This window comes from Streptomyces sp. NPDC001507 (assembly GCF_042894765.1).
GTDB lineage: Bacteria > Actinomycetota > Actinomycetes > Streptomycetales > Streptomycetaceae > Streptomyces.
Genome location: NZ_JBIAVV010000010.1, coordinates 1 through 57,322, shown reverse-complemented (window position 1 = coordinate 57,322; position 57,322 = coordinate 1). Strand labels below are relative to the sequence as shown.

General features: G+C 72.6%; 46 protein-coding genes and 2 pseudogenes (1 of these 48 cut by a window edge). 28 read left to right on the top strand and 20 right to left on the bottom strand.

From position 1 onward, the window contains the following. A protein-coding gene (locus tag ACFY0K_RS30110; protein ID WP_390642458.1) for a hypothetical protein crosses the window boundary here: on the bottom strand, nt 1–3,640 show its 5' portion. 1,544 nt of this gene lie to the left of the window's left edge; only the first 3,640 of its 5,184 coding nucleotides appear in the window; its start codon is at nt 3,638–3,640; the stop codon falls past the left edge of the window. A gap of 341 nt (nt 3,641–3,981) precedes the next feature. On the opposite strand from ACFY0K_RS30110, the gene ACFY0K_RS30105 reads away from it, so the two are divergent. The 12 genes from ACFY0K_RS30105 (at nt 3,982) to ACFY0K_RS30050 (ending at nt 17,777) form a co-directional block, all read left to right on the top strand. After that, complete coding sequence (locus ACFY0K_RS30105; RefSeq protein ID WP_390642457.1) at nt 3,982–5,565, top strand: phage tail sheath family protein; 1,584 nt, start codon at nt 3,982–3,984, stop codon at nt 5,563–5,565. Nucleotides 5,566–5,628: 63 nt separating this feature from the next. After that, complete coding sequence (locus ACFY0K_RS30100; RefSeq protein ID WP_217545812.1) at nt 5,629–6,072, top strand: phage tail protein; 444 nt, start codon at nt 5,629–5,631, stop codon at nt 6,070–6,072. Beyond that, the gene (locus ACFY0K_RS30095) at nt 6,072–6,542 is read left to right on the top strand and encodes a hypothetical protein (RefSeq protein WP_351494135.1); all 471 of its coding nucleotides are present in this window, start codon (nt 6,072–6,074) and stop codon (nt 6,540–6,542) included. Before ACFY0K_RS30100 ends, ACFY0K_RS30095 begins: the two co-directional genes overlap by 1 nt. Continuing rightward, nucleotides 6,539–6,709, top strand: a complete 171-nt coding sequence (locus ACFY0K_RS30090) for a DUF6760 family protein (protein WP_089100305.1) — start codon at nt 6,539–6,541, stop codon at nt 6,707–6,709. The genes ACFY0K_RS30095 and ACFY0K_RS30090 overlap by 4 nt, the downstream gene beginning before the upstream one ends. Before the next feature lie 2,880 nt (nt 6,710–9,589). Next, nucleotides 9,590–10,171, top strand: coding sequence for a hypothetical protein (locus ACFY0K_RS30085; protein WP_390642456.1), 582 nt, complete (start codon nt 9,590–9,592; stop codon nt 10,169–10,171). Nucleotides 10,172–10,239: 68 nt separating this feature from the next. Further along, entirely contained in the window at nt 10,240–10,662 is a 423-nt protein-coding gene (locus tag ACFY0K_RS30080) for a phage tail protein (protein WP_181806069.1), read from the top strand. A 15-nt stretch (nt 10,663–10,677) separates the two neighbouring features. Further along, nucleotides 10,678–11,400 (top strand): LysM peptidoglycan-binding domain-containing protein, encoded by a 723-nt coding sequence (locus ACFY0K_RS30075; RefSeq protein ID WP_093500597.1) that lies wholly within the window; start codon nt 10,678–10,680, stop codon nt 11,398–11,400. Further along, entirely contained in the window at nt 11,400–13,310 is a 1,911-nt protein-coding gene (locus ACFY0K_RS30070) for a VgrG-related protein (RefSeq protein WP_390642455.1), read from the top strand. The genes ACFY0K_RS30075 and ACFY0K_RS30070 overlap by 1 nt, the downstream gene beginning before the upstream one ends. 64 nt (nt 13,311–13,374) lie before the next feature. Beyond that, entirely contained in the window at nt 13,375–13,815 is a 441-nt protein-coding gene (locus ACFY0K_RS30065; protein WP_352356709.1) for a GPW/gp25 family protein, read from the top strand. A 5-nt stretch (nt 13,816–13,820) separates the two neighbouring features. Further along, complete coding sequence (locus ACFY0K_RS30060) at nt 13,821–15,782, top strand: putative baseplate assembly protein (protein ID WP_351956674.1); 1,962 nt, start codon at nt 13,821–13,823, stop codon at nt 15,780–15,782. A 28-nt stretch (nt 15,783–15,810) separates the two neighbouring features. Next, a complete protein-coding gene (locus tag ACFY0K_RS30055; protein WP_390642454.1) occupies nt 15,811–16,371 on the top strand; it encodes a phage tail protein in 561 nt (186 codons plus the stop codon). A gap of 539 nt (nt 16,372–16,910) precedes the next feature. Next, entirely contained in the window at nt 16,911–17,777 is an 867-nt protein-coding gene (locus ACFY0K_RS30050) for an NADase-type glycan-binding domain-containing protein (RefSeq protein ID WP_390642453.1), read from the top strand. An 18-nt stretch (nt 17,778–17,795) separates the two neighbouring features. On the opposite strand, the gene ACFY0K_RS30045 is transcribed toward ACFY0K_RS30050, so the two are convergent. Then, nucleotides 17,796–18,743, bottom strand: coding sequence for a glycoside hydrolase family 26 protein (locus ACFY0K_RS30045; protein WP_390642452.1), 948 nt, complete (start codon nt 18,741–18,743; stop codon nt 17,796–17,798). Between the two features lie 76 nt (nt 18,744–18,819). After that, a complete protein-coding gene (locus ACFY0K_RS30040) occupies nt 18,820–19,725 on the bottom strand; it encodes a M23 family metallopeptidase (RefSeq protein ID WP_390642451.1) in 906 nt (301 codons plus the stop codon). A gap of 100 nt (nt 19,726–19,825) precedes the next feature. Here ACFY0K_RS30040 and ACFY0K_RS30035 point away from each other — a divergent pair, with 100 nt between their 5' ends. Further along, nucleotides 19,826–19,969 (top strand): hypothetical protein, encoded by a 144-nt coding sequence (locus ACFY0K_RS30035; protein WP_390642450.1) that lies wholly within the window; start codon nt 19,826–19,828, stop codon nt 19,967–19,969. 91 nt (nt 19,970–20,060) lie between these two features. After that, nucleotides 20,061–21,500: an NADP-dependent phosphogluconate dehydrogenase gene (gene gndA, locus ACFY0K_RS30030; RefSeq protein WP_390642449.1), complete on the top strand. Its 1,440-nt coding sequence runs from the start codon at nt 20,061–20,063 to the stop codon at nt 21,498–21,500. A gap of 184 nt (nt 21,501–21,684) precedes the next feature. Here the strand turns inward: gndA and ACFY0K_RS30025 are convergent, their stop codons facing one another. Then, nucleotides 21,685–22,725 (bottom strand): NlpC/P60 family protein, encoded by a 1,041-nt coding sequence (locus ACFY0K_RS30025; RefSeq protein ID WP_390642448.1) that lies wholly within the window; start codon nt 22,723–22,725, stop codon nt 21,685–21,687. A 198-nt stretch (nt 22,726–22,923) separates the two neighbouring features. On the opposite strand from ACFY0K_RS30025, the gene ACFY0K_RS30020 reads away from it, so the two are divergent. The 3 genes from ACFY0K_RS30020 to ACFY0K_RS30010 all read left to right on the top strand — a co-directional run bounded on the left by ACFY0K_RS30020 (nt 22,924) and on the right by ACFY0K_RS30010 (nt 27,826). Next, on the top strand, nt 22,924–23,982 hold the full coding sequence (locus ACFY0K_RS30020; RefSeq protein WP_390642447.1) for a chitinase: 1,059 nt from the start codon (nt 22,924–22,926) through the stop codon (nt 23,980–23,982). Between the two features lie 191 nt (nt 23,983–24,173). Then, complete coding sequence (locus tag ACFY0K_RS30015; RefSeq protein ID WP_390642446.1) at nt 24,174–26,708, top strand: hypothetical protein; 2,535 nt, start codon at nt 24,174–24,176, stop codon at nt 26,706–26,708. Nucleotides 26,709–26,971: 263 nt separating this feature from the next. Then, the gene (locus ACFY0K_RS30010) at nt 26,972–27,826 is read left to right on the top strand and encodes an LLM class F420-dependent oxidoreductase (protein WP_390642445.1); all 855 of its coding nucleotides are present in this window, start codon (nt 26,972–26,974) and stop codon (nt 27,824–27,826) included. Between the two features lie 16 nt (nt 27,827–27,842). On the opposite strand, the gene ACFY0K_RS30005 is transcribed toward ACFY0K_RS30010, so the two are convergent. From ACFY0K_RS30005 to ACFY0K_RS29995, 3 genes are all read right to left on the bottom strand, one after another. Then, complete coding sequence (locus ACFY0K_RS30005; protein WP_390642730.1) at nt 27,843–28,451, bottom strand: TOPRIM nucleotidyl transferase/hydrolase domain-containing protein; 609 nt, start codon at nt 28,449–28,451, stop codon at nt 27,843–27,845. Nucleotides 28,452–28,654: 203 nt separating this feature from the next. Then, complete coding sequence (locus tag ACFY0K_RS30000; RefSeq protein WP_390642444.1) at nt 28,655–29,554, bottom strand: PhzF family phenazine biosynthesis protein; 900 nt, start codon at nt 29,552–29,554, stop codon at nt 28,655–28,657. Between the two features lie 29 nt (nt 29,555–29,583). Beyond that, a complete protein-coding gene (locus ACFY0K_RS29995) occupies nt 29,584–30,366 on the bottom strand; it encodes a TetR family transcriptional regulator (RefSeq protein ID WP_390642443.1) in 783 nt (260 codons plus the stop codon). Nucleotides 30,367–30,466: 100 nt separating this feature from the next. On the opposite strand from ACFY0K_RS29995, the gene ACFY0K_RS29990 reads away from it, so the two are divergent. Then, entirely contained in the window at nt 30,467–31,729 is a 1,263-nt protein-coding gene (locus tag ACFY0K_RS29990) for an FAD-dependent oxidoreductase (protein WP_390642442.1), read from the top strand. Nucleotides 31,730–31,742: 13 nt separating this feature from the next. Here the strand turns inward: ACFY0K_RS29990 and ACFY0K_RS29985 are convergent, their stop codons facing one another. Then, nucleotides 31,743–32,324, bottom strand: coding sequence for a TetR/AcrR family transcriptional regulator (locus ACFY0K_RS29985; RefSeq protein WP_390642441.1), 582 nt, complete (start codon nt 32,322–32,324; stop codon nt 31,743–31,745). 153 nt (nt 32,325–32,477) lie between these two features. On the opposite strand from ACFY0K_RS29985, the gene ACFY0K_RS29980 reads away from it, so the two are divergent. After that, nucleotides 32,478–33,551: an aldo/keto reductase gene (locus ACFY0K_RS29980; protein WP_390642440.1), complete on the top strand. Its 1,074-nt coding sequence runs from the start codon at nt 32,478–32,480 to the stop codon at nt 33,549–33,551. Between the two features lie 13 nt (nt 33,552–33,564). On the opposite strand, the pseudogene ACFY0K_RS29975 reads toward ACFY0K_RS29980, so the two are convergent. After that, nucleotides 33,565–33,912, bottom strand: a pseudogene (locus tag ACFY0K_RS29975) (prolyl aminopeptidase); the annotation flags it as partial. A 94-nt stretch (nt 33,913–34,006) separates the two neighbouring features. Between ACFY0K_RS29975 and ACFY0K_RS29970 the strand changes: the two are divergent. Further along, nucleotides 34,007–34,417 (top strand): hypothetical protein, encoded by a 411-nt coding sequence (locus ACFY0K_RS29970; RefSeq protein ID WP_390642439.1) that lies wholly within the window; start codon nt 34,007–34,009, stop codon nt 34,415–34,417. 70 nt (nt 34,418–34,487) lie between these two features. Here ACFY0K_RS29970 and ACFY0K_RS29965 read toward each other — a convergent pair whose 3' ends face one another. Continuing rightward, the gene (locus ACFY0K_RS29965) at nt 34,488–36,887 is read right to left on the bottom strand and encodes a SpoIIE family protein phosphatase (protein ID WP_390642438.1); all 2,400 of its coding nucleotides are present in this window, start codon (nt 36,885–36,887) and stop codon (nt 34,488–34,490) included. A gap of 130 nt (nt 36,888–37,017) precedes the next feature. Then, nucleotides 37,018–37,509 (bottom strand): MarR family winged helix-turn-helix transcriptional regulator, encoded by a 492-nt coding sequence (locus ACFY0K_RS29960; protein ID WP_390642437.1) that lies wholly within the window; start codon nt 37,507–37,509, stop codon nt 37,018–37,020. A gap of 134 nt (nt 37,510–37,643) precedes the next feature. Here ACFY0K_RS29960 and ACFY0K_RS29955 point away from each other — a divergent pair, with 134 nt between their 5' ends. Beyond that, nucleotides 37,644–39,008, top strand: coding sequence for a pyridoxal phosphate-dependent decarboxylase family protein (locus tag ACFY0K_RS29955; RefSeq protein WP_390642436.1), 1,365 nt, complete (start codon nt 37,644–37,646; stop codon nt 39,006–39,008). 117 nt (nt 39,009–39,125) lie between these two features. Beyond that, nucleotides 39,126–41,141, top strand: coding sequence for a sigma-70 family RNA polymerase sigma factor (locus ACFY0K_RS29950; RefSeq protein WP_390642435.1), 2,016 nt, complete (start codon nt 39,126–39,128; stop codon nt 41,139–41,141). 84 nt (nt 41,142–41,225) lie between these two features. On the opposite strand, the gene ACFY0K_RS29945 is transcribed toward ACFY0K_RS29950, so the two are convergent. After that, on the bottom strand, nt 41,226–43,343 hold the full coding sequence (locus tag ACFY0K_RS29945; protein ID WP_390642434.1) for a SpoIIE family protein phosphatase: 2,118 nt from the start codon (nt 43,341–43,343) through the stop codon (nt 41,226–41,228). 188 nt (nt 43,344–43,531) lie between these two features. Between ACFY0K_RS29945 and ACFY0K_RS29940 the strand changes: the two genes are divergently transcribed. Then, nucleotides 43,532–44,476 carry an RNA polymerase sigma-70 factor gene (locus ACFY0K_RS29940; RefSeq protein ID WP_390642433.1) on the top strand — a complete coding sequence of 315 codons (945 nt, stop codon included), beginning with the start codon at nt 43,532–43,534 and terminating at the stop codon, nt 44,474–44,476. Between the two features lie 117 nt (nt 44,477–44,593). Continuing rightward, nucleotides 44,594–45,814 (top strand): NAD(P)/FAD-dependent oxidoreductase, encoded by a 1,221-nt coding sequence (locus tag ACFY0K_RS29935; protein WP_390642432.1) that lies wholly within the window; start codon nt 44,594–44,596, stop codon nt 45,812–45,814. A 48-nt stretch (nt 45,815–45,862) separates the two neighbouring features. Here ACFY0K_RS29935 and ACFY0K_RS29930 read toward each other — a convergent pair. Beyond that, a pseudogene (locus ACFY0K_RS29930) lies at nt 45,863–46,063 on the bottom strand (antibiotic biosynthesis monooxygenase family protein); the annotation flags it as partial. A 22-nt stretch (nt 46,064–46,085) separates the two neighbouring features. Here ACFY0K_RS29930 and ACFY0K_RS29925 point away from each other — a divergent pair. After that, nucleotides 46,086–47,723, top strand: coding sequence for a recombinase family protein (locus ACFY0K_RS29925; RefSeq protein ID WP_390642431.1), 1,638 nt, complete (start codon nt 46,086–46,088; stop codon nt 47,721–47,723). 89 nt (nt 47,724–47,812) lie between these two features. Continuing rightward, a complete protein-coding gene (locus ACFY0K_RS29920; RefSeq protein ID WP_390642430.1) occupies nt 47,813–48,415 on the top strand; it encodes a hypothetical protein in 603 nt (200 codons plus the stop codon). A 151-nt stretch (nt 48,416–48,566) separates the two neighbouring features. Here the strand turns inward: ACFY0K_RS29920 and ACFY0K_RS29915 are convergent, their stop codons facing one another. The 4 genes from ACFY0K_RS29915 to ACFY0K_RS29900 form a co-directional block, all read right to left on the bottom strand. Next, complete coding sequence (locus ACFY0K_RS29915) at nt 48,567–49,931, bottom strand: replication initiator (protein ID WP_390642729.1); 1,365 nt, start codon at nt 49,929–49,931, stop codon at nt 48,567–48,569. A 298-nt stretch (nt 49,932–50,229) separates the two neighbouring features. Then, nucleotides 50,230–50,427, bottom strand: coding sequence for a hypothetical protein (locus ACFY0K_RS29910; RefSeq protein ID WP_189264543.1), 198 nt, complete (start codon nt 50,425–50,427; stop codon nt 50,230–50,232). Beyond that, nucleotides 50,424–51,725: an FtsK/SpoIIIE domain-containing protein gene (locus ACFY0K_RS29905; RefSeq protein ID WP_390642429.1), complete on the bottom strand. Its 1,302-nt coding sequence runs from the start codon at nt 51,723–51,725 to the stop codon at nt 50,424–50,426. The genes ACFY0K_RS29910 and ACFY0K_RS29905 overlap by 4 nt, the downstream gene beginning before the upstream one ends. Further along, complete coding sequence (locus tag ACFY0K_RS29900) at nt 51,725–52,072, bottom strand: hypothetical protein (RefSeq protein ID WP_390642428.1); 348 nt, start codon at nt 52,070–52,072, stop codon at nt 51,725–51,727. Before ACFY0K_RS29900 ends, ACFY0K_RS29905 begins: the two co-directional genes overlap by 1 nt. Before the next feature lie 168 nt (nt 52,073–52,240). Here ACFY0K_RS29900 and ACFY0K_RS29895 point away from each other — a divergent pair, with 168 nt between their 5' ends. Beyond that, nucleotides 52,241–53,020 carry a GntR family transcriptional regulator gene (locus ACFY0K_RS29895; protein WP_390642427.1) on the top strand — a complete coding sequence of 260 codons (780 nt, stop codon included), beginning with the start codon at nt 52,241–52,243 and terminating at the stop codon, nt 53,018–53,020. A gap of 407 nt (nt 53,021–53,427) precedes the next feature. Here ACFY0K_RS29895 and ACFY0K_RS29890 read toward each other — a convergent pair whose 3' ends face one another. Next, nucleotides 53,428–53,724, bottom strand: coding sequence for a hypothetical protein (locus ACFY0K_RS29890; RefSeq protein ID WP_390642426.1), 297 nt, complete (start codon nt 53,722–53,724; stop codon nt 53,428–53,430). A gap of 320 nt (nt 53,725–54,044) precedes the next feature. Beyond that, nucleotides 54,045–54,602: an ATP-binding protein gene (locus ACFY0K_RS29885; protein WP_390642425.1), complete on the bottom strand. Its 558-nt coding sequence runs from the start codon at nt 54,600–54,602 to the stop codon at nt 54,045–54,047. 207 nt (nt 54,603–54,809) lie between these two features. Here ACFY0K_RS29885 and ACFY0K_RS29880 point away from each other — a divergent pair, with 207 nt between their 5' ends. Continuing rightward, nucleotides 54,810–56,186 carry a sporulation protein gene (locus ACFY0K_RS29880; RefSeq protein WP_390642424.1) on the top strand — a complete coding sequence of 459 codons (1,377 nt, stop codon included), beginning with the start codon at nt 54,810–54,812 and terminating at the stop codon, nt 56,184–56,186. A 3-nt stretch (nt 56,187–56,189) separates the two neighbouring features. Here ACFY0K_RS29880 and ACFY0K_RS29875 read toward each other — a convergent pair whose 3' ends face one another. Next, entirely contained in the window at nt 56,190–57,104 is a 915-nt protein-coding gene (locus ACFY0K_RS29875; protein WP_390642728.1) for a phosphotransferase enzyme family protein, read from the bottom strand. Between the last annotated feature and the right edge of the window lie 218 nt (nt 57,105–57,322).

Sequence of the window (57,322 nt, the reverse complement as noted above, 5' to 3'; positions counted from 1 at the left end):
CCAGACCGGCCCCCAGCGGGAGGTGCGCGGGGAGCGCCGGTACGCCGGACACGTCCCGCGGCGGTGCGGGTGGAGCGGCCTGCGGTTCCCGGCCGCCGGACCCCTCCGCCGCCCGCTCGGGGAGCTTGCCCTTCGGGTCCTTCGGGTCCTTCGGGCCTTTCCCGTCCTTCGGCGCGGGCCCCCACGTGGCCGCGGTCTCCGCCAGCGCCCGCTCCTGCTCCCGGGCCCGCTCCTCCGGCGTGCGCAGGCCCGCCTTGCGCAACTGCGGCTCGGTGAGCCAGAGTCCGACGGCGCCCGGCACCGTCAGCCGCTGCGACATCGCGTAGGGGCCGCGGCCGTTCACCGCGACCTCGGCCACCATCCATGCGGACAGGTCGCACTGCACGAGGTAGAGCGGTTTGGAGCGCGGATGGACGGAGTTGCGTTCGATCGTGCCGCCGGTCGTCGACGTGCCGGTCGTGGTCGTCGCCTGCCCGAAGGCGGGTGACACGCTCTGGGCCAGCGTCCAGCCCGCGCCGCGCTCCGACCCGGTGCCGTTGAAGGTCACCGCCCTGCTCTTCGTCGACGCGTGCTGCCCCGACGCCTGGTGGCCGCCCAGCACCATGTTCTCGACGCCGGCCCCGCCCACCCCGTCCTGCTCCGGCCTGCGACGCAGGACCCGCGGGTCGGTGAGGGCCAGCCGGGTGCCGACGGCACCGTTCAGCGCGGCCGCGCGCCGCGCGTGGCGCAGGTCGCCGACCACCCAGCCGGTGCGGGTGGCCTGCCGCAGGGCCGCGGTGACGGACTCCGGGCCGAGCCGCTCCTCCAGTGCGAGGCGCGGGGCGAGGCCCTCCGCCTGGTACGCCGTGTCCCCCGGCCGGTCCCGGTCGCCCTTGCGCGCGGCCAGGGCGAGCAACTGGAAGGCAAGTTGCCGCAGTTGCCCGCCGTCGCCGACGGTCTCCACGAACTCCCAGTCGCGTACCTGCCGTCCGGTGTCCAGGCCGGGTGCCCGGGTGAGCATGTCGTGGATGCCGGTGGCCCGGGAGGCGAGGTGGAACCTGGCGGCCCTGGACCGCCGCCCTGCGGTCCTGCGGTGCTCGTCGGCGCCCACGGTGAGCGCGGCCGGCGTGCTCAGCTCCACGTCCTGTCCCTCCGCGCTCCCGTCGAAGTGCTGCGGCACGGCGGCGTCGAGGTCGCCCAGCGAGGCGACGGTCCGGGCGTCGGGCTGCTCGCGGCCCGGGGCGCCGGGGGTGAGGGAGCGCTTCAGAGTGCGCTCCCGGGTGGTCATGGTGACCTTGGCGTCGAGCATCAGCCGGGTGCCGAACGTGCTCGTCCTCACGTCACCGCTGTTGAGCGAGTCGCCCCGGACAGCGGGACCGCCCTGGACGCGGCGCGCGCTCTCCACCGCGGCGTTGGCGGTGACGCCGAGGGACAGCGCGCCCGGCAGCAGCGTGGCGTTCCCGCTGCCCTGCACGCCGGCCCTGCGGGCGGTGGCGCGGCCGGTCTGGCCGCCGGAGGCGACGCCCGAACTGCTGCGCACCAGCCAGTTGTCGGTGTCGCCGAGGTAGGTGAGCGCGCCGATCCGCCCGCGTACCCGGATCTGCACGTCGTGCGAGTGCAGGGTGGACTTCCGGCGCAGCCGCACCGGGATGCCGGCGCCCAGGAGCTGGTTCTTCTTCGCCCGCAGGTTGGTCTCCGAGAGCACGGTGACCAGCTCGCGGTAGTTGCGCATGCGCGCCTCGGACTCGTCCCGGTCCGGAATGCTCCCCCGCGGCCGGTCGCCGGTGGCGAAGTCCGGGAGGTAGCCCGCCAGTTCCGGCCGGGACGCGAAGAGCCCCTCCAGCGCCTCGACGAGGGGGCGCACGTCCAGGTGGGTGAGGGAGACGCTGTTGCCGACGGCGCCGAACGGCAGGTGGCGTTCGCTCTCGTGCTCGGTTCCGTCGGGCGCGGTCTCGGTGGGCCTGCGGTGCAGCGCGCCGGCCTGCACGCCCTCCGGCAGCGGCAGCCCGATGTGCTGGGCCTCCCGGGCGTTCAGGCTGACCCAGCTGTCCAGGGTGTGCTCGGCCGTGCGCTGCGCGGGGCGCAGCCGCTGTACGGGGGACGCGGGCCCCAGGCCCTGTACGGTCAGCCGGACCTGGCCGAGGTAGAGCACCTTGTCGCCGCGGATCTCGGCGCCCTTGCGGGTGGCCACGGTCTGGTCGGACGACGAGAACCGGGCGCTCTTCAGGGCGACGGAGCCCATGCCCTGGAACCGGACGACCGGTGCGCCAGGGGGGCCGAAGGCGACCGCGGGACCGGCCCCGGCCATACCGCTGCTGCCCTTCGCGCCGGTACGGCCCGCACCGTGCGCGCTCTGCTGGTGGGTGCGCAGCTGGGTCTGCCCCGCGCCCCAGCCCGGGGTCAGGGACACGATGTCGGCGCGCATCCGGTACGAACTGGCGGCGCTGCCGTCCGCGGAGAGCAGGTCCTCGCTGGGTACCCAGCCCGCGAGGAGCCGGGGCAGGTCCTGCAGCACGGTCGTGCCGGAGGTGGCCGCGAACAGCTTGGCCCGGCCGGGCGCGCCGGGCGCGGTCACCCAGGGCGCGAGCACGGAGGCGACCGTGTCGAACAGGCCGCCCCCGCCGCCGTGCGGGCCGCCGGGGTCCTCCACGGCCAGCGCCGCCATGGACCCGGCCTGCCGTACGGAGGTGGCCTGCTCCTCGCTCAGCTCCGGTCCGGGGACGGGCCGTACGGTGCCGTGCGGCACCAGGTGCTCGTGCGGGACGCGCATGACGAGGCTGCCGTCGCCGCTCGCGAGGTGCCGGCCCCGCGCGCCGTGCCGTCTGATCCGTACGACGAAGCGCACCCGGCGCCGCGCGGTGACCGTGCCGCCGCCGCTGCGGAAGGTCCGGGGCTCGGACACGGTGCGCGTGGAGTGCGTGTCGTGGGTGGAGGTCAGGGCGGCTCCGGCGGCGAGCTGCGCGCCGCCCAGGACACCGGGCGTGGGCGTCGGGACCAGGACGGTACCGGAGGCGCCGGCGCCCCACTGGCGGGCGCGGACCGTGTCGGCGGCCACCGTGCCCGCCGAGTTGTGCAGGTGGTCGACCTTGGTGTCGGCGTCCTCGCCCTGGGCGCTGTCCGCGAACGACAGCCCGGCCGCGTCCTCCGTGTCCCGCGGCGTGATGGAGACCGTGACGTCGTACGACGCCCCGTTCGCCCCGCGCACGGCGAAGGCCCGCCCGCGGCCGTAGAAGGTCTCCGGCCGCCCCGCCAGCTCCTGCCCTATCGCCTCCACGTCGGCGCCGTCCTGCCCGGTGACCCGGGTCACCTCGGCGGCGACGAACGCGTGGCCGGTCAGCCCGGAGGCGGTGGACAGGCCCGCCGAGGTCATCGCCGTCAGGTACGGGGGAAGCGTGAGCGGTGCCTGCTGCCGGGCCGCGGTGGGGACGGGTGGCGGAGTGCGGGTCGGGGCGGGCGGCCTGCCGCCGTCGAGCAGGCCGGCCAGGGCGGCGTTCCCCGCGGTGCTCTGCAGGTCCCGCATCTCGAGGGCGGCCGGGGGGAGCCCGCCCGGCGTCGACGGCTGCCGGCCGGCGGGGCCGTCCTCCCTGCCCTGGCCGGTGCGCTTCACCACGGCGGCGCCCGGCCCGCCGTCGCCCGGCGCCGGCTTCCCTGTCCGCCGCATCCCGCGCACTCCCGTCCCGGCGGGACCCGGGGTCCCGTCCGCGTCGTCCTGGTGGCGCGTGCGGGCGCCCGTGACGGGACGCGTCCCGTCTGGCCGTGCAGGGTAACGCGTGAACGGGAAGGGTCCGCAAGGGTGTGTTCGCTGAACGGGCCGGTTAACGAACCGGAGTTGAGATGCTCCGGCCCCATGGCCGGTGACCTGCGGCGGGTGGCTGCCCCCAGGGGTTGCCCTTGGGGGCAACAGATGTGCCCTGGTCCGGGCACCGGTGGCCGTTTCGGCCGACGCGCTTCGCGCGTGAGGGTGGGAAGCGTTCCTGTCTCGTACCCCGAGGAGAGCAGAGCATGCCGTCCTACCTGTCGCCCGGCGTCTACGTCGAGGAGGTGGCCAGCGGCTCGCGCCCCATCGAGGGGGTGGGCACGTCGGTGGCGGCCTTCGTGGGCCTGGCCCCGACCGGTCCGCTGAACGAGCCGACGCTGGTGACCAACTGGACGCAGTACGTCGCGTCCTTCGGAGAGTTCACCGACGGGTACTACCTCGCGCACTCCGTCTACGGTTTCTTCAACAACGGCGGCACGGCGGCCTACGTGGTCCGTGTCGGCGGCAGCCGGGAAGACGCCGAGGGCACCGCGGGCGGGCCCGCCGCCGTCGGGAGTTCGGCCGCCCCGGCCGCCCTGCCACCCGGCGAGGCCAAGCAGCTCGGCACCTTCACCGTCAGCGCCATCGCCTCCGGCGACCTGAGCGTCGAGGTCGCCGACCCGGAGGGCGAGGGCCCCGCCGAACGCTTCAGGCTGGTCGTCAAGGACGGCGGCAAGGCCGTCGAGTCCTTCGACGTGACCGCGAAGAAGGGCGGCCGCAACTACGTGGTCACCCAGGTCAAGGAGCGCTCCAAGCTCATCACCGTGACCGAGGCCGCGCCCGCCGCGCAGCTGGCCCGGCCGGACAACCAGACGGTGGCCCTCGTGGCCCCGGCCCAGACGCCGGCGTCCGCGTCCCCCGTCGCGGGCGCCGGCTCCCACCCCGGCCCCGCCGAGTACCTCGGCGACTCGGCCGACCGCACCGGTTTCGGCGGCCTGGAGGCCGTCGACGAGGTGTCCATGGTGGCCGTGCCCGACCTGATGGCCGCCTACCAGCGCGGCGCGATCGACCTGGAGGCCGTCAAGGCCGTCCAGCTCGGCCTGATCGCGCACTGCGAGCTGATGGGCGACCGGGTCGCCGTCATCGACCCGCCGCCGGGCCTCAACGCCCGCCAGATCCGGGTCTGGCGCCAGGAGACGGCCGGCTACGACTCCAAGTACGCGGCCCTGTACTACCCCTGGATCAAGACCTTCGACCCGTCCTCCGGCCAGTCCCGGCTGATCCCGCCGTCCGGCCACGTGGCTGGCGTCTGGGCCCGCAACGACGCCGAGCGCGGCGTCCACAAGGCCCCGGCCAACGAGGTCATCCGCGGCGCGGTCGACCTGGAGCTCCAGATCACCCGCGGCGAGCAGGACCTCCTGAACCCCATCGGCGTGAACTGCATCCGCGCCTTCCCCGGCCGGGGCATCCGCATCTGGGGCGCGCGCACCCTCTCCTCCGACCCGGCGTGGCGTTACCTCAACATCCGCCGGTACTTCAACTACCTGGAGGAGTCGATCCTGATCGGCACCCAGTGGGTGGTCTTCGAGCCCAACGACCACAACCTCTGGGCCCGCATCCGGCGCAACATCTCCGCGTTCCTGGTCAACGAGTGGCGCAGCGGCGCCCTGTTCGGGCAACGGCCCGAGGAGGCGTACTACGTCAAGTGCGACGAGGAGACCAACCCGCCGGAGTCGGTCGACGTCGGCCGCGTGATCTGCGAGATCGGCATCGCCCCGGTCAAGCCCGCCGAGTTCGTGATCTTCCGGCTGGCCCAGTTCAGCAGCGGCAACGGCGAGCTGCAGGAGTAGCGGACCCCGCGGTCCCCAACCCCCCTGATGTCACGGCACCTTGAGAAGAACGGGCAGTAACACATGAGTCTCCAGCCGGGTGACGCCCTCACATCGCACAATTTCGGCCTGCAGATCGACGGCGTGATGGTCGAGTACCTCGCCGAGGTCAGCGGCATGACGATGGAGCAGGACGTCATCACCTACCAGCAGAACACGCCGGACGGGAAGAACCACGTCCGCAACCTGCCGGGCGTGAAGAAGAACGGCACCTGCACGGTCGTCCGCGGCATGACCCAGTCCTCGTCGTTCACCCAGTGGATCAACGAGTCGATCAACGGCCAGATGGCCACGGCCCGCAAGAACGCCTCCATCATCATGATGGACTTCGAGAACAACCCGGTGAAGCGCTACAACCTGCGCAACGCCTGGTGCAGCAAGATCGACACCAGCACGGTGAAGGCGGGCGAGGCGTCCGCGCTGACCGAGACGGTGACCATCACGTTCGAAGAACTGGTCATCGAGTAATGAGGCGTTCGGCTGTCAGGGCCGGGGGTGTGGGGGCGCCGCTGGCACCGGAGGCGGCGGCGCCCCAGGCCCCCCAGCAACCGGAGGCGCCCGTCGAGGTGCTGCGCACGGAGTTCCCGTTCCAGCTCCCGCGCGGGTACGTCGACGAGCAGGGCACCGTCCACCGCGACGGCGTGATGCGCCTGTCCACGGCGCGCGACGAGCTGATCCCGCTGCGGGACGTCCGCGTCCAGGAGAACCCCGCGTTCCTGTCGGTGGTGCTGCTTGGCCGGGTCATCACCCGCCTCGGCACGCTCCCGCTCGTCCACGACGGGATCGTGGAGAACATGTTCGCCTCCGACCTGGCGTTCCTGCAGGACTTCTACCGCCAGATCAACGCCGAGGGGCACACCCGGGCCGCGGTCAACTGCCCGCACTGCTCCGAGCCCTTCGAGGTGGAACTCGGCGGGAGCCGCCTGGGGGAATCGTGACGTACGCGACCGACCGGCTGCACGAGGAGATCGCGTACGTCGCCTACCACTTCCACTGGAACCTGGAGGACATCCTGGACCTGGAGCACGCCGACCGCCGCCGCTACACGGCGGAGATCGCGTCTCTGGTGACCAGGGCGGCGGCCTCCGCAGGAGCGGAGGGCTGACGGGTGGGGCTGTGGGATCGGGTACGGGGGCGCGGACGCGGGTCGTCCGGGGCCGACGAGGCGGGCGACTCCGGGAACGCGCCTGAGGCTCCTGCGGCGCCGCCTCGTCCCGTCGTGGCGGCTGCCTGGTCCGGGCTGCCGCCGATCCAGCGTGCGCTGGGTGCGGGCGGGCCGGTCGCGGACGCCGGGTTCGGCGGCCGGTTGCCGACCTGGCAGAACCCGTCGTTCATGGGCACGCGCTCGCACGCCGTCCTGGACGGCGAGTCGAGCGCGGGTCTTGCCGGTGGCGGCCGTACGGGAACCACGGGCGCGGGAGCCCTGTCCGGACTCGAACGCCCGGTGCAGGCACTGCCGTTGGCGGGAACGACCGGCGCGGCGGGCCAGCCGGGGCCGGCGGCCGGCCGCCGGACTCCGTCGCTTCCGGTGGTGCCGTTGCGTGCGGTCGGGAGCGCAAGCGCCCCGTCAGGGGCGCGGGGAACTGCGCGGCCGGCCACGACGGACCCGCAGCGGGCCACGCTCCGGGAGTCCGCGGGGTCCGCCGGATCCATCGGGCCTGCCGGGGCCGTGGGATCGGCTGGTTCGGCCGGAGGCTCGGGACGGTCCGGACCTTCGGGATCCTCCGGATCGTCCGGATCTTTGGGATCGGCCGGACCGGTGACGCCGGCGGTACAGCGGGTGCCGTCGGCGGGCCGGCACGGTGGTGGTGTGGCCGAGCACCGAACCGGCGTGACACCGGAAGCCGTACGGAACGGGCACAGCGCGCCGGGCCCGGCGGCCCCGTCGGCCGTCCAGGACAAGGGATCCGCCCCCACCGCGCCGCGGTCCGGGCAGCGGGCGGCACCTGCTGTCCAGCGGTCGGTCACGTCGGCTGCCGCGACCTCGGCCTCCGCTTCCTCCGCCGCTTCGAGCGCGGTGCCGGTGGCGTGGGCGCCGCAGCCGACTCCGGTCGCACCGGCTCCTGCCACGGGTCCGCGTGTCGCGCCCGCACCTCCCGTCCCGCCGCGCCGCAGCGCGCTGACCACGGCACCGGCGAGCACGTCGGTGACGGCCGTGCAGCGGCGTACGTTGCCGTCGGCGCCGCGGGTGACGGCCGCCGAGGGGGTGGCCCCGGCGTCGGGCGAGGGCGACCGAACGGGCGGCGAAACGGCGGCGGTGCAGCGGGCGGTCGAGGGCGGCGGCGGGGATCCGGTGCGGGTGACCGGGGGCTGGTCGCGTCCGCGCGGTGACGGCCGTTCCCCCTCCGGCGACGCCCCGCGCGCCGCTGCTCCCGGACGGGCGCCGGCACCTGCCGTCGTACAGCGGTCAGCGTCCGGTGCCGGACCGGTGACCGCCCGGCCGGGCACGACGGCTCCCGGTCCGAGTCGGGCCGGGGCGTCCTTTGGCGGTGGCGGCGGTACGGCCCCGGCACCCGTGCCGCCCGGGGCCACGGCTCGTACGGCCCCCGTGCCGCCCGCACCGACGCCCCCGGCTGTCCCCGCTACGGCTGCCGCGCCACCCTCGACATCGGCAACGCCCCCGGGCAACGGCGGGCCTTCCGGCATGTCCGGCGCCGGGGCGCGGACCCCTGTGCAACGGCAGGCGGTGAGCGGCGGCCGCACCCCGGTCCCGCCGACCGTGCCCGGCACGCCGGCGCCGGTCCCGGAGCGGTCGCCCGGCGGTCCCGAGGCGACCTCGGTACAGCGCAGCGCCGTCACGGGCCCGGCCGCCCGGGCCACACCTCCGTCGCCGGAAAGCGGTCGTACGGGGTCCGGCGCGGCACCGACGCCCCGGACCGGTACGGCGGCCATCGGCGCCACCGGCACCGAATCCGCCACGGCCGCCTCGCCCAGCACCGGAGCCACGCCCGCCGCCCCTCGCGCCTCGGCCGCGCCGCAGCGCGCGCAACCCTCGACACCCGCGGCCGCGAGCGGTGGCCGCGGGACTTCCGTGCAACGAGCGACGAGCAGGAGCGCGGGCGCAACCGGCGCCGTACCGCAAACGCCCCGTCCGGCGGGAACCGCACCGTCCGGCGCGCCGCTGTCACCCGGCGAGTCCGGCAGCGACGCCGCGTCCGGCACCGCCACGACGACGTCGGCGGCCACGCCCGCTTCCGCGCCGGCCTCCGTGCAGCGCGCCGCGACGACTCCGGACGCACCTCGCCCCGGCCTCGGCGCCCCGCTGTCGCCCGCCGCCGGGAGCGGTGTCCGTGAGGTGTCCGTACAGCGGCGGACGACGGAGGGTCCGCAGCCCTCCTCCGCTGCCGTGCCGGACGCCCAGACCCCGCCGGGCCCGCGCGAGCCGCGACCCGCCCCGTCGTCCGGCGGCCCGGCGTCGGCGACACAGCCGGCTCCCGCTTCCGCCTCCGTACAGCCCGCCGGTACGACCACCCCCCGCGCACCGCGTCTCGGCCTCGGCGCCCCTGTCGCGGGCCCCGTCGCGAGTGGTGCGGCTGCCGCGAGGACCACCGGCCGCCGGGCGGCCGTGCCGTCCGTGCAGCGGAAACCGGCGTCGACCGGTCCGGTGCGCGGTCCGTCGAGCGGTCCGTCGGCTGGTCCGGTGGCTGGTCCGCCGAGCGCTCCGTCGAGCGGTCCGGCGGCCGGCACTTCGAGCTCTCCGTCGGGTGACCAGCCTGCCGCCTCCTCCCCGCCGGTGCCCGGAGCGCCCCGCCCGGTACAGCGCGCTTCGGCACGGGGCCTGCCACCGACGACGGCCGAGGGACCCCGGCCGGCTCAGTCGCTCCAGCCGGCCCCCGCCGGTCCCGCGACGCCGCCGCCCCCGTCTCTTCCCGGCCCCGCCCCGGCGGCCCCTGCGGCGACGGCCGCACCGCCTTCCCCCTGGCCCCCCTTCGTGCAGCGCACCACCGCCCCCGTCCCTCCCGGCCCTGGAAGCAGCCGCCCGGCCGTGCAGCGTCAGGTGCAGTCGCCGTTCCCCGGGACCACCGCCCCGGCCCCCGCGCCGCTCTTCGTGCAGCGGGCCGCGACCGCGCACGCGGCCCTGCCTGCCGCCCCGCCGGTAAAGCCGGCCGCCACCGCCCTCACGTCGGCCCAACCGGTCCCCCTGCGCCCGACCACCCCGATCTCCGCCACCGCCCCCCTCCCCGTCGCCCCCCTCGGCCGCGTCACCGTCCAGCGCGACGCTCTCACCACCGGGTCCGTCGGCGGCCATCACGCCACGGCCTCCTTGAAGAAGGAACCGGCCACCCACACCACCCGTGCCGTGGCTCCCCGGACCCAGACGTCCCGGCAGCCCCCGCCCCCCGACGACCCGCCGCCGCCCGGGTACTCCGCCTCGGCCTCGGCCGCCGACGATCCGCCGCCCGGCTACACGGCGGTCGAGGCCGGCGGATTCGATCCGCGGGCCCTCACCGAGTTCCAGGTGGACGCCCTCGTGCACCGGATCATCGACCGGATCACCCGGCACGTCCGCACCGAACTCCGGCGCGACCGCGAGCGGGTCGGGAAGCTCCGCGACTTCCGCCCCTGACCGCCCCCGACAGCTCCTGACCGCCCCTGATCACGACGACCGCGCACCACCCACAGAAAGGCCTGCCGATGGATCGCCAGGACCCGGGAACCACAGTCTGGTTCAGCCTCTCCATCGACGGTGAGGACCTCGGTTACTTCAACGGGTGCGAGGGGCTGTCGTCGCAGGTGGAGATCGAGCAGCGGCAGGAGGGCGGGAACAACGGGTTCGTGTGGCAGCTGCCGACCCGGGTCACCTTCTCCCACATCCGGCTGACCCGCCCGCTCACCCCGGACACCACGAAGGTCGCGAAGTGGATCTCGTCCGTGCAGACGGGGATCGAGCGGCCCACCGGGCAGATCACGGCACTGCGCGCGGACGGCTCGGAGGTGGCCCGGTGGGGGCTGCTCGACGTGCTGCCGGTGAGCTGGCAGGGGCCCTCCCTGGACGCGGGCAGCCCGTCCGTGGCCACGGAGGTCCTGGAGATCGCCCACCACGGATTCACGGACTGAGAGGCAGACCAGATCATGGCCAGGAGCAGCCGGGGCGCCGGCAAGAGCCTCGTGCGGGCCACCCTCGCGATTCACGAGCCGCCCGTGGGCACCAGCACCAGTCCGGGCGGCATCATCAAGACGTTCGGGTTCGAGTTCAACCCGGCGCAGCTGTCGATCGCCCGCCGGGCGGACTGGAAGTCGTCGGCGGCGCCGATCGAACGGGACGGCGCGCTGCCGGAGTTCCTCGGCACCCACCCGCGCGAGATGAGCGTGGAGATCTTCCTGGACCGGTCCGACGACCCGGACAGCAACGACGTGATGAAGAAGGTGGAGTCGCTGCTGGCCTGCTGCGAGGTCACCAGCAAGAGCATCGCCGCCAAGCAGCCGTCGCCGCCGTGGGTGGTCTTCCAGTGGGGTTCGTTCTCGACGGCGAACTTCACCGCGTACGTCGCCTCCGCCGACGTCTCCTACTCGCTCTTCGGGACGAGCGGGATGCCGATCCGGGCCAGCTGCCGGCTCCAGCTGCACGAGATCCCGAGCAAGACCGCGGGCCAGAACCCGACCTCCGGCGCGCTCACCGCGCAGCGCGTGCACCGGGTCGTCGCCGGGGACTCGCTGCAGTCGCTGGCCTGGCGGGAGTACGGCAACGCGGCCGCCTGGCGGGCGATCGCGGACGCGAACGACATCGACGACCCGGGGTGGCTGCCCGCGGGGACGGAACTGGTGCTGCCGGCCGCCGAGGAGGTGCGGTCCTGATGGTGAAGCATGCCTTCTCGAACGTCATCAAGGTCGTCATCGGCGGCAAGGAGCTGACCGCGACCTCGGAGTACGGGCGGTACCTCGTCGACGCCCACGTGGACCAGGGCGTCGGGGTGCCCGCCGCCTTCCAGCTGACCTTCCGCGACCCGGCCCGCAAGCTGCTGGGCAAGCTGGGCGTGCAGTTCGGCACCCCGGTGGTGATCACGCCGGTCTCCGACGGGCAGGGCACCGGCGACCCGCTGCTCACCGGCGAGGTCACCGCGATGGAGGCCGAGTACGACGGCACCGGCAGCTATGCGGTGGTCCGTGGCTACGACTACGGGTTCCGGCTGATGCGGCAGCGCCGCGTGGTCGCCTACCGCAACCAGACCGCCTCCGACATCGCCCGCAAGCTGGCCGCCCAGGACGGCGTGCCGATCGGGCGGATCCAGGCCACCAAGACCGTCTACGAGTTCATCAGCCAGTCGAACGTCACCGACTGGGACTTCCTGGCCCGGCTCGCCGACGAGAACGAGATGGTCATGTCGGTGGCCGCCGACGGCAAGTTCCAGTTCGTGAAGCAGAAGAGCGCCTCCGGGGCGCCCTCGCCGCAGACCGACGGCGACAAGAGCCCGTTCGTGCTGGAGGCCCGGCACGACATCCTGCGGCTGCGCACCGCGGTCACCGCCTCCGACCAGGTGAACAAGGTCGAGTCGCGCGGCTGGGACGTCCGGACGAAGAAGACGCTCACGGCGACCACGACCCCCGCCTCCAACACCGGCTACAGCATCGGCACCACGCCGGGCGCGGCGGCGGGCGAGTTCAAGACGTCGAAGCTGGTCGAGACGCGTACGCCGTACGACAAGCAGTCCGAGGTGAAGTACGCGGCCGACGCCCTCTCCGACGACGTCACGTCGACGTTCGCCGAGGTGGAGGTGGTCGTGCGGGGCAACCCGAAGCTGCGGCCGGGGGTGCCGGTGGCGCTCGCGGACGTCGGGGACCCCTTCGAGGGGAAGTACACGGTCACCTCGGTACGGCACGTCTTCGGTGACGCCAAGCACTACGAGACCTGGATCACCGTCAGCGGCCGCCAGTGGCGCTCGCTCTACGGCGTCGCCTCCGGCGGTGGCGGGGACGCCGGCGGCGACCGGCAGCTCAGCGTGGCCCAGGCCCTCGTCACCGACGTGCAGGACCCGCTCCAGCAGGGCAGGGTGAAGCTCAAGTTCCCGTGGCTGGACGACACGTACGTCAGCGACTGGACCCGGACCATGCAGTGGGGCGGGGTGCGCGGCGGCGGGGTTTTCCCGATGGACGTCGGCGACGAGGTGCTGGTCGCCTTCGACCGTGGCGCCCTCGACCATGCCTACGTCATCGGCGGCCTCTACAACGGCAAGGACAAACCGACCCGGGTCAAGGACGTGCCGCTGCACGACGGCATGCGCGGCCGGGCCACCCGGCACACCGTCTCCGACCGGGTCGGCAACCGCATGGACCTGCTCGACCAGCGGGGCCGCAAACAGGGCGTCCGGCTGGCCAGCGGCGACGACAGGCTCACCGTCTTCCTGGACCGGCAGAAGACCGAGATCACCGTGGACAGCAAGGGCAGCGTCTCCATCAAGGGCAGCAGGTCGGTGTCGGTCGAGGCGGGCGCCAACCTGTCCCTGAAGGCGGTGGGCGCGCTCAGCATCAGGAGCGGGGGGCCGCTGTCCCTGCAGAGCGGGGAACTCGTCGACATCAAGTCCCCGGCGGGCGCGGTCTCCGTGAACGCCGCCGCCGTGAACGTGATGGCGAACGCCGCCCTGTCGCTGCGCGGCAACGCGGCCGTCGCGATCAGCTCCCTGGCCACGGTGGGGATCCAGGCCCCCGAGGTGCCGGTCCTGGGCAACCTGATGATGGGCGGCCTGACGGTGATGGTGATCCCGGCATGAGCGGGCACGGTGATCCCGGCATGAGCGGCCGACGGGTCTTCCCGGAGGGGCGGGTGCGGGGCTGATGGCAGAGCAGTTCGTCGGCTCCGGCTGGTCGTTCCCGTTGCGGATCGGGCCCACCGGCGGCATCGCCCTGGTCAGCGGCGAGAAGGAGGTGGAGGAGGCCATCCGGCTCATCCTCTCCACGGCCCCGGGCGAACGCCCGATGCGGCCGGAGTTCGGCTGCGCCATCCACGACCTCGTCTTCGCCCCCGTCAACGAGCAGACCGCCGGCCGCATCCAGCACGAGGTGCACGTCAGCCTCGACCGCTGGGAGCCGCGCATCGAGGTCGAGGACGTCGAGGTCACCACCGGCGCCGACCCCAGCGTGCTGATGATCGACGTCCGCTACTCGATCCGCGGCACCAACAACCCGCGCAGCCTGGTCTTCCCCTTCTACGTCATCCCCTCCCACGACGAGCCGGACCTGCCCGCCTCCCCGGACTCCTCCGAAAGCGACCGCTGATCCCGATGGCCCTGCCCTCCCCGAACCTCGACGACCGCCGCTTCCAGCAGTTCGTCGACGACGCCAAGCGCTATATCCAGCAGCGCGCCCCGGAGTGGACCGACCACAACGTCTCCGACCCCGGCATCACGCTGGTGGAGACGGTCGCGCACATGGCCGACCAGATCGTGTACCGCCTCAACCGGGTCCCGGAGAAGAACCACCTCGCCTTCCTGGACCTGGTCGGCATCACGCTGTTCCCGCCCTCCGCCGCCCGCACGGACGTGACGCTGTGGCTGTCGGCGGCCCAGGAGGAGGCGGTTCCGGTGCCGGTCGGCACCGAGGTGGCGACCCGCCGTACCGAGACGCAGGAGGCGGTGGTCTTCGCGACCGAGCGCGAACTGACCATCGTGCCCAGCGAGTTGCGGCACCTGCTGCGCCAGCAGGAGGGCTCGGCGGTCGTCGACCTCACCCATGAACTCGCCGAGGGCAAGGACCTGTTGTGCTTCAACGAGTCCCCGAACCCCGGTGACTGCATGCTGCTCGGCCTGTCCGCCGCCGTCCCGCACTGCGCGGTCGCCCTGGACCTGGACAGCCGGGTCGACGGTGTCGGCGTGGACCCGCGGCAGCCCCCGCTGGTGTGGGAGGCGTGGACGGAGGACGGCTGGAAGGAGTGCGAGGTCGACCGGGACGGCACCGGCGGCCTGAACCGCCCCGGCGAGGTCGTCCTGCACGTCCCCGGCGGCCACGTGCTGTCCCGCAACGGCGGCCTGGAGGCCAGCTGGCTGCGCTGCCGGGTCACCGAGCCGCACGCCGACCAGCCGTTCTACACCACCTCCCCGACGGTCCGGTTCGTCGAGGCCTGCACGGTGGGCGGCACCACGGCCGCCGTGCACGCGGAGACCGTCGAGGACGAGGCGCTCGGCGAGTCCACCGGCCTGCCCGGCCAGCGTCTCCGGCTCGCCCACGCCCCCGTCGTCGGGGACAGCCCGCCGCTCCTCCTGCAGACCGCCGAGCACGACGGCGAGGGCGGCTGGGTGGACTGGCAGGTCGTCCCGCACTTCGCGGCCTCGGGACCGGAGGACCGGCACGTCACCCTCGACGCGACGACCGGCGAGATCGCCTTCGGCCCCGCGGTCCGCGAACCCGACGGCTCGCTGCGCCAGTACGGCGCGGTGGCCCCGAAGGGCGCGGTCATCCGGGCCCGCCGCTACCGCACCGGCGGCGGCCGGGAGGGCAACGTGGCCCGGGGCGCCGTACAGATCCTGCGCTCCTCCATCCCGTACGTCGCGGAGGTCGTCAACCGCGAGGCCGCGCGCGGCGGAGTGGACGGCGAGACGGTCGCCGAGGCGAAGGTCCGCGCGCCGATCACGCTGCGCGCCCAGGAGCGGGCGGTGACCCTGCGCGACTACGAGGAGCTGGCCCGCCGCGCCGCGCCCGAGACGGCCCGGATCACCTGCCTGGAGGGCGAGGAGAGCGAGCACGGCTCGTACGCGGTACGGGTCCTGGTGGTGCCCCAGGCGGTCTCCGACCCGGGCGGCCGGCTCCGCTTCGAGCAACTCGTGCCCGGCGACGCGCTGCTGGACCGCATCACCCGCTACCTGGACGAACGCCGGCTGATCGGCACCCGGCTCGCGGTCGGCCCGCCCTTCTACCAGGGCGTCACGGTCGTCGCCACCGTGCACGCCTTCCGGGGCGTGGACGTCGACCGGGTCCGCCGCCAGGCCCACGACGCCCTCTACCGCCACCTGGACCCGCTGACCGGCGGCGCGGACGGCAAGGGCTGGCCGTTCGGGCGCCCGGTGCAGTCCGGTGAGATCTTCGCGGTGCTGCAGCGCGTCCCCGGCATCGAACTCGTCGACGAGGTCGTCCTGCACCCCGCCGACCCGCTCACCGGCAAGCGCGGCGACCCGACCGACCGCATCGACCTGGACGCCCCGTCCCTGGTCTTCTCCTACGACCACCGCGTGAGGGTGATCGGCGAATGACCGGCAACAACTTGACCGGAGGCCCCCGTTGAGAGGGTCCATCGACGGCCTCGGCTCCTCCGTCCCGATCGGCGCGATGCTCCCCGCGGTCTTCGCCGACGACGACCTCGCCCTGCGCTTCGTCGCCGGCCTGGACGACGTGATCGCCCCGATCCCGAACGTCCTGGACTGCCTGCCCAGCTACTTCGACCCGGCGCTGGCCCCGCTGGACTTCGCGGAGTGGCTCGGCACCTGGGTCGGCGCCGAGACCGACGGTACGGAATCGGCACCCCTGCTCCGCGCGGCCGTGGCCGCGGCCGCCTACCTGCACCGCATCCGGGGCACCCGCTGGGGCCTGTCCGAGACGGTCCGGCTGGCCTTCGGCGTGGCACCGGAGATCACGGAGAGCGGCGGCGCCGACTGGAGCGCCCGCCCGCTGGGTGCCTTCCCCGGCGCTCCCCGCCCCGGTCTCCACGTCCACCTCGCGCTCCCGTCCCCCACCCCGGCCGACGAGGTCCGCCTGGAACACCTCGTGGCCGCCGCCCGCCCCGCTCACATGCCCTACACGGTCCAGGTGACCGCGTCCGCCGAAAGGACCCCGCAGCGATGACGACCAACCGGAACTGCACGGAGTGCGGCACGGTCGCGGAACCGGGCCAGTCCTTCTGCGACGCGTGCGGCGCCGTCCTGAGCTGGGCGACCACCAACGAGGAGCCCCCACAGCAGCCGCCCGCCGCCCCCGCCCGGGACGCCTTCACCCACACAGACGGCGCCACCGGCCTCCCCCAACGAGACGGCCGGGCAACGACAGCCACAGCCCCGGCAGAAAGCCACGGCGACCTGCCAACCCCGCCCCTCCAGCCCCACGGCGCCCTGCCAACCCCGCCCACGACAGCGCCCCTCCAGCCCCACGGCGCCCTGTCAACCCCGCCCACGACAGCGCCCCTCCAGCCCCACGGCGCCCTGTCAACCCCGCCCACACCAGCGCCCCTTCAGGGGCGCGGGGAACTGCGCGACCAGCCCCCACCCACCGCCACCTCACCCACGGCCGAAACCACCCCCCTCCCCACCCCCCACCCGCCCGCGGATGAAGGCCAAGGCGAAGGCCACGACCACGACCACGACCGAGCCCGCCGCCTCCTCATCCCGGTGAGCGAGCCCACCCCCACCCCGGCCCCCCAACCCATCGCCCCGGTACTCCCCGGCCGCCCCACCCCCCAGCGCCCCGCCGCAGTCCGCGCCCCCGGCGAGGACCTCGGCGCCCACGGCGGCACCCCATGCCCCTGGTGCGCCACCCCCAACCGCCACGACCGACACTTCTGCACCCGCTGCGCCATGCCCATGGCCGGCCACCCCGACACCGGCCCCGCCGCCCGCCGCCCCTGGTGGCGCCGCATCTTCGACTTCCGCAACAGAGAGACCCCGTGGGCGGGCGACCGCCCCCGCCTCCGCCGCACCTTCGACCGCGTCCTCACCTGGATCGTCGCCGCCGCCGTCCTCACCGGCGTCACGGTCCTTGCGATCAACACGCCGAAGGCGGTGAGCGCCACCCGCGACCACTTCGCCAAGCGCGCCCCGGTCTCCCCGGACAGCTACCGCGCCTCCCGCGCCTACGCCGGCCACAAGCCGGAACTGCTCTTCGACAAGCTGAACAACACGTGGTGGGGCCCGGGCATCGCCGGGGCCGGCGAGGGCGAGTGGGTCGAGGCGCACTTCGACGAGCCGACCCGGCTCCTGAACGTCGTCATCACCGCCGGCGAGTCGACCCACACCGAGCAGCTGAACAAGTCGGCCCTGCCGCACCGCTTGACGGCGACCATCAAGACCGCGGACGGCAAGACCCTGACCCGCGAACTGACCCTCGACCAGGCGGCCGGCGGCCAGACCCGTGACCTGCGGGCCGCGGACGTCGTCTCCGTCCGCTTCACGATCGACTCGTCCTACCAGACGTCGGGCCGCACCCAGGTGGCCATCGCCGAGATCGAGTTCTTCGGCCCGTCGAGCGCGAACTCGTAGGAATCGAGCAGGGAGTGGTCAACTCCGCAACAGCGACCGGTACACGGCCGTGGACCTCGGGTTGCCGCGGCACTGCCAGACGCCGTGCGGGCAGTAGTCGGTGATCGTCTGGTAGAGCGGGCGGTTGCTCGCGAACCAGTCCAGCATGGACCGCAGGTACGCCGGATCGTCGCCGTTCTCGTACAGCCCCCACTCGGGGTAGGAGACCGGTTTGCCGTGGGCCCGGGCGAAGTCGACCTGGGCCCGCAGCCCGTACGGCTCGGCGACCTGTTCCTGGAAGGACATCCCCCGCGGGGCGTCGTACGCGTCCATCCCCAGCACGTCCACGTATGCGTCCCCCGGGTAGCACGTGGTCCAGGGGACGGCGTCCCGGCCCCGGTTGGGCGCGAAGTCGAACCGGAACCGGGCGCCCGGCACCGACCGCATGGCCGTCACGATCCGCCGCCAGTACGCCCGCCAGGCGGCGGGGTCGGGGCCGCAGCGATGGGTGTACGTGTCCCCGTTCATCTCCCAGCCGAGCACGACGACGGTGTCCGGCGCGCCGACCGCGACCAGCCGCCCGGCCAGGGCACGGAAGTGGACGTCGTACGAACCGCCCGCCCCGAGCCGCAGTTGACGGCGCACCTCGGCGTCGGGGACGTGTGCCTCGGTGTGTTCCAGCATCGGCACGTTGAGGACGAGGAGCCGGTCGGGTTCGGCCTGCCGCCAACGGGCCCACAGCCGTACGAAGTCCGGGGCCCCCTCGATGTTCCGCCACACGTCACCGGGCAGGTAGGTGTGCCCGACCCGGGGCCGGTCCCGCAGCCAGCTGCCGAGCGCCGCCACCCGCCGTACGCCGTCCGCGCCGTACCCGACGTACGCCCCGAAGGGCCCGGGTGCGGCGGGCCGCGGGGTCTCCGGCCGGGACAAGGGCAGCAGCAGGAGGGCGACCAGCACGGCGACCCACAGGAACCTCAGACGTGCCATGGGAGGCAGTCTGGCCGCTCCCCGCACAGGGGTCACGGCATGTGGTCATACCGTGACCCTGTGCGCCTCCGGCGTGCTACGGCCGTGTCCCCGGCACCCGCCCTGCCGTCAGGTTCCACAGCGTCGCCGGATCCCACACCGACGTCGGGAGCCAGTGCTTCAGCGGGGTTCCCTGACGCGTCGAGGTCGCCTGAGGGGCCGTGGTCCTGTGCGGCTTCGCCGGGCGGCCGTGCCCCGGCGGGGTGGCCGTCGTCCGTGCGGACGGCTTGGCGGTTGCCGGCGCCGGCGCCGGACTCGCGACCACGGTGGCCGTGGCGGACGCGGTGGCCGAGGCGCCCGGGGTCGGGTGGCGGTGTGCCGGGCACGGCTTCGCGGGCACGCTCACGCCGTGGTGCCGCAGCCACGGGAGCGGCGGGACCTCGGAGCCCAGGTGCCGGGTGGTGCGGACCTCGAAGTGGAGGTGGGGGCCTTCCGCGTTGCCGGTGGAGCCGGCCGCGCCGATCCGCTGGCCCGTCGAGACGTGCTGGCCGCGGCGGACGTTGATGACGGACAGGTGGGCGTACTGGGTGTAGTAGCCGTCGGGATGGTGTAACACGACCTGGTTGCCGAAGGCGTCGCCGCAGGTCGCGGCCACGACGCTGCCGGGGCCGACCGCGTACACGGGCGTACCGGCGTCGACCGCGAAGTCCTGGCCGGTGTGCCGGTGCTTCCAGAGGCGGCCCTTGGCCGCGTAGCGGGCGGAGAGCCGGTATCCGACGGTGGGCGCGGTCCAGCGGGCGGTGCGACCGGGGTGAACGGTACGGTGGCCGCCGCCTGTGGCGCGGTCCGCGCCGTCCTGGTGCGCAGCGGGTGGCGGGGTGCTGCGCCGCCCGAAGGCGCAGGTGGCCGGGCGCTCGTCGGCCTTGGCGGGTGTGGTGAGGAACGCGCCGGTCAGCAGGAGCACCAGCGCGGCGGTGAGCAGCCGTAGATCATCCCTTCGCATCTTCGGATCCTCTGACGGCCGGCTCGCCGGGCGGCGGCCCCACGCGCTCGGCGCCACGACTTTCGCCTGTTCGGATGATCGGCTCGGCTCGGATTTCGGTGTGATGGTTCACCACCGCGCTCGCGCGCAGCGGGAGCCGGGCGCGCGGGGCGTCGGTGAGGTGGGCCGCGAGTTCCCGGACCTGCCGGCCGGCGCCGGCCCGGTGACCGTCGCCGCGGCCATGAACCCCGTCTCCCGCGGCTGAGCGTCCGCATGATCGTGCCGGAGCTGAACGCCCGGCCGCCGTCCACCCGTACCTCCGGGCACAGCACGCGTCCGCAGAACGGAGTCCCCCCGTGAACGCATCCGCAGCCATCGGCGTGACCGGCCTCGGCGTGATGGGCCGCAACCTGGCCCGGAACTTCGCCCGGCACGGCTACCCGGTCGCCGTCCACAACCGCACCCCGGCCCGCACCCGCGCGCTGATCGAGGAGTACGGCGGCGAGGGCGACTTCGTCGGCGCCGAGACCGCCGCCGAGTTCGTCGCCGCCCTGGAACGGCCCCGCCGCCTCATGATCATGGTCCAGGCGGGCGCCGCCACCGACGCCGTCATCGACGAGTTCGTACCGCTCCTCGAACCCGGTGACATCGTCATCGACGGCGGCAACGCCCACTTCGCCGACACCCGCCGCCGCGAGGCCGCGCTGCGCGAGAAGGGCCTGCACTTCGTGGGTGTGGGTGTCTCCGGCGGGGAGGAGGGCGCGCTGCACGGGCCGTCCGTCATGCCGGGCGGCTCGGCGGAGTCGTACGCCGTGCTCGGGCCGATGTTCGAGGACATCAGCGCCAAGGTGGGCGGCGAGCCGTGCGCCACGCACGTCGGCGCGGACGGCGCCGGGCACTTCGTGAAGATGGTCCACAACGGCATCGAGTACGCCGACATGCAGCTCATCGCCGAGGCCTACGACCTGCTGCGCCAGGTCGGCGGGTACACGCCGGCCGAGATCGCCGGCATCTTCCGCGAGTGGAACGGCGGCCGGCTCGGCTCCTACCTCATCGAGATCACCGCCGACGTCCTCGCGCACGTCGACGCCGCCACCGGCGCGCCCTTCGTCGACGTCGTCGCCGACGCGGCCGGGCAGAAGGGCACCGGGCGCTGGACCGTGCAGACCGCGCTGGACCTGGCCTCGCCGGTCACCGCGATAGCCCAGGCGACGTTCGCCCGCGCCGCCTCCGGCCGCGGTGCGCTGCGTGCCGCCTATGCCGGACTCCCCGGCGGCACGACCCCACCCCTCAGCGCCACCGAGGCCGACCGCTTCGCCTCCCGCGTCGAACACGCCCTGTACGCCTCGAAGGTCATCGCCTACGACCAGGGCTGGACGATGATCCAGGATGCCGCCGCCGAGTACGGCTGGAAGATCGACCTCGGTGCGGTGGCCCGGATCTGGCGGGGCGGCTGCATCATCCGCGCGTCCTTCCTGGACCGGATCCGCGCGGCCTACCGGGCCGACCCGGACCTCGTCAGCCTGCTGGCCGAGGAGGAGTTCGCGAAGGAGATCGCCGACGCGCAGGTGCCGTGGCGCGAGACGGTCGCGTCCGCGGCCCGCCGGGGCGTCCCGGTCCCCGCCTTCTCGGCGGCCCTCTCCCACTACGACACGCTCCGCGCCGACCGGCTCCCCGCGGCCCTCCTCCAGGGCCAGCGCGACTACTTCGGCGCCCACACCTACGGCCGCGTCGACCGCGCCGGCGCCTTCCACACCCACTGGGCGACCGAGGGCCGCCCGGAAACCGAGGGCTGAGAAAGCGCCCCGAAAGGGGCGCGGGGAACTGCGCGGCAAGCCACGACGGACCCGCAGTCGACACGGGACGGAATGACGGTCCGAAAACGCCGCGATCCGTCGTCGGTCGGCTGGAGCATCGTCGTGGCTCCGCAGTTCCTCCTCCAGCCTTCGGCGTGGGGCACCCCCAGCGCCCCTTCAGGGCTCAGACCCGGACGCCGAACATGAACGGGCCGCCGATGGTGGACATCGACTCGTAGCGGACGACCGTGCCGGTGCGCGGTGCGTGCAGGATCTGGCCGTTGCCCGCGTACAGGCCCACGTGGTGCAGGTCGTTGAAGAAGAAGACCAGGTCGCCGACCTGGAGGTCCGAGGTCGAGTAGATCCTGGTGCCGATCCCCGACTGGGACTCGGACGTGCGCGGTATGGAGACCCCGGCCTGCGCGTAGGCCCAGGAGGTGAGGCCCGAGCAGTCGAAGGAGGACGGGCCGGTGGCGCCGTACACGTACGGGGTGCCGAGCTTCGTCTTGGCCGCGGCGAAGGCGGCGGCGGCCCTGCCGGTGGCGGAGGTGTCGTTGCCGAGGTCGACGCGCTCGCTGGAGGAGCGGCTGGCCCGGTCCTGCTCGGCGGCGAGGGCGGCCTTCTCGGCCGCGGTGAGGCTGTTGAGCAGCTTCTGCGCCTCGGCGAGCTTGGCCTGGACTTCCTTCTTCTTCCTGCCGAGTTCGGTGCGGGTGGCGGCCAGGTCCTGGAGCTTGCCGGTCGCCTCCGCCCGCTCCTGCGCCAGCTCGCGCTGCTTGGCCTGGATCTTCTTCAGCGTCTCGACCTGCTGGCTGCTCAGCTGGTCGAGGGTGGACGCCTTGTCCAGGTAGCTGTCCGGGTCGGAGGAGAGGAACAGCTGGAGGGACGGGTCGAGGCCGCCGCTGCGGTACTGGGCGGTGGCCATGGAGCCGATGCCGTCGCGGAGTTCGTTCAGTTCCTGCTGCCCGCGGGCGACGGAGTCCTGGAGCGCGGATATCTGCTTCTGGAGCTTCTCCTGCTTCTCCTTGGCCCCGTTGAACTTCTCGGTGGCCCGCTCGGCCTCCTCGTAGAGCTTGTCGACCCGGGACTTGACCTCGTTCTTGCTCGGCTTCTCGCTTGGCGCGGCGTTGGCCGCCTGCGCGCTCAGGGCCACGGCGGCAGCGGCGGCGGAGGTGAGCACGGTGACACGGGCACGGCCCGGCTGCTTGGCACGACGGTGGGACGCCACGGAGGCGAGCTCCTTCCGAGCAGAGGTTCGGGCAACAGACCCTAATGACTCTCTTATGGTCAGTTCAAATCTTCGCATGAAAATTCTTGGCCGGAACTGACCGGAGGTGACCGCCCCCTGACGCCTCATCGAACGAAAGGGTCTGCTGGTCGTAAAGAACCTTGACAGTCAATTGGTCTAGTCCAACTATGGGCATCCATGAGACGCACTCGTGCCCTGCACGCCCTGCCCGCAACTGCTCTGTCCGCCGCGCTCGTTGCCCTCGGGGCAGGCGCCGCGCACGCCGACCCGCACGCCGCCTCGCACCACGTGAAGCCCATGCCCGCGCACGTCGCGGCCCCCTACTTCGAGGCCTGGACCGGCGAGAGCCCCGCCGCGCTCGCCGCCGAGTCCGGCAACAAGTACCTCACCCTGGCCTTCCTCCAGACGCCGGCCGCGGGCTCCTGCACCGCCGACTGGAACGGCGATGCCACCCAGCCCGTCGACCCGGCCACCTTCGGCGCCGACATCGCCGCCCTCCAGGCCCGCGGCGGCAACGCCATCCCCTCCTTCGGCGGCTACGGCGCCGACACCACCGGCACCGAACTCGCCGACAGCTGCACCGACGTGGACGCCATCGCCGGGGTCTACGAGAAGCTCGTGACGACGTACGGCATCAGCCGCATCGACCTCGACATCGAGGCGGACTCCCTCGCCAACGCGGCCGGAATCGACCGCCGCAACAAGGCGATCGCCAAGGCCGAGCACTGGGCCGAACGCACCGGCCGGCCGCTGCAGTTCTCCTACACCCTGCCGACGACCACCAAGGGCCTCGCGGACAGCGGCCTGGCCGTCCTCCAGAACGCCGTCGCCAACCATGCGCGTGTGGACGTCGTCAACATCATGACCTTCGACTACTACGACGGCGCCGCCCACGACATGGCCGCCGACACGAAGACCGCCGCCGACGGCCTGCACACCCAACTCCAGGCCCTCTACCCGCACAAGAGCGCCAAGGCCCTGTGGGGCAAGGTCGGCGTCACCGAGATGCCCGGCATCGACGACTTCGGTCCCGCGGAGACGTTCACCACCCAGAACGCCGCGACCGTCGAACGCTGGGCCGCCGCCCAGGGCATCGACACCCTCTCCTTCTGGGCCCTCCAGCGCGACAACGGCAACTGCGTCGGCACCGGCGGCGCCAACGCCTGCTCCGGCATAGCCCAGGACCCCTGGTACTTCAGCCACACCTTCGGCAGGTTCGGCGGCCCCCGCCGGTAGCGGACACCGTCGGCGCCCACCGCGCCTGCGGCCCCGGCCGGACGGGAGGCCGGAGTCTTTGCCGGAACATGGTGAAGATCAGGTTTTCGGACAACTGTCCGGCCACCGGGACCGGTTATCGTCCGCACAGCCACCCCACATCCTGATCACCCCTCACCTCACGTCCTGATCACCCCTTTCCCCGGAGCTCCATGCGCCTCAAGCAGGTCTCGCTCTCGGCGGCGATATCCGTCGTCGCCGGGCTGACCACCGCCGTTGTCGGCCTCACCGGCCCCGCCGCCCTGGCCGACAGCACGGCGTCGCTGCCGCTCGCGCACTACGCGCACATGGTGGCCGACCCGGCCCATCAGCACCTCTTCTTCAGCCAGGGCGCCGGCTCAGCCGGCATCCTGGTGACCGACCTGTCCGGCACCCCGGTCACCACCATCACGGACGAGCAGGGCGCCACGGGCCTCGCGCTCTCCGCCGACGGCTCGACCCTCTACGCGGCCCTCGCCGACGGGGACGCGGTCGCCGCCGTCGACACCGCGACGCTCACCGAGTCCACCCGCTACCCGACCGGCACCGGCAGCGCGCCCGTCTCCGTGGCGGTGGCGGGCGGCAAGGTCTGGTACGGCTACGAAACGGCCGACGGCAAGGGCGCGATCGGCTCCGTCGACGCGTCCGGCACGGTGTCGACGCCCTCGCTCTCCCACTGGGCGGTCCCGCCGCTGCTGGCAGCCGGCGGCGGAGTGCTCGCCGCCGAGGAGCCGCTGAACAGCCTCAGCCACGTGGCGACCTTCGACGTCTCCTCGGGCACGGCCACCGCCAAGGCCGACACCGACGTCTACGGCGGCACCGCGACCGGGCTCCAGATCACCGGCGACGGCGCCACCGTGCTGCTCGGCGCCACTGAGCAGCCCGCGCTGGAGACCTACCGCACCCCGGACCTGTCGCGCGCCAACCCCGCCCCCTACTACACCGGTGGCGTGGGCCCGGGCTCGCTCGCGATCGACACCGACGGCACGATCGCCGCGGCCAGTACCGCGGGCCTCTACGTCTACGTCGACGGCAAGCTGGCGGAGAACCACGTCACCTTCCCCGCCGGCACCACCGTCGCCCCGGACGGCCTGACGTGGGGCGGCGACGGCGCCACCCTCTACGCCGTCACCCGGGACTCCTCCGGCGCCTACGGCCTCGACGTGCTCGGCTCCGCCAAGCTCACCGACACCACCCTCGCCCTGGACCCGCCCCAGTACGCGGTCCCCACCCAGCAGTTCACCTTCACCGGCACCCTCGCCACCAGGGGCATCCTCCCGGCCGGCGCCGCCCTCCAGGTCACCCGCGACGGGGAGCCGCTGCCCGACACCACGGTGGGTGCCGACGGCACCTTCGCCGTCAGCGACACCCGGCAGAACGCGGGCACGTACACGTACCAGGTGTCGTACGCCGGAGACACCACCCACCGTCCCGCGACGGCGGACCTGAAGGTGTACGTGGCACGGCTGTCCACGGCGATCGCCGCCCCGGAGATCGACTCGGCGAGCCCGCACTCGGTCGTCATCAAGGGCACGCTCACCTCCGAACTGAACCTCGGCAGCTTCCCGCAGGGCACCACGATCGACGTGTCCCGGATCGACGAGGACACCCAGGAGACGGTCCAGCTCCCCTCGGTGACCGTCGACCCGGCCACCGAGGAGTTCACGGTGACCGACGCGCCGGAGGCGGCCGGCTGGTTCACGTACCACCTCTCCTACGCGGGTGACGCCACCCACGAGCCGAGCGTCGACGAACCGAGCCTGACGGTCTCCGCCTACGCCCCGGCCCTCACCCTGAAGGCCCCCGCGACCGCCACCCGCGCCACGGCCCTCTCCTTCACCGGCAAGCTCGGTGACGCGCCCTACCCCGCCGGTGAGACGGTGACCGTCACCCGCACCGACGCCGCCCACACCACGGCCCCGGCGACCTGGACCGCGCCCGTCGCGGCCGACGGCACCGTCACGGTCAAGGACACCCCGGCCGTCGGCGGCGCGAACACCTACACCGTGAGCTACCCGGGCGACGCGGCCCACAAGGCGGCCACCGCCTCGGCGATCGTCCAGGTGTCCCGCGCCACGTCGACGGTCACGGTCACCACGGACAAGTCGACGTACGCCTACGGCGCGACGGCCACCGTCACCGCACACCTGGGCACCACGTACAACGGCCGTACGGTCTCGGTCTACGCCACCCCCGCGGGCGGCAGGAAGACGCTGCTGAAGACCGGCACCGTGGACAGCAAGGGCAACCTGAAGGCGACGTACAAGCCCACCCGCTCCACCGTCTACACGGCGTCCTTCGGGGGCGACTACCGCTACGCCCCCGCCACGGCCACCCACTCCGCCGCCACCCAGGTGAAGATCGCGGAGCGGCTGGGCGGTTACTACACCAGCACCACCTACAGCGGGGTCACCTACCGCGTCTACCACCACACCGTGCAGCCGCAGGTGGTCGGCGTGGTGACCCCGGACAAGTCCGGACAGTGCATGAAGTTCCAGGCGCAGGAGTACTACAGCGGCGGCTGGCACACCATCGGTACGTCCTCCTGCTTCTCCATGGCCCCGAACAGCACCGGCGTGACCCACCTGGCCCTCACCCACGCGGTGAACCAGCGGTTCCGGGTGCGGACGGAGTACGTCCACAGCTCCAAGGACACGAGCAACGCGGACACCTGGGGCGGCTGGCTGTACCTGACGGTACGGAACTGAGCCCCGCGCACCGCCGGTCCGGCCCGGGCGTCCACACCCTGTGGACACCCGGGCCGAGTTGTCTTCAGGGAGGGGCTACGGATTGACCACCGTCCCGCCGAAGGCGACGTTCAGCTTGCCCGACGAGGCGAAGGACCAGCCGAGGGCGCCCGCGTAGGAGGCGCGAACCCGGACGAGGTGTCGGCCCGGAACACCGAACTGCCCTTGTCGATATTTCGACGGTGATCGGAATACGGGTCTCGGCCCCCTCGGTTGTCCGGGGCATGGACGAGATCCCCAGCAAGATCGACCTCGGCGCCTTCGGTGTGTGGCGCCACGACAGGACCGAACCCGAACTGGCCGTGGCACTGGAAGGCCTGGGCTACGGCACCCTCTGGCTCGGCAACGTGACCGACCCGGACCTGGCCGAAGCCGAACGCCTGCTGGACGCCACGGACCGTCTGGTGGTGGCCACCGGCATCGTGAACATCTGGTCCAACCCGGCCGACCGCGTCGCCCGCGCGTACCGGCGTATCGCCGGACGCCACCCGGACCGCTTCCTGCTGGGCGTCGGCGCAGGCCACCCGGAGGCCACGAAGGAGTTCGTGCGGCCGTACGAAGCCCTCAACGCCTATCTGGACGTCCTCGACGCGGGCGGTGTCCCGGTCGCCCGGCGGGCGCTGGCGGCCCTCGGCCCCCGCGTCCTGCGGCTGGCCGGCGACCGCACCGCGGCCGCGCACCCCTACCTCGTCACCCCCGGGCACACCCGCCGGGCCCGCGAACTCCTGGGCGTCCGACCGCTCCTCGCCCCCGAACAGAAGGTGGTCCTGGAGACCGATCCCGCCAAGTCCCGCGCGATCGGCGACGCCACGCTCGGCTTCTACCTGGGCCTGACCAACTACGTCGGCAACCTGCGCCGCCTGGGCTTCGACGACACCGACCTCGCGGACGGCGGCAGCGACCGTCTCTTCGACGCGCTCATCGTGCACGGCGGCCCGGACCGGGTGGCGGAGGGCGTCCGGGCCCATCTGGACGCGGGCGCCGACCACGTGGCGGTGCAGTTGCTGCACGCCGACGGCGCCGACCCGCTGCCGGGGTACCGGGCGCTGGCGGGGGCGTTGAAGGCGGGAGGCGAGTAGGCCGCGGCCCCGGCGGTCAGAGAGCCGCGAGCAGTCCGTCGAGCGGTGCGGGCACCCGGTCGGCGTCCAGGGCCTCGACGAGGACCCGGCCGTAACGGATCTTGCGGCCCGACGTCGTCCCGAGGAAGCGGCGGAACTGCTGCTGCGCGGTGCGGCCCTGCTGGGCGGGCTGGTTCAGGAAGGTGCGCAGGGCACGGTGGTCGCCCTCGGCACGGGCGAGTTCGGCGACGCGCGGCGGGCCGAGGGCGCGGACCAGTTCGTCCTCCAGGTCGGCCGCGCAGACGAAGAGGCCGTCCGGTGCGGCGCCGGCCCGCGCCAGGCCGCGGGTGTAGTACGGGAGTTCGCGTTCGTCGCAGAGCCCGGTCAGGCGCAGGCCGAGGCCGGGCGGTCCGAGGAGGCGGGCGAACCGGCCGGCGTTCATCGCTCCGCCCATCGGCAGCGCGCAGACCCCTTCGGCCGCCAGGTCCCGGCCGCGCCGGGCGGCCAGCGCCTCGACGGCCGCGAGGTCGCTGGGCCCTTCGAGCAGTACGGCGACCCGGACGCCGAGCCGTTCGGCGAGTTCCCGCGCGGGCTCCTCGGGGCCGCCGCGGCACCACGCGCCGACGGCCTCCCGGAACTCCGCCATGCCGGGCGGGCGGGGCGTATGCGCCGGGTCCGCTCCGCGTGCCGCGTCCGGTGTATCCGCCGCGTCCGCCCTATCGGACGCGTCCGCCGTGTCCGCCGTGTCCGCCGTATCCGTACTGGGATCCGTCATGGGACGAGTCTCCGCCCGGTCCGGTGGCGGTGCCACGGAATATCCGGGCGCCGCAGGACCGGGGGAGCGCAGGCTCAGACGATGCGGGCCCCGGTGCCGCCGACGTGCACGCGAGGGTCGCCCGCGCGCAGGGTGACCGTGAGTTCGCCGGGGCGGCCCAGGTCCTCGCCCTGGTGGAGGGTGAGGACGGCGTCCTCGGGGACCAGGCCGAGCTCACGGGCGTAGGCGCCGAACGCGGCGGCCGCGGCGCCGGTCGCCGGGTCCTCGACGACCCCGCCGACGGGGAACGGGTCGCGGACGTGGAAGACGTCGGCCGACTCCCGCCACACCAGCTGCACGGTGGTCAGGTCCAGGCGGTGCATCAGCGCTTCGAGGCGCGCGAAGTCGTAGTCGAGGTCCGCGAGCCGGGCGCGGGTCGCCGCCGCGAGCACGAGATGGCGGGCGCCGGCGAACGCGATGCGGGGCGGGAAGGCCGGGTCGAGATCGGCGGCCGGCCAGTCGAGCGCGGCGAGCGCCTCCGTGAGGTCGGCGCCGGCGATCTCCTCGGTGTGCGGCTCGACGCTGGTGAGCGTGGCCCGGACCGTCCCGCCCTCCTCGGTCACCGCCACCGGCACGGTGCCCGCGCGGGTGGCGAACACCAGCTCTCCGGGGCCGGTCCGCTCGGCGAGCGCCACGGCGGTCGCGATGGTGGCGTGCCCGCAGAACGGCACCTCGGCCTTGGGGCTGAAGTAACGGATGGTGTACGCCCGTCCGGCCCCGTCGCCGGCCCCGTCCTTGTCCCCGCCGGCGAGGCCCGCCGGGGGCGCGGTCAGGAACGCGGACTCCGAGTAGCCGAGTTCGGCGGCGATGGCGAGCATGGCGGCGTCGTCCAGACCGGTGGCGTCCAGTACGACCCCCGCGGGGTTGCCGCCCTTGGGGGAGCTGGAGAAGGCGGTGTAGCGCAGGATCTCGGGCCGGGGCGCGTTCGTCGTCATGGTGGCGGCAACACGGGCCGGACCGGCGGCTATTCCGGACCGCGGGCGGGGTCCGGGCGGTCCTGGTGCTCCTGCCGGGGGTGGTGGGTGGCGGTGATGCCGGCGAGGACGAGATCGATGCCGTCGAGGAACTGCTCGCGGTCGTCGTGCCCGCGGATCTGGTCCGCGACGGCCCGGGTGAACGGGTACTCGCCGGGGTCGAGTTCCTCCCACGCCGTCGACACGGTGTCGAGGAACCCGGCGCGGTCCGCGCCGGGCGGCAGGGCGCGGCCGATCGCGGCGTTCACGGCGTTCTGGCCGGCGGCGCCGAGGACGTAGTGCACCAGCGCCGAGGTCACCGTGAACCAGCTGCTCTCGGGCACGTCGAGGGCACGGACCTGCTGACCGATGCTCTCGAAGATCCGTGGCGTCACCGTCCCCCAGGGACTGCGGGAGAGCTGCGTGGCGAGCTGCGCCGCGAGCCACGGATGCCGCGCGATCGCGTCGAACAGCCCGAGCGCGACGGCCCGGACCGCGTCCTGCGGCGAGACCGGGGCCCCCGCCCCCTGCGACGGCGTTCGCGGCGCCTCGACGGCGGGCCCGACGGCCACGGCGGCGGCGACGACCGCGTCCGTGGCGGCGGCGAGCAGCTCGTCCTTGTTCGCCACGTGCCAGTAGATCGCGCCGGGGCCGGTGGCCAGGCGTTCGGTCAGGGCCCGGAACGTCAGCCCGCTCTCACCGGCCGTGTCGAGCAGCTCGACGGCGGCCTCGACGATGCGCTCGCGGGAGAGCGCGTCCGTGCGCCGCTGTGACCGGCGTGTCCGCGTTGCCATGGGCCCATCTTGACACGCCTGGAGCGCCGTTCCAACATGGAACGGAATTCCAATCTGGAATATCGTTCCATCCGGGCTGGTCCACTTACGAGGAGTCACCATGCGCACGCCCGTCACGATCGTCGGAGCCGGACTCGGCGGCCTCACGCTCGCCCGCGTCCTGCACGTCCGCGGCATCCCGGTCACCGTCTACGAGGCGGAGGCCTCCCCGGCGGCACGCACACAGGGCGGGATGCTCGACATCCACGAGCACAACGGCCAGCCGGCGCTCCGGGAGGCGGGCCTGTACGAGGAGTTCCGCGCCCTCGTCCTGCCGGGGCGCGAGGCGGCCCGGGCCCTCGCCGCCGACGGCACCGTGCTCTTCGAAGAGGGCGACGACGGCACGGGGGGCCGCCCCGAGGTGCTCCGCGGCGAGCTGCGCCGGATCCTGCTGGAATCGCTTCCGCCCGGCACCGTCCGCTGGGGCCACAAGGTCGGCGCCGTCCGCGCCCTCGGCGGGGGCTGCCACGAGGTGACGTTCGCCGACGGCACCACCGTCGCCACGGACCTGCTGGTCGGCGCGGACGGCGCGTGGTCACGGGTACGGCCGCTGCTGTCCGCGGCCGTACCCGCGTACACCGGCACCTCGTTCGTCGAGACCTACCTGTACGACGCCGACACCCGGCACCCGGCCGCCGCGCGGGCGGTCGGCGGCGGGGCGATGTTCGCGCTCGCACCGGGAAAGGGGATCCAGGCCCACCGGGAGACCGGCGGCACACTCCACACGTACGTGGCGCTGCGCAGGTCCCAGGAGTGGTTCGCCGCGGCCGGCTTCACCGGTGCTGCGGGTCCTGCCGGCCCTGCGGGTCCCGCCGAGCCGGCCGACCCTGCCGGGTCCGCCGCGCGCGTCGCGGCGGAGTTCGACGGCTGGGCCCCCGAGCTGACCGCGCTGATCACCGACGGAGATACCCCGCCGGTCCTACGCCCCCTGTACACCCTGGCCGCCGGCCACCGGTGGGACCGGGTGCCCGGGGTGACCCTGGTCGGCGACGCCGCCCACCTCATGATCCCGAACGGCGATGGCGCCAACCTGGCGATGTACGACGGCGCCGAACTCGGCAAGGCCCTCGCGGCCCACCCGGACGACACCGAGGCTGCCCTCACCGCGTACGAGCAGGCCATGTTCCGCCGCAGCGCCGCGGAGGCCGCCGACGCGGCCGACCTCCACGAGCGCATGTTCGGCGAGGACTCCCCGCACGGGCTGATCGCCATGTTCACCGGCTCCGGCGCCGGAGCCGGAGCCGAAGCCGAAGCTGAGGCCGGTGCCGGTGCCGGTGCCGGTGCCGGTGCTGAAGCTGAGGCCGGTGCCGGGCAGACCGCGTGAGCGGTACGGGACCTCACGCCGCCGTGTTGCGCAGCCCCGTGACGAGAAGGGCGACCAGGCGGCGGGCGTCGTAGCCGGGGTCGCTCTCCGCGCCGATGCAGAGGTTGCCGACGCCGCGCATCAACTCGACGGCCGCCAGGTCGGTGTGGACCTCGCCGGACTCGGCCGCCGCGTCGAGGAGCCGGGTGCAGACGGGGACCAGGCTGTCCAGGAAGTAGGCGTGGAGGGCGTCGAAGCCCGCCTGGTCGGCACGCAGGGCCGCGGCGAGCCCGTGCTTGGTGACCAGGAAGTCCACGAAGAGGTCGATCCAGCGGCGCAGCGCTTCGTAAGGGGTCGGGGAGTCGGCCAGCAGCGCCGGGCCGGCCTCGGCGCAGGCCTCCACCTGGTGCCGGTAGACGGCGATGATCAGGTCGGCGCGGGTCGGGAAGTGCCGGTAGATCGTCGCCGTGCCGACGCCCGCACGGGCCGCGATGTCGCGCACCGGCGCCTCCACGCCGGATGCGACGAACGCCGCCGCGGCCGCCTCCAGCAGGGTCGTCTCGTTGCGCCGGGCGTCCGCCCGCCGGGGCCGGACCGCCTGCTCCTCGTCCTTCATCGCGCGTCCTTCGTCGGGCGTCCTTCGACGGGTGCTCCGTCGGGGGTCACTCTATCGGGGCGTTGCTAAACGGGACGGCGTTCCGTATCGTCGTGGACGTGAAGCGGGACAGTGTCCCGTTTGTGTCGAGTGTGCCGTGTGAGGAGAACAGCCATGCAATACCGCACCTTGGGCCGTACCGGTGTGCAGGTCAGCGCGCTCGGGCTCGGCGCGATGAACTTCGGGGCGATCGGGCGGACCACCCAGGAGGACGCGACCGCGATCGTCGACGCCGCCCTGGACGCCGGGATCAATCTGATCGACACCGCCGACATGTACGGGCAGGGCGAGTCGGAGGAGATGGTCGGCAAGGCGATCGCGGGCCGCCGCGACGACATCGTGCTGGCCACGAAGGCCGGCATGCCGATGGGGGACGAGCGCAATCACCGTGGCGGGTCACGGCGGTGGCTGGTCACCGCGCTGGAGAACAGCCTGCGGCGGCTCGGCGTCGACCACGTCGACCTCTACCAGATACACCGCTGGGACCCGGCCACGAGTGACGAGGAGACCCTGTCGGCGCTGACCGATCTGCAACGCGCGGGGAAGATCCGCCACTTCGGCTCCTCGACCTACCCTGCGTACCGGATCGTGCAGGGTCAGTGGGCCGCCCGTGAGCACGGCCTGAGCCGGTACGTCACCGAACAGCCCAGCTACTCGATCCTCCAGCGGGGCATCGAGTCCCATGTCCTGCCCGTGACCGAGGAGTACGGGATGGGCGTCCTGGTGTGGAGCCCGCTGGCCTCCGGCTGGCTGTCCGGCGCCGTGCGCAGGGGCCAGGCCGTCACCACCAGCCGCGCCACGCTGGCGCCCGAGCGCTTCGACCTGACCCTGCCCGCCAACCAGGCCCGGCTCGACGCCGTGGAGCGGCTGGCCGCCGTCGCCGACGGGGCCGGGCTGACACTGATCCAGCTCGCCCTCGGCTTCGTGACCGCACACCCCGCCGTCACCAGCGCCCTCATAGGCCCGCGCACCCGGGACCACCTGCGCTCCCAGCTCGCCGCCGCCGACATCGTGCTCTCCGCGGACGTCCTGGACGCGGTCGACGCGATCGTCGCCCCCGGCACCGACCTGGCCGCACACGAGAAGTTCGACACCCCGCCCGCCCTCCTCGATTCGGCCCTGCGCCGCCGCCGAGGGGCAGAGACGCGAGGCGCAGAGGTGCGAGGGGCGGAGGGGTCGGGGAGCTGACAAGCCGGCGTGTCTAGCGGCCCTCGCCGAACCGCGCGATGGCCGTCAGGACCGCCCGGTGCATCGCGGGACTGCCGGTGTGCCCCGCGTCGTCGATCACCTGCAGCTCCGCCTCCGGCCAGGCCTTCGCCAGTTCCCACGCGGTCTTCAGCGGGCTGCCGATGTCCAGCCGGCCGTGGATCAGCACTCCGGGGATGCCGGCCAACCGGTGGGCGTCCCGCAGCAGCCTGCCGTCCTCCAGCCAGGCGTCGTGGGCGAAGTAGTGCGCGCAGATGCGGACGAAGGCCACCAGGGCGTCGTCGGGGCGGTCGCTGTAGGCGCCCGGACTGCCCAGCACCTCATGGGCGATGACGGCGTCCTCCGCGCGGGCGGCCGCCGCACCGGCGCACGTACTCGGGTCGGTCTGAGTATCCGCACTCTGTCCGGCGCCCTTGCCCGGCCGGGACTCTGGGGGCATGGGACTTCACAGGCCCGTTCTGCGGGCGGCGGCGCCGGCACTCGTGCTGGCCGGGGTGTCGGTGGTGGCCTGGGCCGCCTGGCTGGGCTGGGACCAGCGCCAGGAGGTGCGGGCCGACGGGTCCGTCAGCGGGCCGTACGAGGCCTGGCAGGTCGCCGGGCTCGCCGCGACCCTGCTGGCGGCGGTCTGCTGCGCGGCCGCCCGGGGGCACAGTGCCGCCGCCGTGGCCGGTACGACCGTGGGGCTGACCCTCGCCGCCTACGTCGACTGGTCGGGCGAGGCCAGTGGGCTGTTCATGGTCGGGGTGGTGCTGGTCATGGCGGGGAGTTTCGTCGCCTCCGCCGTCGTCACGGCCGTCGTGTCCGTCCTGACCGACACGCTCGGTCGCGACCGGCCGCTCACCCGGTAGGCCACGCGGCCCGCCCGCTGGGTCACGTGGCCCGCCCGGTGGGTCACGCGGTTCGGGCCGGGTGCGCGGCTCACGCCGGCAGGGGCTGTTCCGCCCAGATCGTCTTGCCGGTGGGGGTCTGGCGGCTGCCCCAGCGTTCCGAGATCTGGGCGACCAGGAGCAGGCCCCGGCCGCCCTCGTCGTAGACGCGGGCCCGGCGCAGGTGCGGGGCGGTGCTGCTGCCGTCGGAGACCTCGCAGATGAGGGAGGCGTCGCGGATCAGGCGGAGGGCGATCGGGCCGTCGCCGTAGCGGACCGCGTTCGTGACCAGTTCGCTGACGATCAGTTCGGTGGCGAAGACCGCGTCCGTCAGGTCCCAGGCGGCCAGCTGTTCGCAGGCCATCTTGCGGGCCCTGGCGACGGCGGCCGGGTGCTGCGGGAGCTGCCAGGTGCGGACCTTCGCGGTGTCCAGGGCGGAGGTACGGGCGAGCAGGAGGACGATGTCGTCGGCCGGGCGGTCGGTCAGGACCGTGCGCAGGACGTGGTCGCAGATCTCCTCCAGGGGCGCGGCCGGCTCGGTGAGGGCCCGGCGGAGCAGGCCGAGACCCACCTCGATGTCGTGGTCGGCGGTCTCCACCAGGCCGTCGGTGTAGAGGGCGAGCAGGCTGCCCTCCGCGAGCTCCACCTCGGCCGACTCGAAGGGCAGGCCGCCCAGGCCGAGCGGCGGGCCCGCCGGGAGGTCGAGGAAGCGGACGTCGCCGCCGGGGGTGACCAGGGCCGGCGGCGGATGACCGGCGCGGGCCATGGTGCAGCGGCGGGTCACCGGGTCGTACACGGCGTACAGGCAGGTCGCGCCGATGTCGCCGGCCGACGCCGCCTCCGCCCTGCCGGGCATCTCCGGGCCCTCCTCGCGGTCGAGGCGGAGGACCAGGTCGTCCAGCTGGGTGAGGAGTTCGTCGGGGGCGAGGTCGACGTCCGCCAGCGTCCGTACCGCGGTGCGCAGGCGGCCCATGGTGGCCGAGGCGCGGATGCCGTGGCCGACCACGTCGCCGACGACCAGGGCGACCCGGGCGCCGGAGAGCGGGATCACGTCGAACCAGTCGCCGCCGACGTCGGCACCGGCCCCGGTGGGCAGGTAGCGGTAGGCCACCTCTGTCGCCGCCAGACCCGGCGGCCGGCCGGGCAGCAGGCTGCGCTGCAGGGCGAGCGCGGTGCGGCGCTCGCGGGTGTAGCGGCGGGCGTTGTCCACGCTCACCGCGGCCCTGGCGACGATCTCCTCCGCGAGCCGCTGATCGTCCTCGGTGAACGACTCGGGCGTGCGGTGCCGCAGGAAGTGGACGAGGCCGAGGGTGACGCCGCGGGCCCGCAGCGGAACCATCAGCACCGAGTGGATCAGGTGCCGGGCGACGGACTCGGCGTGGGCCTGGGAGGCCCTGAGCCAGTCCTGCATGCCGGGGTCGCCGGGCCGGTGGCGGGTGCCGTGGCCGGCGAGCAGCGTCCGCATCGGAGGCGTGTCCATCGGGTAGCGGAACGCGTCGCCGGGGGCGAACGCCGCTTCCGGGCAGCCCGCCAGCACCGACCGCTGGGCCGCCCGGCGTACGGCGACCGGTTCGCCCGGTGTCAGGGGTTCCGGCTCGTCGCCGAGAGCGACGGACTCCAGCAGGTCGACGGTGACGAAGTCCGCGAACCCGGACACGGCCACCTCGGCCAGTTCCTCGACGGTGCGGGTCACGTCCAGGGTGGTGCCGACGCGCAGACCGGCGTCGTTGAGGACGGCCAGGTGGCGGCGGGCCCAGTACTGCTCCGTGGTGTCGAAGACCACCGCGGACAGGCCCTGCACCGTGCCGTTCTCGTCCTTCAGCGGGGAGAAGTACATCGACCAGGAGTGCTCCCGGATCTCGCCCGGCGCCTGGGCGTGCTGTTCGTGGAAGATCGTCCGCCCGGTGCGCAGGACCTGCCGCTGCAGGCGGTCGTACTCGTCGAACGGGAAGCCGGGCTCGATCTCCGAGAGGGTCAGGCCCCGCATCTCCGTCGCGGGCAGGCCCATGATCCGGGACATGGCGTCGTTGGCGGCGACGAGCCGGGCGTCGCGGTCGTAGATCGCCACCGGCGTGGGCAGTTGGGCGAGCGTGAGGTCCCACAGGGCCGCCGCGCCGGGCTGCTCGCGTCCGGCCACGGTCGTCCGCGGGGCACCCGTCACCAGCCAGAGCGGCCTGTCGCCCGCGTCCGCGAGCGGGATGCCCTGGAGGTGTACGACGATCCGGTCGCCGTTGCGGTGCAGCAGCGCCACCTCGGTGGACCAGCGCTGCCCGTCGGCGAGGTGCCGGCGCGCGGAGACGGGCAGGTCGGCCGCGAGCAGCGTCAGTGCGGGACGGCCGACGACCTCGGCGGGTTCGTATCCGAGGAGTCGCCGGGCCCCCGCACTCCACACCAGGACCGCGCCGTCGGCGTCGACGACGACCGCCAGGTCCTCCGGTACGCGACCCTGCATGGTGCCTCCGGCTGTCCGGATGTCCCTCCCAGGATCCCGCCGCCCTGATCCCCCTTCAACCGGCGGCTGGGCCGGGGGCTGGACCGGCGGCTCGGCGGGACCGGTGTGCGATGACGCCCGTGGGGAGCCGTCAGCCGGTGTCTTCGCGCAGGGCCCGGTCGATCGCGGCCAGCGCGCCGGTCAGCCGCGTGTAGTCGTCGGCCGACAGCGGCCCGACGAAGAACTCCTCCACGACCCGGGCGTGCACGGCGACCGCGCCCAGGAACGTCGTACGCCCCTCGGCGGTCGGCTCCACCAGGGCCACCCGCCGGTCCCCGGGGGACGGCACCCGCCGGACCAGCCCGGCCTCCTCCATGCGGTCGATCAGGCGGGTGGTGCCGCTGCTGGTGAGGGTGAGGCCGTCGGCCAGCTGCCGCTGCGAGACCTCCTCGCCGGACCGACGGCAGAGCAGGATCAGCACTTCCAGCATAGTGTGGCTGATCCCGCACTCCCGGCGCAGCGCGCCGTCGATGCGCTGCTCGAGGCGGGTGGCGGACGTGATCAGCAGCCCGAAGTCCCGGACGAGCGGGCTGTCGGCGGCGCGGGCGGCGGCTTCGGCGTCGTGCTGGGGCGTGGAGTTCATCGAGACCGACCTTACTGCTTCCGCAATCACTGATCAGTTTGTTACTGACTCGATTATTACTGACTAGATGATTGCTGACTAGTCAATGAAATCGTACGGTGGGGACACCGCGAGCGAGAGCGAGAGGAAGATCCGTGGATCTGCAGCACTGGCTCGGCCGAGCCACCGAAGCGGTACAGGAGTGGGCCGGCACCTTCGGCCCCTACCGGTCCCACCCGTCCCTCGACGTCGCCGACGACCGCTTCGCGCCGGTGTTCGCTGAGTTCACGGACCGGCTGAGGGACAACTACCCCTTCTTCCACCCGCACTACGCCGGCCAGATGCTCAAGCCCCCGCACCCGGCGGCGGTGGTCGGGCACCTCACCGCGATGCTGATCAACCCCAACAACCACGCCCTGGACGGCGGCCCCGCCACCGCGGCGATGGAACGCGAGGCGGTCGCGCGGCTCGCCGCGATGTTCGGCTACGACACCCACCTCGGCCACCTCACCACCAGCGGCACCATCGCCAACCTCGAAGCCCTCTTCGTCGCCCGTGAACTCCACCCCGGCCGGGGCGTCGCGCACAGCGCCGACGCCCACTACACCCACGGCCGCATGTGCCACGTCCTGGACATGACGAGCCACCCCGTCCGCACCGACGACCGGGGCCGGATGGACCTCGACGCGCTGGCGGAGGTGCTGGAGACCGGTGACGTCGGGACGGTCGTCGTCACCGCCGGCACCACAGGGCTCGGCGCCGTGGACCCCGTCCACGAGATCCTGCCGCTGGCCGAGCGGCACGGCGTCCGCGTCCACGTCGACGCGGCCTACGGCGGCTTCTTCACGCTGCTCGCCGGCGCCGACGGCCCCGAGGGGCTGCCGCCCGAGCCCTGGCGGGCCCTCGCCCGGGCCGACTCGATCGTCGTCGACCCGCACAAGCACGGACTGCAGCCCTACGGCTGCGGCGCCGTCCTCTTCCGCGACCCCGAGGTCGGCCGCTTCTACCTGCACGACTCGCCGTACACCTACTTCACCTCAGGCGAGCTCCACCTGGGCGAGATCAGCCTGGAGTGCTCCCGCGCCGGTGCCGCGGCGGCGGCCCTGTGGCTCACCTTCCGGCTGCTGCCGCCCACGCCCGACGGCCTCGGCCGGGTGCTGGCGGCCGGGCGCCGGGCCGCCCTGCGCTGGTCGGACCTGATCGAGACGTCCGACACCCTGGAGCTCTACCAGCGCCCGCAGCTGGACATCGTCACCTACTTCCCGGCCACCGACCCGGCCGCCCTCACCGCGATCGACGCCGCCTCCGCCCGCGTCCTGGCCGACGGCATGGCCGCCCCCGACCCGGTCTTCCTCAGCACCCTCAAGGCCGACCGCGCGGCCTTCGGCGCCCGCCACCCCAAGATCACGGCGGACGCGGACGGCGCCCGGATCCTGCGCAGCGTCCTGATGAAGCCGGAGTCCGAGGACCACGTCGAGGACCTGCACGAGCGGGTGGAGCGGCTGGCGGTACCCGACTGAGCGGGCGGCAGGGCGGGCGGCAGGAACCCGCCCGCCGGGCCGCCCGATAGTCTGGCCGCGGCTTTCCGGTACGCGGTTTTCTGTTATGCCGACGGTGTCGGCCGACCCTCCCCTTGCATGAGCGACTTCTCACCCAGTGGACATGACGCGTACGCCGCCGTCGTCAGCGCCGCCCAGGCCGGCGACCAGCGGGCGCTCGACGTGCTCGTGGCGGACCATCTGCCCCTCGTCTACAACGTCGTCGGGCGTGCCCTGAACGCCCCCTCCGACACCGACGACGTCGTCCAGGACGTCATGCTCCAGATGGTCCGCGACGTGGGGCAGTTGCGCGATCCCGCCGCGTTCCGGTCCTGGCTGGTGGCGATCGCGATGCGCCAGGTGCGCCGGCACTGGCGGCTGCGGCGGGCGGCGCCGCAGGCCGGCCCCGAGTGGCTCGACGAGACCGCCCGGCTCGCCGATCCCGGCGCCGACTTCGCCGACCTGACCATCGCCGTGCTGCACCTGTCCGAGCAGCGGCGCGAGACCGCCGAGGCGACCCGCTGGCTGGACGCGGAGGACCGCGAACTGCTCGCCGTGTGGTGGATGGAGGTGGCCGGTCAGCTGACCCGCGCCGAACTGGCGGCGGCCCTGGAGATCCCGCCCGCGCAGGCTGGTGTCCGGGTGCAGCGGCTGAAGGCCCGGCTGGAGGTCGCGCGGGCCGTGGTGCGGGCCCTGGAGGTGGTGCCGCGCTGCCCGGACCTGGACGGGATGCTCTACGGCTGGGACGGCCGGCCGAGCGGTCTGTGGCGCAAGCGGGTGGCCCGGCACACCCGTGAATGCCCGGTCTGCGACGGGGTGTTCGCCGCAGCCGACGTGGTCCCGGCCGAGCGGCTGCTCGCGGACCTGACCCTGGTCCCGGTCCCGCCGGTACTGGCCGCACTGACGGCGGCGGCCCTGCGGGCGGGCGGCGGCAACGCCACCACGGCCGTGCACAGCACCACGGCCGCGCACACCACGCCGGCCGCACCCACCACGCACACGGCCGAACTGACCAAGGCAGCCACGCTGACCAAGGCGGCCTCCGCCGGAAAGCTCGCCGCCCTCCTCTCGCTGGCCGCCGCGGGCGTCGCCGGTGTCACGATCGCCGCGGTCGCCCTCGCGGCCGGTCCGAGCGAGCCGTCGTCCCCCACGGCCGCCGCGCTCTCCGCGCCGCCCACCGCCCGCTCCGCGCCGCCCACCGCGTCCGCCTCCCCCGCACCGTCGGCCTCGCCGTCCCCCTCCGCCCGGCCGCACGCCACCGGCAAACCGGCGACCACCGCGGCGGCGGCCCCGAACCCCACGACCGCCGACACGAGGCTCCCGGTCCGCGCCGCCTTCTACTACCCCTGGTACGACAAGAACCCGCACACCGACGGCGGCAGCCAGTACACGGCCTCGGCGCCCGACTACGACCAGGACGACCCGGCAACCGTCGACCGGCAGATCAAGGACATGCAGTACGGCGGCCTCCAGGCCGGCATCGCCTCCTGGTGGGGCGCCGGCAAGCGCGAGGACAAGCGGATGCCGCTGCTGATGTCCGAGGGCGCCAAGCTGGGCTTCTCCTGGACGGCGTACTACGAGAACGAGGCCTACGGGAACCCCTCCGTCACCCAGATCCACAGCGACCTCGGCTACCTGCGCAAGTACTCCGACCAGAAGACCTGGCTGCACATCGACGGCAAGCCGGTGATCTTCGTGTACGCGGCGGGCGGCGACGGCTGCGACATGGTCGACCGGTGGACCGAGGCCAACCGCACCGCGGGTTACTACGTCGTCCTCAAGGTGTTCGGCGGCTACCGCACCTGCGCGAACCAGCCGCAGGGCTGGCACCAGTACGCGTCCAGCCTGGACCTGCAGCAGGGCTACTCGGCGATCCTGTCGCCGGGCTTCTACAAGTACGACGCCGACGCGCCGGTCGTCCCCCGCGACCTCGACCGCTTCCGCCGCGACGCCCTGACCGTCGCCACCTCCGGCGCGCCCTTCCAGCTGCTCGTCACCTACAACGAGTGGGGCGAGGGCACCGCCGCCGAGTCCGCCACGGCCTGGGCCAGCCCCAGCGGCCACGGCGCCTACATGGACGTCCTGCACGAGGTCTTCACGGCCCACCCCCGCTGACGGCTCGGGTCAGCCGGCGGCCGCCACCTGCTCGGCGAACCCGAGTTCGCGCAGTGTGCCGCCGAGCGGCGTCAGGGGCCCGGTTCACGCGTGCGGGCGCCCGGTCCGCAGCAGCAGTACGGCGAGGTCGTCGGTGTGGCCGCCGGCCGGCCAGGCCTGCTGGACGAGGTCGTCGATGAGGCGCTCCAGGTCGCCGACGTCGGCGCGGGCTAGGTGCTCGGCGAGGCCCGCGGTGGCGTGGCCGGGGTCGGTGCCGGGGCGTTCGACGAGGCCGTCGGTGTAGAGGGCGAGGACGGAGCCCGCCGGGAGCGGGCCTCGGGTGAGGGGGTAGCGGGCGCAGGCGTCGACGCCCAGCGGCGGCCCGGGATCGAGGCAGAGGGGGTGTGCCCGGCCGGCCGCCGGACGCAGCAGCGGCGGCACATGACCGGCGCCGGCCAGGGTCAGCTCCTGCCGGGCCAGGTCGAGATGGAGGTAGAGGCAGGTCACCAGGAGGTCGGGGGTCAGGTCGGCGAGCAGCCGGTTGGTACGGGCGATGACCTGGTCCGGGGCGGCGCCGGCGGTGGCGTGCGCGTGGATGGCCGTACGGACCTGGCCCATCAGGGCGGCCGCGGCCATGCTGTGGCCCTCCACGTCGCCGATGACGGCGGCCGCGCAGGTGTCGTCCAGGCGCAGCAGGTCGTAGAAGTCGCCGCCGACGTCGATGCCGTGCCCGGCCGGCAGGTAGCGGGCGGCGACCGCGAGACCGGGCACGGTGGGCAGGCTGCGCGGCAGGAGCGCCTGCTGGAGCTGGTGGACGAGGTGGTGCTGGGTGTCGTAGAGGCGGGCCCGGTCCAGGGCCTGGGCGAGCAGGCCGGACAGCGGGGTGAGGACGGCGCGTTCGTCGGCGGTGAAGACGTGCGGGTGTTCGTAGGAGAGGATGCAGGATCCGACCGGGCGTCCGGAGATGATCAGGGGCAGGTAGGCCCACGCCTGTTTCCCGCTGAGCCGCGCTACCCGGGGGTAGTTCCGGGCCAGCTCGGCCGGACTGGCGAAGAAGGCGGGGACGCCGCTCGCCAGGACCTGCCCGGACGGGGTTTCACGGGTGCCGAGGGGGAGGGCGTCGAGGCGTTCGACGGCCTCGGCGGAGTAGCCGTGCTGTCCGGCGATCCGCAGGCGGCCCGCCTCGGTGATGCTGAGCAGGAACCCCTGGGCGCCGAACGCCGGCAGGATCTGGTCCGCGATCAGCGCGACGAGGTCCCGGGTGGTCACCGTCTCGGTGAGCGCGGCCGCCAGGTGGACCAGCTGGTAGAGGCGGCCGGGCGTGGTCGGGGCAGGCTCCGCGCGCCCGCTTCCGGCGTCCGTCGCCGCCTCCTCCCCGGCGGTGATGCGCACGCTGATGCCGCTGGCGTCCGGGTGGAGGTGGAAGGTCAGCCACTGGTCCGGTGGGCGGAGCGCGCTGAAGGACACCGGCGCCCGGCTGACGACCGCCAGCCGGTACCGCTCCTCGTACCGCAGGTCGTCCAGCCACGGCAGGGACTGCCAGGGCCGGGTGCCCAGCAGCCGGTCGGCGTCCCGGCCGAGCAGCCGCGCGGCCGGGGCGGACATGAACGTGACCCGGCCCTCCAGGTCCAGGGCCAGGGCACCCTCCGGGATCCGGTCGAGGAAGTCGGCGGCGGCCGTCGCGGTCTGGGCCGGATGACGCTGCGAGTCCACGGCCACGGCACGCGGCCGGTCGGGGAGGGTGGGCGGCACCGGCGAGTCGTCCAGGAGCCGGGCCAGATTGCGGGCGCTGGCCGTGATGTGGTGCCGTTCGCGGGCGGTGGCGCGGGGCGGGTGGTCGGCGGGCCACATCAGCACGACCCCGCCCCACCTGCGGCGCACCCCGCGCAGTGGGGCCGCGGCGAGCGCGAAGGGGTACGGCAGGACGGTCGCGGCCCGCGGGTAGCGGCGCGCCATCTCGTCCTGGGAGCCGACCCAGACCAGGTGGTCCTCCTCGATCGCGTCGGCCACCGGGACGGGCGCGGTCAGCGGCAGCCGCTGCCAGGGCGCGGTGAAGTCGACGGGCAGCCCGCACAGCGCCACCAGGCGCAGCAGCGCCGCCGGCTCCTCGACGAGGTACACGCCGCCGATCGCCGCCCCCGTACGGCGCACCATGTCGGCCAGTGCCATACCCAGGGCATCGTCGACCGAGAGGTCACCCCGGGGCTGGGCACGGAGCCGCATGACGTTCGTCCTCCGGTCGTGTGCGGTGAGCGGCGGACGCCGCACGGAACCTCTGCCGGGCCCGCTATGGCGGCGTATACCACGCATTGACGACAATATGCGCATACCTCGCACGGCACCGGTGATCGAACCGCGACCGGCCGACGGCGCGTCGCGGCACTTCCGGCCGAGCGCCTAGGATCCGCAGCATGGCAGCGACCGTTACCGACGTGGACCGGTTCGAGGCGGCCCGGCCGCGCCTCGCGGCCATCGCCTACCGCCTCCTCGGCTCCGCGAGCGAGGCCGAGGACGCCGTGCAGGACACCTACCTGCGCTGGCAGGCCGCCGACACCGCCCGCATCGAGGTCCCCGAGGCCTGGCTGACCAAGGTGCTCACCAACCTGTGCCTCAACCAGCTCACCTCGGCCCGCGCCCGGCGCGAGACCTACGTGGGCCAGTGGCTCCCCGAGCCGCTGCTCGCCGGCGACCCGATGCTCGGCCCCGCCGACACCGCGGAACGGCGGGAGTCGGTGTCGTACGCGGTCCTGGTCCTGCTGGAGCGCCTCGCCCCGGCCGAGCGCGCCGTGTACGTGCTGCGCGAGGCCTTCGACTACCCGCACCGGGAGATCGCCCGGATCCTCGACCTCACCGAGGCCGCCAGCCAGCAGATCCTGCACCGGGCCAGGAAGCACGTCGCGCAGGGCAGGGCCCGCACCGAGGTCGACGAGGCGGCGGCCCGGCGGATCATCGAGGAGTTCCTCGCGGCCGCGGCCAGCGGCCGGACCGAGCCGCTCGTCCGGCTGCTCACCGAGGACGCCGTCGCGGTCGGAGACGGCGGCGGGAAGGTCCCGGCGGCGGCCAGGGCGTTCGAGGGTGCCCTCGCGGTCGCGAAGTTCATGCGGGGCCTGTTCAAACAGGGCCCGGCCCAGCGGGCCCTGGTCGGCGGCTCCGTCGAGCTGTACGCCACGACCGCCAACGGCGGCCCCGCGCTGGTGGCGACCGTGGACGGCCGGGTCTTCGGCGTGATGTGCCTGGAGATCACCACCGAGGGCATTGCCGCGTTCCGCAACCAGGTCAACCCCGACAAGCTGGAGCGCGCGACCAGGCAGTGGGCGGCGACGGCCCACGGCCAACCCCTTGCCCGGCTCTTCTGAGCCCTTCCGAGTTCTCCCCGGCGATGTGAGCCGCTTCACATCGCCCTCCTGTCAGGAAACGGCGGGCCGCCCGGTTCAGGGGGCGACCCGCTGAACCTGGATGACAGGAGTACGGACATGCAGCACCGCATCGTCGTCCTCGGCGCCGGATACGCCGGAGCCGTCGCCGCCGGCCGTCTCGCCCGCCGGCTGCGCCGTGAGGACGTCGCGATCACCCTCGTCAACGCCGAACCCGACTTCGTCGAGCGCGTCCGGATGCACCAGCTCGCGACCGGCCAGGAGCTGCGGCCCCGGCCCTTCGCCGAGATGTTCGCCGGGACCGGAGTGCGGCTGCGGCTCGCGAGGGTCACGGCCGTGGACGTCGACCGCGGGACGGTCACGACACTCCCCACCGCCGGGGAGACACGGGAGCCGGAGGAACTGGAGTACGACACCCTCGTGTACGCCCTGGGAAGCACCTGGAACGACCAGGGCGTCCCCGGAGCCGCCGAGCACGCCGACGAGATCGCGAGCCGCCCCGGAGCGCTCCGGCTGCGCCGGCGCCTCGCCGCGCTCCCGGCCGGACAGCCGGTGCTCGTGGTCGGCGGCGGACTGACCGGTCTGGAGGCCGTGACCGAGATCGCCGAGGCCCGCCCGGACCTCGACGTCGCGCTCGCCGCCCGCGGCGCCCTCGGCGACTGGCTCTCGCCGAAGGGCCGCCGCCACCTGCGGAAGGTCGTCGACGGGCTCGGCGTCACCGTGCACGAGCACACCGACGTCACCGCCGTGGCACCCGGCCACGTGACCACGGCCGACGGCGGGTCGGTCCCGGCCGCGGTCACCGTGTGGACCACCGGCTTCGCCGTCCACCCGATCGCGCGGGCCACCGCCCTGGAGGTCACCGGCGCCGGCCGGATCGTCGTCGACCGGACCATGCGCTCGGTCTCGCACCCGGACGTGTACGCCGTCGGCGACGCGGCCCAGGCGACGGGTCCGGCCGGCAACCCGCTGCGCATGTCCTGCGCCTCGGGCCTCCCGATGGCCTGGCAGGCCGCCGACGCCATCGCGGCCCGCCTGACCGGCGGAAAGCTCCCCAACATGCCGCTGCGCTACTTCAACCAGTGCGTCTCGCTGGGCCGCAGGCAGGGCCTGGTCCAGTACGTCACGGCCGACGACCGCGCCGTACAGGCGGCTCTGACAGGCCGCGCCGCCGCCCGCTACAAGGAACTCATCTGCAAGGGCGCTGCCTGGGCCGTGTCCCACCCGATGCTCGGCCTCCCGTCCCGCCGCCGCCCCCTCGTAGCGGCCCCGGCCCGTGCGGCCGCACCCCTCCCGACCACCCCCGGGAAGGCCGCCTGACCCACTCACCGCGCCGGTGCCCACGGGGGGCACCGGCCACCGGCCTCGTCAGCCCTTCGGCCCCGCGGACTGCACCACCTCGAACGACCACAGCGTGGACCCGGAAGCCGCCGGCTTCGGCCGCTCACCTTCCGCACCCCCCTGGTGCGCGGCCTTCATCGGCCCCTCCATCCACGCCTGAAAGGACTCCTCGTCCTTCCACCGCGTGTACACCAGATACTGGTCGGTCCCCTCGACCGGGCACAGGATGTGCGGATGTACCTTACTAACCATGAGCGAAGATGACTTGGTCTCTCGCGCACAGTGGGGGAACTTAGAGAACCAGAACTGGGCAGTTCTAGTCCGCCTCTCCACGGACGAGGACGACGACGAGCCCGCCGGCGAACCGTCCGAGAGCGGCGGTCAACGGCGCGGCCCCATGACCGGCCGCGACATCAAGAGCACCAAGGAGCAGGAGCGCGACGGCCGGGACTACATAGCCCGCCACGGCGGCACCTGCGTGCACATCTACTACGAGCCCGACACCTCGGCGTGGCGCAAGAAGCGCGTCCGCCTGCCGGACGGCCGAGTGGTCTATCGAGTAGTCCGCCCCGTCTTTGAAGGCGCGTTGGAAGACCTCAAGTCCGGCCGGACGCCCGACGGCCAGAGCCTTGATGGCCTGATCGTCTACGACATCGACCGCCTGACACGCGACAACCGGCACCTTGAAGACGCCATCGACGTGGTGGAGCGTCACCGTCGGCCCATCATCGACATCAACGGCAGCCTTGACCTCCTCACGGAGAACGGGCGCGCCACGGCTCGTGTGGTCGTGGCGATGAGCAACAAGCAGTCCGCCGACACGGCAAGGCGCGTGCGGCGTAAGCACCGAGCATTGGAACGCGAGGGCATCCCGACAGGGGGAGCGCGGCCGTTCGGCTGGCTGGACGACAAGCGGACCCTGCACCCGACGGAATCGAAGCTCCTGCGGGAAGCGGCACTTGGCATCCTCGGTGGTGCTCCGGTACGTGCCTACCCAGTCCGCTGGAACGAGACCGGGGTGACGACGCCGCGCGGAAGCACGTGGAATCCCACCAAGCTCAAGATGGTGCTGCGTAATCCGCGCGTCTGCGGGATCCGATCACGCAAGGTACGCATGCTCAACCCCGACACGGGAACCGAGAACGAACGCTGGGAGATCGTCTACGGGGACGATGGCGAACCGGTACGCGGGCAGTGGGAGAGGATCATCCCTGTCGAGCAGTGGGAAGCCCTGCTCGAAGTCATCGGCGAGAACATGCAGCCCGGCAATGGGCACAACTCCCGCAAGTACCTATTGACCGGAACTCTGCGCTGCGACAAGGACGAGTGCGGCGCTCCCCATCGGGCGATGAAGGCGCCGAAGAGCGCCAACAAGCCCGAAGGGTTCTTCTACTACATGTGCCCAGACAAGGGGCAGGGCGGGTGCGGAGGCGGTACGAGGATCCCCGGTCCTGAGACGGACAAGGCGGTTACGGAACTTGTGATCGCCAAGTACGAGGAGGAGGCGGCAGCTCGACAGGCCGAGGCCGCACCGCAGGATTGGGACGGAGAGGAGGCACTCGCGCGCGTCCGTGAGGACATCGAGGAGGCCAAGGAAGCCCGCAGAGAGCGCCTGCTCACCAAGGAACGCTACTTTGCCATGCTCCAGGAACTCACGGCTCAGGAACGGCGGTTGACCCGAGACCGAAACCGGTGGATCAAGCAGCAGTCCGCCGTGCACGGAAAGCCGGTCGACCTGCGCGCGGAGTGGGAGGGGCTCACTCTGCCGGAACAGCGGGCGTATGTGGAACAGACGCTCACAGCGGTACTGGTCAGCCCGGCAATCGGACGGCGCAAACCAGTCCAGACGAGGTTGACCCCGCTCTTCCGGACGGAGGACGACGCCTAGCTCAGGCTAGTCCTCCAGTACGCAATGATCCCGCAAAGATCATTGACGTCAGGCTGCGGTCACTGTGCTATCGAGGCGATGAGGAGGAGATGTTGAACACCACTATTCGCCACGGCGCCGTTCTCGCCGCCACCGCCGGCGTCATCAGTGCGCTCGCCGCCCATGGTGCCGCAGCTGCCGCTCGGCCCGAGGAGACCGCCACCGGGTACAACTGCCGGTACGGAGCGGTGTCGGTCTCGGACGTGGCCGGATCGGTTGTACCCACCGCGCGCAAGCCCGGCGTTGCGCTCTACGCCACGCTCCGGCTCCACAACACCGAGAACACGGCGCTCACCAAGGCCTCATATGTCTTCGCCATCGGCGACCTCATGAAGAACCGGGGCCCCGCGCCCCATGTTCAGTGGCGTGTCGGCAAGGGCTCTTGGCACGCGATGGCGCTGCACTGGAACAGCAAGACCAACGGCACGCTGCCCCTGTGGAACTCCCAGGCTTTGGCCGTGGGCACGATCCCCTCGCGTGGCACCGTCACCACGGAGATCTCCGTGTCCTTCCCCAAGAAGTCCATCAAGGCTTCCTACTACGACTCCCTCGACGTGCACAGCGGCGCTTGCGGCAAAACCCGCCTGGACTGGTACACCGGCAACGGCTTCGAATACTGGCCGTGGAAGGGGACCCCGGGCAAGCCCGCCTAGGCCTCCGGCGCGGACGGAGTAGGACCCAGGCGGCGGCTAGTGACGTCCAGCCGAAGCGTGACGTTCACCCGCCGCCACTTCCGCTCGGACCAGCGGGGCGCATTGCGCGCGTGCTCCCGTGCCCATTCTCGTAACTCTTGATTCGGGTCGTTCACCAGGCCGCACCCCCGTCGGCGATACGCACCTCAGTAAGTGCAATCTCCCGGTTGAGGATGATGTCGGAGGCGATGCCAGCCGCTATCAGCGCAGCGCCCGGGGTGTGGCCGGAGCCGACGTAGCGCCATTGGCGTTCAGTGATCACATCGGGCACTTCGAGATGGCCCATGTGGTGGGCGCGTTCGGCGCGGAGGGCCGCGTAGGTGGTCGAGTAGGCGCGGGACTTGGTGAGGATGTGGCCGCGGTAGCCGAGGGTGTGAGCCCATTCCCGGAGGCGGAGGGTCGCGTACTCGGGGAGGCCGCCGAGGTGCCAGCAGGCCCGCATGAGGGTGCGGACGTGTCCGCTGACGGGTGCCGACTCGATGTCCGCCCAGGTGGTGAGTGGGTGGTCGACGCCGGCGCCTGTCTCGTTGGCTCCCTTGGTGACGTATTTGGCGACGTACGCGGCCACCGCGTCATCGTCGGGGCCGTCGCCGTTCGTACTAAGAGGCCGAGCGTCGACCTGGACGCCCCAGCGCAGTGCCAGCTCTCCCACCGCCGCGCTGTATGGAGTGTGGACCAGGACCCGCCGCGCGGAGGCACGCACGGCGTCCGCCAGTAGCTCAGTGGAGGCCCAGGCCGGGGGGTCGTCGTTGGCCCCGTTCGGCCCGTCAAGGCGGACAACAGCGTGGACGTGAACGGCCGCCCGCTTCTGATACTCGGCTACGCGGGCGAAGGACAGCCGGGTGTGGTCGGCGAAGCGGGACTGTACGAGGCCGACCGAGGAGGCCAGGCGCCGCCGGACATCGATGACGAACCGGTCCCACAGCTTGGAGGCGTGCGCGTGCCACAGCACGTGGCCGGTGTAGTCGTAGCAGTCGGGGCACAGCGGTTGGCCGACGACCGGGGCATCCGGGGTGTGGACGGCGCCGCAGCCGAGGGATCGTCCGTGCGCGCAGGTGCCCCCGTCGCGGCGAGGACGGCAGGGTTCCCCGGCCCGGTGGACGGGGCCGAAGGACGGGGCCGTCAGGGTGATGAAGAGCCGGGGCCGGTGCCGGACAGTCGCGGGGACGTTCTTGCCGCCCAGCAGGCCCGCACGGACGAGGTGGAAGGTGTCTCCCGCGTGGAGTCGGGAGCAGGCGGGGCAGATGGTCGCGCGGCGGTTGCGGCAGCGGACGAGGAGGCGTTCCCCCGGTTCGGTGCGGGTGTCGTAGTGGTGGAGGATCTCGCCGGTTGTGCCGTCCAGGGTGGTGGTGGAGCCGGAGAGGTGGACGGGGTGGGAGCAGCCTCCGGTTGCGGTGATCTGCTCCAGCCAGCGCGGGAAATTCGGGTCTTGGGCGAGGCGTATGGCGTCGCGGTCGGTTTCGGGGAGCTGACGCAGGCGCGCCGCGCGGTCGAGGGCGGCGCGCCTGTCAGCCGGTGTGGACTCCGGGGTGATGGTGGTGGCCTTCCGGGGTGAGCCGCCGAGGCGGCGCGGTGGGTGGGTGGTGGTGCGCCGTTGTCCATGGGGTGGTCCCTTCGGTGGTCCGGTGGGTGGGGTTGTGGGTCAGCGGATGGTGCCGGTGCCCCGGCAGATGCGGCAGCGGCGCAGCCGTCCGGTCCAGGTCTTCCGTGCTCCGTCGCCCTTGCAGTACGGGCACCTCACGCGAGGCATGGGCATAGTCAGGTTCCCTTTCTGCTCAGTGGTGGGAGAAGCCGCTGATGAACCAGGTCACGAGTTCATGGACCGTGAGGCCCACGGGGGTCTGACCGACGTACAGGCCGAAGAGGCCGACGCACACGGCTTCCCACGGACGGACATCGCGGGAGCGGACGAGGAGAACGGTGATGATCCCGAAGATCACCGCGAACCCGTAGGCCGTACCTTCACTGATCACTTGCTCTCTCCTTCCACCACCGCGAGAGCGCGGCCGAGGGCGGGCAGTTGAGGGGTCAGCGCGCTGTACTTCCGGGCCGTCGACACGGCCTCTTCAGTTGAGGTGAGGTGGGAGCGGGCACGGCTCCAGCCGCCGTCCGGACCGGTGCACACGGCCACCCCGCGTTCCTCCGCCGTGATGGACTGGGCCACGGCCACGGCGTCCTTGTTCAGGTCGCCGAGCGTCATTTCCGCCGTGCCGGGATCGTTGACGCGGTGGCAGATCCGGCCACCGAGTTGAGCTCGCAGAGCGGTGACGCCGGGGCCGAGGTCGGAGCCGACGCGTTGCCCGGCGACGACCAGGTGCAGGCCGAGCGCGGCACCGAGCTGGGCCAGCCGGAGCAGGAGCGTGGAGCACTGCTCCGCCTCGGTCTTGCTCTCGCGGGTGCCGTCGGACAGGTAGAGCTCGGCGATCTCGTCGACGATCACGACGACGGGCACCGGGCGGAGCTTGTCGGGGAGCTCCCAGATCGAGCGGACGCCGGCCGACCGGCAGGCACTCATGCGCTCCCTCATGTCGGCCGCCAGCGCGAAGAGCACCGCGACCGCTTCGCTGCGGCAGGTGGCCAGCGCGCTGAGCCGGTCGGCGAACAGGCCGAGTTCCATGCCGCCCTTGCAGTCGATACCGACCAGGGCGACCCGCTGCGGAGCCAGCTGTGTGATCAGCCGGGCCAGGAGCGTGGACTTGCCGGAGCGGGTGGCCCCAGCGATCAGCCAATGCGGCACCAACCGCAGGTTCATCACCCAGGCGCCGCCGGACTCCAGGACACCGATCAGCGCGGAGAGGAGTTCGGTCGGTGCGGTGGCTAAGCCGGGCCGCTGGAGCGGATCCGTGGCCGTTGCCGTCAGCAGGACGAGCCCGCGTTCGGGCGAGGTGACCCGCACCGCATGGACCTTCCACGCGTGCACCAGGGCGTCGGCCGCCTTCATGTACGTCGCCGGAGTCTGCCCCGCGTGCAGGCGCACGGTCACCGTCAGGCCCATACGCGTGGCACGCGGGAACGAGGCGCGCGGTATGACCGGCCGCAGCGGATCACCCTTGACGACCAGGTCGCCGAGGAGCCCGCGGGGCGGGCGCCGGGACACGGACAGGTCGTTGAGCATCGCGACCTTGCGCCAGGTCGCCACCACTCGGAACGCGGTGGCCGGGTAGCCGGCGAGGTACCAGTGCCAGACGGGACGGTGCCGACGCACCAGGTCACCGATGACCAGCATCCAGGCCAGCGCGACGACGGCGAACGCGATCAGGATCAGCCCCATCACGCGTCACCGCCCTTGCTCTGCGCGGGGGTTCCGTGCACGGGCGTGATGGCGTCGGCGCGGAAGCTGAGCCCGTGCCGGTCGCCCATCGACCAGGCGAACGCGGTCAGCCCGGTGACCTTGACGATCTGCCCTTCCTCGATGCCTCGCGGCTGGCCGCTGACGGCGATCTCGATGACGGAGATCCGCCGCCCGTCCTGTCGCACGGTGACCGCCACGGTCCAGACCGGGTTGCCGTCCCGGTCCCTCTTTACCTCCTGTGTCTCGGAGTTAGTGATCTTCGCTTCCGGCGCGATGGCGCACCGCAGTACGCCGAGGCGCGCTGTGTCCACGGGAATGGACTGCATTTTGTTGGCCTCCCTGGCCCAGTCGAGACGTCAGACTCACTCTGACGTCACTTGTCCTAACGAGTTATGAGTGTGGAGTGCTATACGGCGAGTGCGCAAGTACTTATGCTGACGAGTGACGCCGCGCGTGCGACGTGCCTATGACCCCGACCCGCCGGAGATGCCCAGATGTCGGAGATCCAGCGCCCCGGAGCCCTCTACCAGCAGGTGGCCGCCGCGATCCGCGAAGCGATCCTGTCGGGCGAGTTCGCCCCCGACTCCCTGCTTCCGTCCGAAGCCCAGCTCATGACCCGCTACGGCGTCTCCCGCCCCACCGTCCGCAACGCCATCGCAGCCCTGCGGGCCGAAGGCCTGATCGACGTACGCCACGGCAAAGGCAGCTTCGTCCGTTCCGACGGCCAGCCGTCCATGACGATCGAGCGCCGGATCAGCCGCACGGCCGACGGCAAGTTCGTCATGCCCAACGGCGACGTCTGGCAGGAAGCCGAAGAACCCAGCACCTACCGCACGCACACCAACAGAGACACCGGCCGACTCCTCCAACTTGCTGAGGAAGAAGCACTCTTCGGCTGTGACCGGCTGCTCCTCGATCCCGCCACGGGCACGCGTGCCATGCACCGGACTCTGATCCCGTTCGCCGTCGCTGACATGGTTCCGGCACTCGCCGAGGACCCGTACAAGCGGTCGGGGGCCATCTACCGGCAGCTCACCGAGGACGGCCACAAGCTCACCTGGTCCGAGACCGTACGCGCCCGCATGCCCTTGCCCGACGAGCGGACCACGCTCCAGCTCCCCGACGCGACCCCCATCCTGCACCTGGCCCGCGTCACCCACGACACCGACGAGACGCCCTTGATCCTCGAAGAACTCCGCATCGGTGCCGACCGCGCCGAACTCGCCTACCGGATCACCGCCGACAAACAGCCCGCACCACGCACCCGGACCTGAGGGCCGACGAGGATCGGTCGAAACAGCCTTCACTTCCTCAAGGGCGCGCCTTCGGCGCGCCGGGGCGCCCGGCCGCCCCGGCCGGGCGTGCGGCGTGACCGCCGATCCCGTCCGGTCGCCCGACGCCCCACACCGCGTACCGCCCGAGGAAGCGAGGCGATGACCGGCCGTCTCAGGCCGGGGCCCACGGGGCTGGGGGTCGCCAGCCTCCGAGACTTTAGGCAGCTCCCATGGGGCGAGCCTCGAAGAACAGGGGGCCGATCGGGCTCTTGCGGGCAGGTCCAAGGACTGCCCGATCCGCTGGCGAGCGTAAGGCCCCCTGTTCACTCGCCCCATGGCAGCTACCGCCCAAAGTCTCTGCGGCCGGCGACGTGCCCACGCACACCACTCACCAGCGAGAAGACGCCTCACGCTGCACCACCGTCGCCATCCGCGCCCGCCTCCAGGAGGGCGGCGAGCCGCTGCACCGAGCTAGGCCAGCCCGCCAGCCGCACGACCCCGTGTCCGTCCTCGTTCGTCGAGGCCACAGTTCGCACGGCGGACAACTCGAAGCCCACGGCCAGGAGCGCCCGGTTCAGTCGATCGGCAGCCTCACGTGCCTCGCGCCACCCTGCGATGTAGTCGACGCCGGACACCCAGAGACCGGAGGCCGGTCCCGCTGAGTCGAGACCGTCGTTCAGCCAGTTGTCACCGGAGCCAGTCACGTTGCCCACCTCTGCCCTGATCTATGTAACGGATCATCAACTTCGTTGGACCAGGGCAGGAATGCAGCACGGCGGCCCCGGTACCATCAGGCACCGGGAACCGCCGTGTTCCCAGCCGGGCCACCCCTCGCTTTCCAGGGCTGATGGGGTGGCCCGGTCTCGGTATGAGGTTGTGAAGCGCGGCCCCTCCCACGAGGAGAGAAGATCAGGCCCGCAGGAGGGGTCGCACCTCTGGCCGGAGGGGTCGGGCTCCGGCCGGTTTCCGGGTTGCCGTCGCTCCCGATCGCGTGGGAGCAAGACGGACGGCGCCCCGGGGTCTGTCAGGCCGAGTTCTCGGCCCAGAGTCGATCGAGATCCAGGCGAGCCCACACGGTCTTGCCGCTGCCCTTGAGCCCCGGCGACCACCAGACCGCATCGGCCAGACGCTGAACGATCAACAGCCCGCGCCCCCTGTCCGGCACCAACGCCTCACGGAAGTCATCGGCCAGTTCCGGCGAGATGAACTCACCGGCCGGAAGGTCTGGCGGAGTCGAGTCCTCATCCGAGACGCCGATCCCCAGCAGTCCGGGCCAGTTGATGAGCCACACGTCGATCCGGCGTCTGGCATCGGGCTTGGACAAGCGGTCATCCGGCACCGCGTGGTGGACGACGTTGCCGACCAGCTCCGACACAACGAGCCGCGCGTCGTCGACTGCGTACGCCAGCCCCCAGGCCTGAAGGTAGGAGCCGGCCAGGTCACGCGCAGCCTTCACGCAGTCCCGGTCCTCCGCATAGACCTTCAACATCCGAGAGTGGCCGTTGCCCGCGTCGTGCATCGAGCGGCGCGGAGCGCCCGGTGCCGAGACGTTCGCTGTGTGTTTGCTCTGCTGCGCTTCCACGGCGTTCCCTCCCAAGCGCGGGCGAGCTTCGTAGCCCGCCGATCTGTGACGACCAGTGAACGGCGCAGGAGAATCAGTCGGGAGCGTTCACGAGGGGGTCCACATGAACACCGGCAAAGGCAAAGGGGGTTCACCAATGAACCCCCTTGGACGGGTCTGCTGTGACACGATGAACACTCGCCGTCATTCTCGGGTTGGCAGGGGAGCATGAGCCGAGAGCCAAACGCGCACTTAATCGGGGTCATGAGCGAGGCCCAGGTCTCGAACAAGGGCCTTGCGAAACGTATGACGGACGAGGCCGCCCGGCGCGGCATCGACCTGGGAACGACGCACATCGCCGTGAAGCGATGGCGAGACGGTGCCGGCATCAGGCCCGAGACGGCCGCACTCATGGCGGATGTTCTCTCCGCCAAACTCGGGCGCCGCGTCACCCCAGGGGATCTCGGCTTCTTCGACCACACCAAGCCGACGGCGCCCGAACCCATCGGCTACCCGAGCACCGTCCCGGACGTTCTTTCCATGCTCGATGGACTCGCTCAGGAACGCGCCGACGCCCCTGCCTCAGACCGGCTGGTCATCGCGGAAGCCGACCTGAGCTCCGCCGTCCTGTCATGGATGATCGCCCGCCCCGACGGCATCCAGGCCGACAGACCCGCCCAACAACGAGTAGGCATGCGCGACGTCCGCGCGATCAGAGACGCAGCCGACACCTTCATGGCCCTCGACTTCAAGTACGGCGGAGGCCATGGCCACAAGGCACTACGCCACTACTTCCGGCACGAAGTACTGCCCCTGCTGGACGCCAGCTACACGGAGAAGGTCGGCACGGCGCTCTTCGGCTCGGCCGCCGAGGTATCCCAGCTACTGGCATGGACTGCGTACGACGCCGGAAACCAGCGGCTCGCCCACCGCTACCTGACATCGACGCTCCGCCTGGCCCAGGTCATTGACGACCGCATGTTCGGCGCCCGCATCCTGGGCAACCTGAGCCACCAGGCCAACTACCTCGGTAACCACGCCCAAGCCATCCAACTGGCCCGCGCCGCCGTCGAGGGCGCCAAAGGACGTGCCACACCCCGCGCCATGGCGAACTACTCGGCCATGGAGGCTCGCGCACTGTCCAACGCAGGCGACCGCACAGCGGCCGGCCGGGCGATGAACGAAGCAGAACGCCACTTCGAGCACGCCGACACCGCCGAAGACCCCGCGTGGCTCGGCTACTTCGACGAAGCGGAACTCATGGGCGAACTCTGCCACTGCTTCCGTGACCTCAAGATGCGCCGGGAAGCCGTCGAACAGGCTCAACGCGCCGTAGACAGCACCGACCCCAAGTACGCCCGCACCCTGGGCTTCTGCCGCATGGTGCTCGCCCAGAGCCAGCTACTCAACGGCCAGTTGGAAGCCGCTGTCACCACCGCCAGCCTCGCAGTCGAGGCCGGCGACTCCCTCCAGTCCACCCGCTTCCAGCGCTACGTCACCGACTTCCAGAACGAAGTCAGCGTGCACGCCACGAACCCCACCGTGGCCGCCTTCAACGACACAGTCCACGATGCCCTCACCCGCCTGGACGAGGACGACGAGTAGCAGCTACCAAGGCCGCCAGTCCCGAGGCCCATCATCGTTCCGCAGCCCGGCTATCCGCCGACGGTACTCGGCCGCGGTTTCCTCGTCCTCCTGTACGTTCTGCATGAGCCAGGTCGTCATGCCGAACTCCTGGATACCCCGCAGAGTCTCGTAGCCGGGCCAGTCGTACAGGTCACGCCCGTACGCGGCCACAAACTCGGCGTACTGTTCGTCGGTCTGCCACCCAAGACTGTGATGCTCAACGGCCGTAACCATGAGATCCCACTCAGGGTGGTCGCAGCAGAAGGCCTCGAAGTCGATCAGGATCACACGCCCCTGATCGTCAACCATGAGGTTCTGCACATGCGCGTCACCATGCACGGGCCCCTTGGGAGTCTCGAACTTCAGCTCCGCGAACTTCTCCCGAAGCTCACGCCACCGCTTCCGCAGGAAGACCCGGTCGTCATCCGGGATCACAGCACGGTCGAGCCGTAGCTGTTGCTTGTCGAAGGGGTCGAACGACGGGAGCACGAGCCCTTCCGGCAGCGTCAGCGAGTGCAAGTCACGCAGCACACCACCCAACTCCCCGTACGTAGCCTTGCGGTCCCCCTCAACGATCAGATGCCAGAAGGTCACCGGGTGGCCGTCGATCAAGAACGGCTGCTCAAGGTCCTCGACGATACGAGCGGCAGAGAACCCTTCTTCCTCCAGCCACCGCGACACGGCCACCTCCACGCGGGACTTGGGCATCCATTCCTCGCCCCGCGCCACACGCACGATCACCGGCACAGAGCCCAGCCGGAACAGCGCGTTCTCCCCGAGACGGATCAACTCCGCGTCTCGGCTGTCGAGTCCCGCAGCCCGGCACGCGGCAGCCATCACCCGCGTTGCCCTAGCCGACGTGAACCCCTCATCCGTGCGAGCAGCGTCAACCGCCATGCCCCGTACCAGCTCCCCTAGTCGCGCGCGATCAACCAGCGCACGCCCACGGGTGACCAACCCGACGCGCACCGGACACACGTCGAGGACAGTACCCAGAGCAAGCCATCTCAGCGAGGGCCGGGGGAGTGTCTTTTTCTTTGTGTAAGCCCTGGTGCTGACGCTTCTTCTGTGTGGTGTGGCGGTGCTACTGGTTGTCGGTGACGCGGTCGCCGTAG

Excerpts from the sequence above, each read along its gene's own strand:
- ACFY0K_RS30105 (WP_390642457.1), top strand. The coding sequence starts at position 3,982 with ATGCCGTCCTACCTGTCGCCCGGCGTCTACGTCGAGGAGGTGGCCAGC.
- ACFY0K_RS30100 (WP_217545812.1), top strand. The coding sequence starts at position 5,629 with ATGAGTCTCCAGCCGGGTGACGCCCTCACATCGCACAATTTCGGCCTG.
- ACFY0K_RS30095 (WP_351494135.1), top strand. The coding sequence starts at position 6,072 with ATGAGGCGTTCGGCTGTCAGGGCCGGGGGTGTGGGGGCGCCGCTGGCA.
- ACFY0K_RS30080 (WP_181806069.1), top strand. The coding sequence starts at position 10,240 with ATGGATCGCCAGGACCCGGGAACCACAGTCTGGTTCAGCCTCTCCATC.
- ACFY0K_RS30075 (WP_093500597.1), top strand. The coding sequence starts at position 10,678 with ATGGCCAGGAGCAGCCGGGGCGCCGGCAAGAGCCTCGTGCGGGCCACC.
- ACFY0K_RS30070 (WP_390642455.1), top strand. The coding sequence starts at position 11,400 with ATGGTGAAGCATGCCTTCTCGAACGTCATCAAGGTCGTCATCGGCGGC.
- ACFY0K_RS30065 (WP_352356709.1), top strand. The coding sequence starts at position 13,375 with ATGGCAGAGCAGTTCGTCGGCTCCGGCTGGTCGTTCCCGTTGCGGATC.
- ACFY0K_RS30060 (WP_351956674.1), top strand. The coding sequence starts at position 13,821 with ATGGCCCTGCCCTCCCCGAACCTCGACGACCGCCGCTTCCAGCAGTTC.
- ACFY0K_RS30045 (WP_390642452.1), bottom strand. The coding sequence starts at position 18,743 with ATGGCACGTCTGAGGTTCCTGTGGGTCGCCGTGCTGGTCGCCCTCCTG.
- ACFY0K_RS30040 (WP_390642451.1), bottom strand. The coding sequence starts at position 19,725 with ATGCGAAGGGATGATCTACGGCTGCTCACCGCCGCGCTGGTGCTCCTG.
- ACFY0K_RS30020 (WP_390642447.1), top strand. The coding sequence starts at position 22,924 with ATGAGACGCACTCGTGCCCTGCACGCCCTGCCCGCAACTGCTCTGTCC.
- ACFY0K_RS30015 (WP_390642446.1), top strand. The coding sequence starts at position 24,174 with ATGCGCCTCAAGCAGGTCTCGCTCTCGGCGGCGATATCCGTCGTCGCC.
- ACFY0K_RS30010 (WP_390642445.1), top strand. The coding sequence starts at position 26,972 with ATGGACGAGATCCCCAGCAAGATCGACCTCGGCGCCTTCGGTGTGTGG.
- ACFY0K_RS30005 (WP_390642730.1), bottom strand. The coding sequence starts at position 28,451 with ATGGCGGAGTTCCGGGAGGCCGTCGGCGCGTGGTGCCGCGGCGGCCCC.
- ACFY0K_RS30000 (WP_390642444.1), bottom strand. The coding sequence starts at position 29,554 with ATGACGACGAACGCGCCCCGGCCCGAGATCCTGCGCTACACCGCCTTC.
- ACFY0K_RS29995 (WP_390642443.1), bottom strand. The coding sequence starts at position 30,366 with ATGGCAACGCGGACACGCCGGTCACAGCGGCGCACGGACGCGCTCTCC.
- ACFY0K_RS29990 (WP_390642442.1), top strand. The coding sequence starts at position 30,467 with ATGCGCACGCCCGTCACGATCGTCGGAGCCGGACTCGGCGGCCTCACG.
- ACFY0K_RS29985 (WP_390642441.1), bottom strand. The coding sequence starts at position 32,324 with ATGAAGGACGAGGAGCAGGCGGTCCGGCCCCGGCGGGCGGACGCCCGG.
- ACFY0K_RS29980 (WP_390642440.1), top strand. The coding sequence starts at position 32,478 with ATGCAATACCGCACCTTGGGCCGTACCGGTGTGCAGGTCAGCGCGCTC.
- ACFY0K_RS29970 (WP_390642439.1), top strand. The coding sequence starts at position 34,007 with ATGGGACTTCACAGGCCCGTTCTGCGGGCGGCGGCGCCGGCACTCGTG.
- ACFY0K_RS29965 (WP_390642438.1), bottom strand. The coding sequence starts at position 36,887 with ATGCAGGGTCGCGTACCGGAGGACCTGGCGGTCGTCGTCGACGCCGAC.
- ACFY0K_RS29960 (WP_390642437.1), bottom strand. The coding sequence starts at position 37,509 with ATGAACTCCACGCCCCAGCACGACGCCGAAGCCGCCGCCCGCGCCGCC.
- ACFY0K_RS29950 (WP_390642435.1), top strand. The coding sequence starts at position 39,126 with ATGAGCGACTTCTCACCCAGTGGACATGACGCGTACGCCGCCGTCGTC.
- ACFY0K_RS29945 (WP_390642434.1), bottom strand. The coding sequence starts at position 43,343 with ATGCGGCTCCGTGCCCAGCCCCGGGGTGACCTCTCGGTCGACGATGCC.
- ACFY0K_RS29940 (WP_390642433.1), top strand. The coding sequence starts at position 43,532 with ATGGCAGCGACCGTTACCGACGTGGACCGGTTCGAGGCGGCCCGGCCG.
- ACFY0K_RS29935 (WP_390642432.1), top strand. The coding sequence starts at position 44,594 with ATGCAGCACCGCATCGTCGTCCTCGGCGCCGGATACGCCGGAGCCGTC.
- ACFY0K_RS29925 (WP_390642431.1), top strand. The coding sequence starts at position 46,086 with ATGAGCGAAGATGACTTGGTCTCTCGCGCACAGTGGGGGAACTTAGAG.
- ACFY0K_RS29920 (WP_390642430.1), top strand. The coding sequence starts at position 47,813 with ATGTTGAACACCACTATTCGCCACGGCGCCGTTCTCGCCGCCACCGCC.
- ACFY0K_RS29905 (WP_390642429.1), bottom strand. The coding sequence starts at position 51,725 with ATGGGGCTGATCCTGATCGCGTTCGCCGTCGTCGCGCTGGCCTGGATG.
- ACFY0K_RS29900 (WP_390642428.1), bottom strand. The coding sequence starts at position 52,072 with ATGCAGTCCATTCCCGTGGACACAGCGCGCCTCGGCGTACTGCGGTGC.
- ACFY0K_RS29895 (WP_390642427.1), top strand. The coding sequence starts at position 52,241 with ATGTCGGAGATCCAGCGCCCCGGAGCCCTCTACCAGCAGGTGGCCGCC.
- ACFY0K_RS29880 (WP_390642424.1), top strand. The coding sequence starts at position 54,810 with ATGAGCCGAGAGCCAAACGCGCACTTAATCGGGGTCATGAGCGAGGCC.
- ACFY0K_RS29875 (WP_390642728.1), bottom strand. The coding sequence starts at position 57,104 with ATGGCGGTTGACGCTGCTCGCACGGATGAGGGGTTCACGTCGGCTAGG.